Below are 54,502 nucleotides of genomic sequence, written 5' to 3' on the forward strand. Positions count from 1 at the left end.
ACGGATTTCCTCATCGTCGATCGGACGCCGACGCACCCCCAGGTCCTGAGCGACCTTGAACACCAAGGCATCCACTTCGGGGTCATGCACGGCTTCGCGGCTGCCGGGTGCGTAACGGTAATAGCCCTGGCCAACCTTCTGCCCGAAACGACCGAGTGCGCACAGGGCATTGTCGACCTGGACCAACGGGGCATCCATCCCCTGCCCGGCCAATTGACGTGCGCGCCACTCCAGGTCGATGCCTACCACGTCGTACATACGGAACGGCCCCATGGCAAAGCCGAACCCCTGCAGCGCCTCGTCCACCTGCCGCGGCGTGGCGCCCTCGAGCAGCAACTGCCGGGCCTCGGCGACATAGGTGCGCAACATGCGGTTGCCAATGAAACCGGGGCAGTTCCCAGCGACCACCACCTCCTTGCCGATGCGCTGGCCCAGCGCCACGGCCGCCTCCAGCACTGCGGGCGCGGTGCACTTCCCACGCACCACTTCCAGCAGCTTCATCACATGCGCCGGGCTGAAAAAGTGCAGCCCCAACACCTGTTCAGGCCGCCCGGTAACGGCGGCGATGGCATCGATGTCCAGCGCCGAGGTATTGCTGGCCAGGATCGCTTCAGGCTTGAGTGTGCTGTCCAGGGTGCGGAAGATCTCTTGCTTGAGCGCCAGGTTTTCGTACACCGCCTCGATCACCAGGTCGGCCTCGGCCAGCTCGGTGTAAGCCGTGACCTGCCGCACGCGAGCCAGGCAGGCATCGGCCTGGGCCTGGTCGATGCGGCCTTTGGCGACCTGCTGCGCCCACGTCTGCGCAAGCATGGCAAGGCCTGCCTCGGTGGCGCTGGGGTCGTTGTCCAGCCACAGCACAGGCAGCCCGGCACGGGCCAGGCTGATGACGATGCCGCGGCCCATGGTGCCGGCGCCGATCACTGCAGCCTGCTGAACGTTATAGGAAGTACTCACGGGTGACACTCCTGATTCGGTGTAAAGGCATTGCCCCCACCCTAGTCAGGCGCCTACTATTTTTGAAATTCTAATTTTCCATCCCATGTATTTTTCGCATGAATATAGCCAACTTTGATCTCAACTTGCTGCGTGTGCTGGACATGCTGCTGCGTGAACAGAACGTGTCACGTGCTGCCGAGCGCCTGGCGTTGACCCAGCCGACGGTGAGCAACGCCCTGGCGCGTCTACGGGACATTCTCGGTGACCCGCTGCTGGTGCGGGTCGGCCGACGCATGCGCCCAACCCCCCGCGCCCTGGCCCTGGAAGGGCCGATTCGCGCGGCCCTGCAGCAGATCGAGCAGACCCTCGGCGCTGGCGACAGCTTCGACCCAGGCCGCAGCCACCGGCAACTGCGCATCGCCCTGACCGACTTCGCCGAACAATTGTGCATGCCCAGGTTGCTTGCCACCTTGCAAACCCAGGCGCCGCATCTGCGTGTGGATGTGCTGCACCTGGCACCCAACCTGCCGGCCGAAGCCCTCGACCGTGGCGAACTCGACCTGGTGCTGGGGCGCTTCGACGATGTGCCGGCGCGCTACGAGCGCCGCCACTGGCGCAGCGAAACCCTGCACGTGGCGGTGCGCCAGGGGCATCCAGAGGTCGATGGCGCGCTCGACCTGCAAGCCTTCCTGGGCTTGCGTCACCTCTGGGTGCACGGCGGCCAGACCCGGGGCATGGTCGACCAGTGGCTGGCCGAACAGGGCCTTGCGCGGCGCATCGCCTATACCACGCCCAATTACCTGCAGGCCGCACACCTGGCCGCCAGCTCCGACCTGTGCGTGGTCTTGCCCACCGCACTGGCCCGCCATTTCGCCCAGCTACTGCCCTTGCAGGTCTTTGACCTGCCCTTCGCCCTGGAGCCCTTCGAGCTGGAACTGGTGTACCTTGCCCATCGTCAGCACGACCCGGCACTGGCCTGGCTGGTCGCGCGCATCATGGATATTCGCGCCGGCTGAGCCATCGCATTCAGGTATGGCCACCCATGCAAGAGTGGTATTGGTTCGCTGGCAATCGATGTCCTTAGAGTGGTGGCCCCCATAACAACAAGGACCACCCCTATGCGCCTACGCTACCTGCCCACCCTGCTGGCCCTCGCCCTGCCCTCTGCGGTGCTGGCCCAGGCACCGGCCAAGGACGCCACCGAGCTGACGCGCCAAAGCAACCAGCAGTGGCTGCAGCGCCTGCCCTTCGAGAACCGGGCAGACTTCGACAACGCCCGCCGCGGCCTGCTGGAAAGTGCCGACCAGGCGGTGCTCAATGCCGATGGCAAGACGGTCTGGGACCTGCAGCGCTACGCCTTCCTCAAGGGCGAGGCGCCGGCGACGGTCAACCCCAGCCTGTGGCGCATCGCCCAGCTCAATACCATCGCCGGCCTGTTCAAGGTTACCGACCGCATCTACCAGATACGCGGCATGGACCTGGCCAACATGACCTTGATCGAAGGCGAACACGGGCTGATCGTGATGGACCCGCTGCTGTCGGTGGAAACCGCCCGGGCCGGGCTGGCCATGTACTTCAGGCATCGCCCGCAGCGGCCGGTGGTGGCAGTGATCTACACCCACCCACACGTCGACCATTTTGGCGGCGCGCGCGGGGTGATCGATGAGGCCGACGTAAAGGCCGGCAAGGTTCAGGTCATCGCCCCTCAAGGTTTCTTGGAACATGCCATCAGCGAGAACGTACTGGCCGGGCCGGCGATGAAGCGCCGGGCGCAGTACATGTATGGTGCGCCTCTGCCACGCAGCGCCCGCGGGCAGGTTGACGCAGGCCTCGGCAAGGCCGTGCCGGCCAATGCCACAGTCAGCCTCATCGCCCCGACACGGCTGATCGAAAAACCGTTCGAGACCCTGCGCATCGACGGCGTGGATATCGAGTTCCAGCTGACGCCCGGCACCGAAGCACCGGCCGAGATGAACCTGTGGTTCCCGGCGTTCAAAGCCCTGTGCATGGCCGAAAACGCCTCCCATGTGCAGCACAACATCCTCACCCTGCGTGGCGCGCAGGTGCGCGATGCGAAGGTCTGGGCGCACTACCTGGACCAGTCGCTGCTGCGTTACGGCGACAAGGCCGAGGTGGTGTTCGCCCAGCACCATTGGCCGACCTGGGGCGGCGCGGCGATCCGTGAATACCTGGCCGATCAGCGCGACATGTACGCCTTCCTCGACAGCCAGACGCTGCGCCTGCTCAACCGCGGCCTCACCCCTACTGAGATCGCCGCCGAACTGACCTCGCTGCCCCCCCGCCTGGCCAACAAATGGTACAGCCGTGACTACTACGGCTCACTCAGCCACAACGTGCGGGCGGTGTACCAGCGCTACATGGGCTTCTACGACGGCAACCCGGCGACCCTCAACCCCTTGCCGCCGAGCGATGCGGGCCAGCGCTACGTGGCGGCGCTGGGCGGCAGCGAGCGGGTGCTGACGCTGGCGCGTGAGGCGTACGACAAGGGTGACTACCGCTGGGTGGCGGAGCTCACCCGGCACCTGGTGTTCGCCCAAGCCGACAACAGCGCTGCACGTAACCTGCAAGCCGATGCCCTGGAGCAACTGGGTTACCAGAGCGAGAACGCCACCTGGCGCAACGCCTACCTGACCGGTGCGCAGGAGCTGCGCAACGGCGTCGCGGCCGGTGCCAGCAAAGGCGGCAGCGCCGACGACCTGGTACGCGCACTGACCCCATCGCTGTTCTTCGACTACCTGGGTGTGCGCGTCGATGCCGCCAAGGCGGCTGAGCAGGACCTGACCATCAACTGGCGCTTCACCGACATCGATGAAGACTACGCCCTGACCCTGCGCAATGGCGTGCTGACCCACCGCGACCATGCACAGCACGCCCAAGCGGATGTGCAGATCAACATGAGCAAGGCCACCCTGGACCGCATTGCACTCAAGCAGACCGGTTTTCTCAAGGAAGCCAAGACGGGTGATATCGACATCAGCGGTGAGCGGGTGAAGTTCATGCAGTTCATGGCTGGGCTGGATGAGCCGGACGGGCGCTTCAATATCGTCACGCCCTGAGCCTGCAACGGCGCCGTGCTAAGCAGTGCGGCGCAACCACACGCCCAGCACCAACCCGGCCACCAATAACGCAGCCAGCGGTACGGTGCGCACTGCAGCCCACCCCCGCTCGCTGCGCAACATGGCCAGGCCCCGGCGGTAGATGGCGCGTTCGCGGACCCTGCCCAGTAGCGCCAACGACAGTGCCGCGCCGGCCACAGCCACCAGGCCGCCGCGCCAGGCCAGGCAAGCCAGTACCAGTAAAGCCAACTGGGTTCGCCGCCAGGCCAACACCGTACGCTCGGCCTGCAGCCCGGTATCGGCCGGGCCGTCAGCCATGCCAACGCCCCCATAACAGCGGTATCAGTGCCGCGCAGCCCAGCGCGCAGGCCACGCTCAACAGCGGTACCAAGCGTGGCAGCGGCAATGGCGCAGCGCGGCGCAGGGCGCGTTCCACCACCAGCCAGCGCCAACCAGCCCCCAGGCTTACCAGCAGGCTCGCCAGCAGCAACGCGAACTCCATCGCCAGGCGCCCGGATTGCGGCCAGGCATGCGCGGCAAAGGTTTCCAGGGCAATGGCACCGCCCAGCAATGCCAGGGCGGTGCGCAGCCAGGCCAGAAAGGTGCGTTCATTGGCCAGGGTGAAGCGCGGGTCAGGTGGCTTGCCAGGCCCCAGCAACCAGCGCTCCCAGGCGCTGTAATGGTGATCGGAACTCATCGGCTGTCCTGTGTGTGGCCCTGGGCGCTCAACGCAGCCCTTGGCTGCGCAATGCCCCGGGCGAGAAGTACGAAGCGCTGGTGCGCAGGTCGAAGGTGAAGGGTTTGGGTTGCTCGTTGGTCAGGCCCGACAGCTGGTAACGCCCATTGCGCAGGTCGTAGATCACCTCCATGGCGTTGACCAGTGCCTGCCCGGTGACGTGGTAGTAACTGTGCGCCTGGGCCGTGCGCCACAGCCGCCCCTGGTGGTCGAAGAAGTCGGCTTCGACGATGGCCCAGCTGTCCTCGTCCAGGTAATAGCGGCGGCTGGCATAGATATGCTCGGCCCCGGGCTTGAGGGTACCGACCAGCTCCCATACCCGGTGCAATTCGTAGCGGGTTGGCTGCGGGTTGACGTGGCCCGGGCCGACCAGCGCGGTGTAGCTCAGCTGTGGCGAAGCCAGCCGATAACTGTTGTAGGGTACGTGCAGGGTTTTCTTGCCGATCAGGGTCCAGTGGTAAAGGTCCGGGGCACCGTTGAACATGTCGCGGCTGTCGGCGGTGCGCAGCCCGGCCGTCCCTGGGGTGATGCTGTCGTAGGCCACGGCAGGCGCGCGCCGTACGCGTCGCTGGCTGCTGCTGTACAACCACGACAGGCGTGGCTGGGCGACCTGGTCGAGGGTTTCGTGCAGCACCAAGGCGTCACCTGCCAGGCGCGATGGCGCGGTCATGCGGTAGCTCAGGTAATACAGTACGTTGCTTGCCTGGCCGCCAGGCAGCACATCGGGCCTGGCGAAGGTTTGCTGCGCGCTGAACATGACAAAGCGACCATCACGACGCGGGGTGATGCTGTCCGACGCCAGGCTGTAACTGCCGTTGCGTGGCCGCGTCAGGTGGTTCCACAGTACCTGCAGGCCATTGCGTGGCAGCGGAAACGCCAGTACCCCGGCAAAACCCTGCACGCCATTGCCGTCATTGACCAGATGGGCGCTGGCGGCGTTGTGCCGGGCCCACTCGCTGACCCGAGCCGGCACCGCGACACTGCGGTGCGAGGGGTATACCGGCAGGCGAAAAGAGTCGGGAAAACGCTCGAGCAGCGCCACCTGGCCTGTCGTGAGCTGCTCGCGATAGCGCCGGTAGTTCTGCGCGGTGATGGTGTACAGCGGCTGCTCATCGGCGTAGGGGTCAAGCGGCGTGCCGTTGACCGCCAGTGAGACCTGCCCCGGTTGCAGCCCCCCGTTCCAGGCCGGTATGCGGCCATCACTGCTGGGCGCACGCTCGGCACCCACGGGTGTCAGTTGCGGGGGCAGTGGCGTAGCGCCAAGGTGAAGGGCCAGCAGGCTGGCATTGACGAGCAGGATACTTCGCAGCATGGCAGCAGGTTTCATGGGGTTGGCCTCTTGTTGTTGTTGGCTGACCTGGCCGGGCGGGCTTGCTTTGGCACGCCCCTTCCGGGTGATACTAGGAGCCACGCTTCGAACCCCACAAATAACGTGTTCGGATACGTGCCATATCAGTTCGGCATACCCTTGGAACCGCTGCGATGACCCTCAAACAGCTCCGCTACCTGATCGCAATCGTCGAAGCCGGCAGCTTTTCCTCGGCCGCGCGTCGTGCCTACATCGCCCAGCCGGCGCTGAGCAGGCAGATCGGCCTGCTGGAGAGTGAACTGGAAATGCAGCTGCTCGACCGCCAGCACGACGGCATCGTCCTGACCGACGCCGGTCGGCAGCTTTACGAGGTGGCCCGCCAGGTGGTGCAGAAGCTCGATTCGGTGAAGGACGAGCTCAAATCGAGCCGCGGTGACCCCAAGGGCCACGTCGCCATTTCCATTCCTGCCACCGCCGCAGACATGCTGCTGCCAGAAATCATCAAGCGTGACGAGCAGCGCTTTCCCGGCGTGACCCTGACCGTGTGGGACGGCCTGAGCCGCAACGGCGGCCAAGCCATCGAATTGGGCAAGGTCGACTTCGGCGTGGTGCCCAATGCCGAGGAGCTGGAGCATGTCGAGGCCGAGCCGATCTTCACCGAGGCGCTGTACTGGGTCGGCCCTTCAGCCGCTGGCGTCGCCGATACCATCACCCTGGCCGAAGCCGCCGCCACGCGGCTGGTGCTGCCACCAAGGGCACTGCACCTGCGCCGGCGCATCGAACAGGCGGCCATGGAAGCCGGCGTACCGTTGGCGGCCGCCTACGAGCAGCAGTCGGCCCCCGGCATCGCCAGCCTGGTCCGCGCAGGGCTGGCGGCGACCATCAGCAACTGGCCGCCGCTGTGCGAGCTGCTCGAACCGACCCAGGCGCGGCTCATCGTCGAGCCACGCATCAGCCGCACCATTGCCTTGGCGCACTCACGGCACAAGCCCCTGTCGTTTGCCGCCGGTTGCTTGCACGACCTGGTGCGCGGGCTGCTGATCGAGCTGGTACTCGGCGGCCGCTGGCGTGGTGAGCTGATCGGCGGCGATGACGCGCCGCTCGGGTCGGTGCCGGGGGTTCAGCTGGCTGTCTGAGAGCGCGCCGGCACCCCAGGCGCCACCGCACGCGGTTCAGCCAAGCGCTTCAGGGTGCGCTGCGGGTTCAGGCTCACCAGGCCCACCAGCCCCGCCACGACCAGTACTGCGCCACACACCAGAAAGCCCTGGGCATACCCGGTGGGATGCGCGGCACCTGCGCCCTGCACCAGCAACCCGGTTACCACCGGCGCAGCCAGCCCGGCCAGCGAAGCGATACCGTTACCGATGGCAAGCACCCCGCCGCGCTGGGCCGTCGGGGTGAACTCGGCGAGCATGGCCGGCCCTACGGAGTACATCACCAGCGCCAGGCCACCGCTGAAGGTCAGTGCGCCAACCCGCACGGCGGTGCTCAGGCCTGGCAGCATCAGCGACGCAGACAGCAGCCCGGAAAGCACCAGGCACAGCGAGACGAACACGCCGCGCGCCACGCGCGAAGATACGCCACGGCGCATCAGGCGTTGTGACAACCAGGCCATGAACAGGCTCAACGGCGTGGTCACCACCACGAACATCACAAAGATCCGCCCGGTCTGCAAGGGGTCTATGCCCAGGCCGACCTGCAGATAACTGGGCACCCAGGTCAGCGTCAGGGCCAGTGACCAGTTGGCGGCGAAGTGGCAAAGGTAGTTGCCCATCACGCTGGGGTCGCCCAGCAGCTTGCGGTACGGTATTGCCGGCTCATCGCTCTTGAGCTGGCTGGCACGCAGGCGCTCAAGGGTGCCCTCCTGCCCCAGCCGCCACCACAGCAGGCACCACACCACGCCGATCAATGAAAGGATGATGAAGTTGGTGCGCCAGCCATAGTGCAGGCTGACCCAGGGGATCATCGCGCCGGCCACCAGCAGCCCCATGGCGCTACCGGTGTGCAGCAACGCCACGGGCAGGTTGCGACGGTCATTGGGAAACCACTTGTACAGCGCATGGGTAGCGACCGGCGATGCCGGGCCCTCACCGATGCCCAGCAACACGCGGCAGGCAACGATGGCCCACAGTGAAGTGGCGAACAGCATCGGCAACTGGATCACCGCCCAGAACAGGCCCATGCCCAATAGCAGCGTGCGGGTGGGGCGCCGGTTGGCCATGAAGCCACCCACCACGGCGGACAAGGCGAAGAACCAATGCAAAGCGCCGCCAATCAGCCCGAACTCGGTCGCGGTCAGGCCCAGCTCGGCGCTCATCGGCACCGCAACCAGGCCAATCACCACCTTGTCGAGAAAATTGATCAGCATCAGCATGGCCAGCAGTACGGCCACCATCCAGGCGGTCCGTGGGTTGGGCAGGGAAGCATCCACAGTCATGGCGATTACTCTTGTTATTGTTGTGGAATGTGACAAAAGGCCGCCTTGGTGGCGGCCTGAGGGTCACGCGGGCATCAGCACGCTTTTGGCGATGGTGTTGCGCTGAATTTCACTGGTCCCGGTCAGGATGCGCATCATTCGGGTGGCACGGAAAATCCATTCCACCGGGTGGCCCTGCATCAACCCGGCACCGCCATGCACCTGCACGGCCTTGTCGGCAATGCGGAATGCAGCCTCCGAGACGAACAGCTTGCACATCGGCGCCTGGGTACGGATATCGCCGCCGGCATCGTTCACCTGCGCCGTGGCGTAGACCATGCTGCGTGCTGCATGCAGCTCGGTAGCCATATCGGCGATCATGTGGTTGACCGCCTGGAACATGGCGATCGGCTGGCCGAACTGCTTACGGCTACGGGCATGCTCGATCGACAGGTTCAGGGCCAGGCCGGCCATGCCCAGCAAGGTCGGGCAATGCAGCAGCCGGTTGAGGGTAATGCGCCCCATGGCCAGCTTGAAGCCCTGGCCCTGCTCGCCAATCAGGTTGGCCGCTGGCACGCGCACGTCATCCAGCACGATGTCGCCGTGGGCCCCGCCACCGGACATCACCGCATAGTCGCTTTCGACACGCACGCCCGGGGCCTTGAGGTCGACGAAGAACGCCGAAATACCCTGTGCGCCCTGCCCGGGGCCGGTCACGGCCAGCAACACCGCCAGGTCCGCGTACGTGGCACCAGAGATGTAGCGCTTGCTGCCGCTCAGCACGTAGTGATCACCATCGCGGCGCGCCTGGGTACGGATGGCAGTGGCGTCTGAACCCGCCTCGGCCTCGGTCAGGGCGAAGCACACGGCTTTCTCGGCACGGCACACTGGCTGCAGGAAATGCTCCACCTGATAGGGGCTGGCCACTTTGAGCAGGTGGCCCACCCGCGGCGGCCCGGACAGCTCGCCCAGTACGTGCGGGGCGAGCATCGAACCGGTCAGCACCGTGGCTTCTTTCACGGCGCACAGGTCAGCCACGCTCAAACCTGCACCGCCCATGGCTTCGGGCAGCATGAGGGTGTAAAGGCCCTGCTCGCTGGAGCGCTTCCAGACTTCCCGCAAGACCGCCTGAGGATGCGGGCGCGCCCAATTCAGCTGCATCTGCTGCTCCAGCGGGCGAACCTGGTCGCGGACGAACCCTTCGATGGCTTCAATGATCTGCGCAGCTTTTGCACTTGGTTGATACATGGTCATGCTCCCTGTCAGATACGACGATCGCTGTGTTGCCAGTAGGCTTCCCGGACCAGGCGGCGGACCACCTTGCCATTGGGGTTCTTCGGCAGTTCGGTGACGAAATCCACGCCTCGCGGCTTCTTGAAACCGGCCAGTGCACGGCCGCAGCGCTCGATGAGCTCGGCGGCGTCAAGCTGCGCGCCAGGCTTGAGCACCACCACAGCACGCACCGCTTCACCCCACTGCTCGTCCGGCACACCGACCACTGCCGCCTCGAACACTTCGGGAAAGCCGTAGATCACCTGCTCCACTTCGCTGGGGTACACGTTGAAGCCCCCGGAAATGATCATTTCCTTCTTGCGGTCGACGATGAACACGTAACCCTGCGCATCGACCGTGGCCAGGTCGCCGGTCAGGTAATAGCCGTCGCGCATGACTTCGGCGGTGAGCGCGGGCGCGCGCCAGTAGCCCTGCATGATGTCCGGGCCCTTGACCACGATTTCGCCGATCTCGCCCGGCACCACATCCTCGAATGCGTCGTTCACCACACGCAGGTCGGTCTCGAAATAGCAGCGCCCGCAAGAGGCCAGGCGTTGGTAGTTGCCGTCCTCGACCAGGTGGTCCTGCTCGGTCAGTACCGTGACCAGCGAGCAGGTTTCGCCGGCGCCATAACCTTGCACCAGAATCGGCCCGAACAGTTCGATGGCCTTCTTCACCAGGGCCGGCGCCATGGGCGCAGCGCCATACATGACCAGTCTGAGGCTGGACAGGTCGAAGCGCTCGACATCGGGGTAATTGACCAGGCGGTTGATCATGGCCGGCACCAGGAACAGCCGCGTCACCCGCTCACGTTCGATGGTCTCCAGCAACAGGCGATCGTCGTAGCGGTCGAGCAGCAGGTTGCAGGCGCCTACCGCCAGCAGCGGCATGATCTGCATGCCGCTGGCATGGGTGATCGGTCCCACATGGGCCATCACATCATCAGGGCCAGAGCGCCGCGTGGGGCTGGCGATGCTCTTGCGGACCAGCGCCTTGCGGTTGCCAAACGACAACATGGCCGCCTTGAGTACCCCGGAGCTACCGGAGGTGTAATGCAGCACCGCCAGGGCGTCGTCGGCAGGGTCAAGGCTGCACGGCGCCTCGCTGCCGCGCTCAAGCAGCGCGGCGTAACCCAGGTCACCGCCCTCGCCCTCCAGCGCGATCACCTGGCGCAACATCGGCAAAGCCTCGCGTCGTTCGGCCAGCGCCTGGGCGAAGGTGGCATCGGTGATCAGCGCAACGCTGCAGGAGTCTTCCAGTACCCGTACCACTTCATCCAGCGACAACCGCGCGTTGATCGGCACCTTGACCATCGCTGCCTTGTACAGCGCCACCTCTGCCTCTACCAGTTCCACGCGGTTGGCAGCGAGGATCGCCACATGTTCACCGCTGGCCACGCCCAGTGCGCCCAGCCCCGAGGCCAGGCGGTTGCTGCGCCGTTCCAGTTGGGCATAGGTCAGGCGCGTCTGGCTGTCCGCCACGGCAGTGTGGTCCGGCCAGTAGCGGGCACTGCGGGTAATGATCTTTCCAAGGTTCACGTTGTTGTTCTCGTCGACAGGAAGACATCGACGATGCTAAACACCCAGGCGTGGCCGGATGTAATACCAGTTTCCGATGCCGGCCATAACGAATTTGGCTGGCGCTATCATCAACGCCATTGGTTAAGGATGTTTAACCTGATTTCACCCATCCTGCGGAGCACGCGCCATTAACATGACGCGTCTTTGACCCAGGATTCTCAGCAATGCGAAATACGCTGTTACGCGCAACCTTGCTTCTTTCCGTAACTGCGGCATCGGCAGCAGTTGCCGCACCGACACCAACACTCACCGTACTCAGCTCGGGGGGCATCATGGGCGCCATCCGCGCGGCGCAACCTGCTTATGAAAAGGCCTACCACGTCAAGCTCGACATCCAGGCGGCGCCCTCGATGGGTGACACCCCACAGGCCGTACCTAACCGACTCGCCCGCGACGAACCTGCGGATGTCGTGCTTATGGTAGGTTCGGCGCTGGACGGCTTGCAGGCCAAAGGCCTGGTCGAGCCGACCAGCCGTGTCGATCTCGGCAAATCCTATATCGCCATGGCAGTACGCAAGGGTGAGCCCAAGCCAGACATAAGCAGTATGAAAAGCTTTCGCCAAACGCTGCTGGACAGCACATCGGTAGCCTATTCCGATAGCGCCAGCGGCGTTTACCTCTCCCGTTCATTGTTCCCCCGTATGGCGCTGGGCGAGAGCTTCAAGGCCAAAGCCCATATGATTCCCGCCGAGCCAGTGGGGGCAGTGGTAGCGCGCGGGCAGGCGCAGATCGGCTTCCAGCAATTGAGCGAGCTCAAACCCGTCCCAGGCATCGACATCGTTGGGCTGGTTCCATCGCAGGCCCAGAAGATGACGCTGTATGCCGGCGCTGTGGTCAGCAACAGCGTCCATCAGGCACAGGCACGACAACTGCTGGACTATCTTGCCTCGGCCCAGTCCGACGCAGCTATCCAGGCCAGCGGCCTGACACCGCTGCAGCATGCCGCCAGGCAATAGCGGTCGACGGGCCGGGCTCATGCCCGGCCGCTGGCTCACCAGATGGCGACGTCATAGGTCAGGTACAGGCGGTTGCTGTCCCGACCGCGGGAAAAGTCAGACCTGTAGACATAGTTGCGCAGCCGTATTCCAAGCCCTTTGAGGGCCCCGCCCTGCACCACATACGCAAGCTCGGCGTCACGCTCCCACTCACTCAAGCCCTGCGCTCCGGAGCGGCCGTTGTCCCCGCTCAGGTAGCGCGTCATGAAGGTCAGCCCGGGCACCCCTGCGGCGGCAAAGTTGTAGGCATAGCTTGCCATCCAGGTCTTTTCTTCTTCCTCGATGAACTTGCCGATGCCAACGTTGCTGAACGAATACACCGTTGCGCCACTGATGTACGGCAGCCCGGCTTCACCGTCGAGCACCTGGTACCCAGCGCCGAAGGTGTGCCCTGAATGGGCGTAGGACACTTGCGCACTGAACATGTCGTTGTCGATGCTGCCGCCGTATGCGGCGCCGCTGTCACGGCTGGCGAAATACCGCAGGTCGGTGGTCAGCACCCCGCCGGCCAGCGCAAGGTCATGCACCAGGCCGGCGAAGTCCTGGCGGTAGAAGTGTTCGAGCTGACCGTGGAAGTAGCTCAAGCGCACGTGCTTGCTGAGCGCGTAGTCGGCGCCGGCGAAGTTGAAATCGCCCGACTCGGCGCCGCCATAACCGTCCAGGTACAAGCCGGTACTGTCGGACGAGTCGCGTTGTTTGAATCGGTCGAGATGCCCGGCAGTGAGTGTCAGCCGCTCGATGTCGGTGCTGGTCAGCTGCGTGCCCTGGTAGGTCTGCGGCAGTAGTCGGGCATCGTTGTAGACCAATACCGGCGTCTTGGGCAGCAAGGTACCGTGCTTGACCACCGTACGGCCCAGGCGAGCCTTGGCCGTCACCCCGGCACTGGCGAATTCCTGGGCAGCGCGACCGTCGTCATGCACCGGCAACAGGCCCGTACCGCTGCGGCCACGGCCGGAGTCCAGCCTGACTCCCAACAGCCCCATGGCGTCGAGCCCCAGGCCCAGCGTGCCTTGGGTAAAGCCTGACTGATAGTCGAGCAGAAAACCCTGCGCCCACTCGGTTCGCTCGCTTTTGGCGGTGGCGGCGGCGCGGGCGCTCATGCCCTGCTCGTCGCGGAAATTTTCGTTGAAATAAACGTTGCGCAGTTGCAGTTTGAGCGTGCCGTCATCGACGAATCCAGCAGCGCCGGCAACAGGCAGGCAGCCGCAGAGCAGGCCACAGGCGGCCGCCGCACGCAGAGCAGTTGGGGACATGGTCGGTACTCTGTTGTTGTTTTTGAATGAGTTGAAAGCGGGCGCCCGGCGGCGCCCAGGGCGGTTCAGACGAAGAAGGACAAGGCCCCGGTGGCCAGGGCCAGGGCGGTGATCACCAGGGAGGTGAGCACCGCCCATTTGACGGTGGCCTTCTGGAAATCACCGATATCGCGGTCGACCATACCCACCAGCAGCAGGGTCGAGGCCACCAGCGGGCTCATCAGGTGCACAGGCTGGCCGAGCACCGAAGCGCGGGCGATCTCTACCGGGTCGATGCCGTAGGCAGCCGCCGCGTTGGCCAGGATCGGCACCACGCCAAAGTAATAGGCATCATTGGACAGCACGAACGTCAGCGGCATGCTGGTGATCGCCACCACCAGCGGGAACCAGTGGCCCCAGGACTGCGGAATCCAGTCCACCAGTGTCTGCGCCAGCGCATCGACCATTTTCGTGCCGGAGAAGATGCCGGCGAAAATCCCTGCGGCAAACACCAGCAGCACGACCGTCATGGCGTTGCCGGAGTGGGCCAGGATGCGCTCTTTCTGCACCTCCAGTTGCGGGTAGTTGATCATCAAGGCAGCAACGAAACCGATCATGAACAGAATCGCTGCGTGCATCACGCCCAGGACCAGCGCGACCATTACCGCTACCACCAGCAGCAGGTTCACGTAGGCAAGCCGCGGACGCTTGTGCGGCGTGTCCTCGAGAATCGCCTTGATGTAGCAATTGCCGCCACCAGACTCGAGCTTGATGTTGCCGATGCGTTTGCGTTCAGCACGGCCCAGCAGGAACGCGGTGAAGACCACCCAGGCAGCCCCACCGATCATGGTGGGCAACATCGGGATGAAGTACTCGGTCGCATCGAGCCCCAGCGCCGCGATCGCCCGCGTCGCCGGTCCGCCCCAAGGACTCAGGCCGCTCATGATGCTCAGTGAAAGCATCGCCACCGTTGCCAGGATCATTGGGTTCATGCCGATGCGCTTGTACAGCGGCAACATGGCCGCGCAGGTGATCATGTAGGTGGTGGTGCCATCACCATCGAGCGCCACCAGCAGCGAAAGCAGTGCAGTGCCGATGGCGATCTTGATCGGGTCGCCATTGACGCGTTTGAGAATCTTGCGGATCAGCGGGTCGAACAGCCCTGCGTCGATCATCAGGCCAAAGAACAGAATGGCGAACAGCAACAAGGCAGCCGACGGGGCAACCATCTTCAGGCCGTCGAGCATCATCTTGCCGGTGGTCGGCGCAAAACCGCCGATCACGGCGAAAACGATGGGGACTACGGTGAGCGCAACGATCGGCGACAGGCGTTTGCTCATGATGAGGTAGGTGAATGTCACCACCATGATCAAGCCAAGCAATGCAAGCATGATTGGGTTCTCTTGTTTTTATTCTAAGGCGTGGCCATCTGGCGCGCAGACGGCCCCCTGCCCCACTCGGCATCACAGTGATGCTGAGCGGGGGCCAAGTCAACGAAGGGGGTTAAGGGTGACGATCAGCCGTGACGACGGGGCTCTGCAGGCCAGCTGGACACCGTTGGCGTACCCTGCTCGGCGAGCGGCTCAGGCTCACCGTTCAGGGTGCGCATCAAGGTCTCCCGCTCACAGGCATTTTCCGACAGCGAAACCACCACGGTGGCAACGGCATTGCTGGCCAGGCTGGTCAGGGCGCGCGCCTCGGACATGAAACGATCGACGCCGATCAGCAACGCCAAGCCTGCCAAGGGGATGTCGTGGATGACGGTCAGGGTGGAGGCCAGGGCTACGAAGCCACTCCCGGTGACACCGGCAGCGCCCTTGGAAGACAGCAGCATGATGGCGAGCATGGTGATGGTCTGGCCCAAGGTCAGGTCGATGTTGCAGGCCTGGGCGATGAAGATGGCCGCCAGCGACAGGTAGATCGCCGTGCCGTCCAGGTTGAAGGAGTAACCGGTGGGCAGCACCAGCCCCACCACACCTTTTTTGCAGCCCAGTGCTTCCAGTTTCTCCAACATGCGCGGCAACACCGGCTCGGTGGAAGAAGTACCCAGCACCACCAGAAACTCCTCACGGAAATAACGCAGCAGTTTCCACAGGCTGAAACCGTGCGCGCGGCAGATGCCACCCAACACGACGATGACGAAGAAGGCACAGGCGATGTACAAGGTGCCGACCAGCTTCGCCAGGGCGCCAAGCGAGCTGATTCCGTACTGGCCTACGGTAAAGGCCAGTGCACCGAACGCACCGATCGGCGCGAAGCGCATCAGGTAGCCGAAAATGCGAAACACCATGGTCGAAGCGGATTCGAGCACATCCAGCACCGGCTTGCCCTTTTCACCCATCGACGACAGGGCAAAGCCGCTGAGTACCGCGATGAACAGCACTGGCAGCACTTCGCCTTTGTTGAATGCGCCGATGAAGGTATCGGGAATGATGTGCATGAAAAAGTCGACCACACTCAGTTTCGCCGCAGACGCAGCATACTGGCTCAGCCCTTCGGTGCTGAGGGTGGCGGGGTCGATGTTCATGCCCTCGCCAGGCCGAAAGAGGTAGACCGCTGCAAGGCCGATGATCAGGCTGACCACGGTCAGGCCCAGGAACAGCAGCAACGTCTTGCTCATCAAACGCCCCAGCGAACGCTTGTCGGTCATGCCGGCGATCCCGGTGACGATGGTGCAGAACACCACAGGCGCGATCATCATCTTGATCAGCTTGATGAAGGCATCGCCCAGCGGTTTGAGCGCAACCGCCTGTTGCGCCCAGAAATGCCCGACCACCACGCCCAGCAGGACGGCGCAGAGGATCTGGAAGTACAGTGATTTTGCGATCTTCATGAGGCATCACCCATTGTTGAAATTGTGCGGATGCGCTTGTGTTGCCTGGGTTACCACGGTTTGACGCCTGGCAGGTTTCAACCCGCCATGCGCTGAAAACCAGGGGCGTATACAAATCCGGAGAACAGCCGGCGGGCGGTTCGAACCACCGAGGCCTGAATGGTCTGGCCATCCGGGCCACCGCGCGAAAGCGCGACATCGATACCGCCGCTAGGATGTTCCAGGCGCACTTCGGTGAGTGCTTGGGCGGTATCACCGAGCATGTCCATCACGACGGTGCCTGGGCTGACGCAGGCAGTTGCCAGCCCGATGGATCCTGTGATGGCCAGCGCCCGGTGGCAGTTGTGCGGCATGAAATACCTTACCTGCAGCGTACCGTCATAGCGCGGCGCAGAGATCAGCACGGGCTTGGGGATCACCATGTTGCTGACGTCGCCCAGGCCCATGGCCTTGCCCGCTTTCAGGCGCAGGGCTTCCAGGCGCTGCAGCAGGTGCGTGTTCGCATCCAGTTGCGCGGGGGTTTCCGAACCTGTCACGCCCATTTGCGCGGCATCGACGATCATCATCGGCATGGCCATGTCGATGCAGGTGACAGGGATACCGTCGATCACATCCTTGGCCTGCCCGGTAGGGAACAGCTTGCCAGTTTTGCTACCCACGGCATCGAGGAATGTCAGGTGCACCGGGGCGGCAGTCCCCGGCACGCCGTCGATCGCCGTACGCCCTTCGTAGCGCACGATGCCGCCGGGGGTCTCCACCAGCGAATTGACGAACGTGTTGGTATTGAGGTTACGGATACGCACCAGGGTCTTGCCGTCATTGCCCTTGACCAGCCCTTGCTCGATGGCGAAAGGGCCCACGGCACACAGCATGTTGCCGCAGTTGGGGGCGGTATCGACGCGGCGCTGGGCAACCATCACTTGCACGAACAGGTAGTCGACGTCGGCGTCGGCATGCAGCGAAGGGCTGATGATGGCCACCTTGCTGGTCTGCGGGCTGCCACCGCCAATGCCGTCGATCTCCAGCTCGTGACCGGAGCCCATCAGGTTGATCAGCAGCTCGTCGCGCTCGACCACATTGGCTGGCAGATCCCACGCATGAAAGAACGGGCCTTTGGAGGTACCGCCGCGCATGAGCACACAAGGAATTCGTTGCATGACTACTGACTCTTGTTGATCAATTGGGGAAATTGATGTTCTGGACACAAGAGTGACAAAGTTTGATAAATCGATCCAATGCAAATATCGTAGCCATTGTTGCGTTTTACAAAACAATAAAGCGGTGAATTCCCTTAGGAAAACGTCATGGAATATGAGCTGCAAGACATCAGATCTTTCGTGAAAATCGCCGAACTTGGCAGCTTCCACGAGGCGGCGGAGGTGCTGCACCTGTCACAACCGGCGTTGAGCCGGCGGATAAAAAAGCTCGAAGAGGGCCTGGGAACGCCCTTGCTCGAACGGACCACCCGGCGCGTGAGCCTGACCACGGTCGGCCGCGACTTTCTGCCCAAGGCCAGGCGCCTGCTGGACGATTTCGAAGATTCGATCCTGAGCATTCGTGAACTTGCCGAGCGCCAGACCGGCCAAGTGACCCTGGCCTGCATCCCGACCGCTGCGTTTTACTTCCTGCCCTCGGTGATTCGGGACTACAACGAGCAGTACCCGAAAATCCGTATTCGGCTGCTGGACCTCAGTGCCAACGAGGGGCTGGAGGCGGTGCTGCGCGGTGAAGCCGATTTCGGTATCAACATGATGAGCGGCCAGCATCCGGATATCGAGTTCGTGTCGCTGGTGCAGGAGCGTTTCGTGCTGGCGTGCCGGCGCGATCACGAACTGGCCGATCGCGCATCGGTCACCTGGACAGAGCTTGCCGATTACAGGCTCATCGGCGTCGGGCGCCTGAGCGGCAATCGCATGTTGCTGGACCATGCGCTGTCCGGCCTCAGCTGGCGGCCGAAGTGGTTCTATGAGGTGCAGCACCTTTCCACCTCGTTGGGCATGGTCGAAGCGGGGCTGGGGGTGTCGGCCATGCCAAGCCTGGCCATGCCGGCTGCCGACCATCCGACGTTGGTGAGCGTTCCGCTGATGGAGCCCGAGGTGACGCGTACGCTCGGGCTGGTGTATCGGCGTGGGGCCTCGCTTTCACCTGCGGCAGAAAAGTTCGTTTCCATTCTGCTGGAGAAATGGCCGAATCGTTGATCGGTCGTGGCCAGCCACGCATCAGGTTGAGCGTTGTCCTTGGAATCGTTGCAGGGTGAATGATGAAAGATCGAGGTCGGTCCAGCCCCGGATGCACCACTGTGCGAATGCCTCGCCCAAGGCGGCGGAGTGCTTGAAACCATGGCCAGAGCACGCTGACGCCACCAGGGTGTGCTTCAGCGCAGGGTGTTCATCGATGATGAAGTGGCGATCGGCAGTGACGGTGTAGGCGCAAACAGCCGACTTGACGACCCTGTCGGTCACCCCGGCGATACGGCCTTGTACTTGCGACTCATACATCTGCCGCTGTTCTTCTGCGTTCACGGTCCGGTCCAGCAGGTCGGGCAGCGATGCCGTGTGGTATTGGGCCGTGGCGATTTTCATGCTGCCCTCCCCGGGCAGCGCTGGGAAACCATAGTTGATTTTGTCGTCCCCGCGCCCATGGGTGAGGATGAATGTTGGCGATGCACCCTCAAGGCCCGCCTCGGCTTCGAGCTCGAACCAGAACAGCTTCTGCCGGTAGACCCCCAGCAAACGGTCGAACGGCTCGCCCAACAAACCGCCCGCCCAGTTGCCGGCGCTGAACACCAGCTTGCGCGCCTTTAATGTGCGCAGGTTGGTGCAGACCGTGACACCGCAGTCATCCGAGCTGATCTGAGTGACCGTTTCTGCTGTGTGCAGCGTCGCCCCGTGTTGCATTGCCAGGCGCAGCTGCACGTCGATGCACCGCTCGGGGCGCACGAAGCCGCCACCGGGCTCGAAGTAGCCGATCGCATCGTCGCGCACATTGGCAAATTGCGGGAAGCGTTGACGGATCTGTGCGGCGCCAAGCACTTCGTGCTCGATTCCATAGGCCTGGGCCAGGCCTATGGTGCGCAAGGTGAAATCGCTTTTATCGTGCGGATCGAAGTCGGGACTGGAGGTCAGTGCAAGCAGACCGGACTGTTCGAACAACGATTCGCCAGACAGCGCCTCAAGTTCACGCCAGATCTGCTGAGCCCTCTTCACGATCGGCACGTACTGGGCACCCTCGCCGACGGAAAGACGCGTAATGCGCGTATCACCGTGGCTCGAGCCGAGGGTATGCGGTGGGTGGTAGCGATCGACCCCCACCACATCGACGCCCGCCTTGGCCAGTTGATAAGCGGTGGCGGCCCCCATTGCACCAAGCCCGATGACGACTACTTCGCAATGCTCCACTGACTATCGCTCGCTCAAAAAAGGCGGTAGTTGAAAGCAGGCGGGCCCAGGAAACAAAGAATTAAAGGGTATATCGATATGCCCTTGCGCAGGCCGTGTTCACCATCAGCCTTGCTTCACTGGCGCGGATGCCGCTGGGCGGGCGCGGTGAGCAGCCTTGCCGGCCCGATCGCTTGCCACCCACAGCAGCAGTGAGAAGCCCACCGCCAGCACTGCAATCAGCGCGCCCACCCAGCCCAGCGCAGCCAGCCCCAGTTGCTCGATGGTGAAGCCGCCAATCACAGCGCCCAACCCGATGCCCGCGTTCGCCGCCGAGACATTCAATGTGCCGGCCAGGGCCTGCGCTTTGGCACCTGCGATCATCACGCGTACCTGGCAAACAGGGAACAACGCGGTATACGCAATACCCCACGCGGCCAAGGCCACCACCAGTAACCACCGCGTATCGACCGCAGGCGGCGCGCCTGCCATGCCGGCGCCCAGCACCGTCAGCAGCACGATGGTCGCGCCAAGCGGGCTGCGGTCGACCAGCCGCCCGCCGATGGCGTTGCCGATCATGCCCACCGCACCGAAGCCCATCAGCCACCAGCCGACCTGCGCGCTGGGCACGTGGGCAAGGCGCTCGAGGATGTCGGCCAGGTAGGTGTAGGCGCTGAACATCGCAGTGAACACCACCACAGAGAGCGCGACATGGAAGATGAATTTCGGGTCCCGCAGGATAATCGTCTGGCGTTCGCCGCCCGCCCTTTTGGGCGCCTCCGGCAGCTGTGGCAGGCACACCCACATCAGCAGCGCGATGACCAGGCAAAGGCCCGAGATCAGCCAGAAGGTGCCCCGCCAGCCGAGGGCATCGGCTGCCAGTGTGCCCAGCGGAATGCCGAACACGAACGCCGCCGTGATGCCCAGATAGACCCGGGCGACGGCCTTGCCTTCATTGCCTTTACCCGCCAGCTGGCCTGCCGATTCACTGGCGGTGCCCCAGAACACCGGAAGCGTGGCAGCAGCCAGGATGCGCGACAAGGCCATGGTCCAGAAATCCGTAGCGACCGCCGACAGCGCATTGGATGCGGCGAAGATGATCAGCACCCCGAGAAACACCTTTTTGCGGTCCCAGTGGGATATGGCAGCGGTGAGAAACGGCCCGACGAGCATCACGGTAAAGGCGAAAACGGTGACCAACTGGCCCGCTTTCGGCACAGAAATACCCAGATCACGGGCGAGCCCGGGCAAGATGCCGAGGATGATGAATTCGGTGGTCAGCACAGCGAACGCCGCCATCGTAAGGATCAGAATGCTGGTGCCTGCACGGGCATCTGCTGCCCCCGACAGGGACGCAGGGTTGGCATGCATGAGCGACTACTCCAGAACAGGGAATTGGAGCAGGAGGGTATCCTGGAATAAAATTATCGTCTTTGGTATTTAAGAAAGGCCATTTGAGAAATTCATTCAACAATTGGAGGCGTCTTTGCTCAATGAACAACGCTTGAAGGGCATTGCGGTCTTCATTTGCGTGGCAGAGGCCGGAAGCTTCACTGCTGCGGCCGAACGCATGAGCCTGACCACCTCCGCCGTCAGTAAAAGCGTGACCCGGCTGGAGCAACGCCTGAACATGAAGCTCTTCGCACGCACCACACGGCGCTTGGCGCTGACCGATGCGGGAGCCGATTACTACCAGACCTGCAAGCAGATCCTGGCCAGCCTTGAAGAGGCCGAAATGCAGATGCACAGTGCCCAGGTCGAGCCCTGTGGCCGGGTGCGCATCGACTTGCCTGCTTCTTACGGCAAACTGCGGGTACTGCCCTTGCTCATCGAGCTGATTGCCGAGCATGAGCTGCTGATGCCACATATCACGCTCACGGACCGCTTCCTCGACCCCATCGAGCATGACATCGACATCCTGGTGCGCATTGGCGGGCCGCACATCTGGCCCCAAGGTGTAGAGCGGCGGCTGATTGGCGTGCAGCAGCACATCTTTTGCGCCGCACCGGGTTATCTGCAACGCCGGGGCGTGCCTGAAACGGAACGGGACCTCCATGAGCACGGCTGCGTGCTTTATGGCAGGACCGACGGCGGTGTATATCCGCTGCACTTCCCAGGTGCCCATGCCAGTGACAGCGAGCAGCGCGTGGTCTCGGGCCGTATTGCCATCGGCAACGCAGAAGGCCAGCTTGCCATGGTGCTGGCCGGGCTGGGAGTGGGCCAGTTGCCCTCCTGGCTGGTGCAGGAGCATCTTGATGCGGGCTCGCTGGTCCAGATCCTGCCGCAGCTGAGCACCACCGGCCTGCCTATCAACGTCGCATGGCTGAAAAGCCGGCAGTCGCTTCCCAAAGTAGCCGCATTGGTCGATGCCATCTGCACCAGGCTGAGCGAGCAAGCAACAGCCAACGCCGGCTAGCGGGATTGCTCAGCGCTTTGCTTTCCTGGTGCAGGCTGGGTGGTCGAGAGCTCCAACGCCCCCCTGAGCAAGGCATTGAGCATCGCGCCGGCATCACCACCCTGCCCCTCCAGCAGGCGCAGTGGAATACCCTTGAGCGCAGTCGCCGATTCGGCCAGGCCATCACCGAGCAGCGCCAATGGGCAGGCAATATCCATCTGCAAGGCGCGCAGACGATCTGCCAGGCCACGGCTCACAGGGGGCTGCACCAGCAGCACCAGCGCGGCAGGCGCAATGGCTGCACACAACAGGGGCAACTCCTCCAGCGGTTGTTCGCTGCTGAGCACCTCAATCCGCTGCTGCTCGCCGCTCATCAGCAAGCCGTGGCACAGCAGTTCAAACTCAGCGCTGCCACCGGTGCCGGCCAACAGCACGCGAGGGGCGGCGGCCTGGTTCAACTGCAGGCGTAGCAGCAAACGGGCGCGCAGAAAGGCATCGAGAAACAGCCACTGGCTCCGCTGGCCGTATGAGCTGCCTGACTGTAATGTGCGCCACACAGGCATCAGTATGTCGAGCAGCACCGTGGATTTGGGCAACAGTGTGAACAGCTGGCCATGAATGGCTTCTAGCGCCTGGCCATCGAACGCCAGGGTTGCGCGGAGCACGGCAGCGCGCCACGTGGCATAGCCATCGGCAGCCGGTTCAACCGTTTGCTCATAGGCGTCTCGCCGCCTGGCCAGCATTTCGCTGACTTTGCTGATCGGCAGCCCGCTGGCGGTCCAGCGCAGTATGTCGCGGATGTGCTGCACATCCTGTGCGGTGTACAGCCGGTGACCACCCTCGGTACGCTGCGGCTGGATCAGGCCATGACGGCGCTCCCAGGCACGCAAGGTCACCGGGTTGACCCCGGTCAGGCTGACAACGTCACGCATTGGCAACAGGTCGGTGAAGGTCGCTTCGTTCATTGCGGCGGATCATCAGGGCGGTTACACATACTAAACCTATAGCTGCATGCAGGCTAAGCTGCGCATAAGCATACGCAACCACTTCAAGGAGGCCCCATGATCGACGCAAAACTCCTGCAATTGATGGTCGAGGCGTCCAACGACGGCATCGTCATTGCCGAGCAGGAAGGAAACGACAGCATCCTCATCTACGTCAACCCCGCCTTCGAGCGCCTGACCGGCTACGCTGCCGATGACATTCTCTACCAGGATTGCCGCTTCCTGCAGGGGCAGGACCATGATCAGGAGGCGCTGGACGCCATTCGCCAGGCCATCCGGGACGGGCGCCCGTGCTGCCAGGTGCTGCGCAATTACCGCAAGGATGGCAGCCTGTTCTGGAATGAACTGTCGATTTCGCCAATACGCAACGAGGCCGATCAATTGACGTATTACATTGGCATACAGCGTGATGTCACGGCCCAGGTGTTTGCCGAGGAAAGGGTACGAGAGCTGGAAGCAGAGGTGGCCCAATTGCGCCGGCAACTGGATGAAAGGGACAGCTGACACGCCCATGCAAAACTGTACAAAAATATGACCCTGTATAGCTTTATGCGGCGGGATCGACTATACCTGTACAAGAAACCATTTTTGTACAGGGCCGCGCATGTCAAGCTACCTGCAAACCTTCGCCGAACGCTTTGCCAGCCTCGATGCGAACAACCTCGACCGCTTGGGTGACTTGTACAGCGAAGATGTCACCTTCCGCGACCCCTTGCACAAGATCGACGGGCTGAGCGACCTGCGCGCGTACTTTGCAGAGCTCTACGCCAATACCCAGGAGGTGCACTACACCTTCGAGGGTACCGACGAAGTCCAACCCGGCCACGGCTACATTCGCTGGACGCTGAACTTCCGCCACCCACGCCTGGCCAACGGGCGCCTGATCAGTTTGCAGGGTTGCAGCCACCTGCGCTGGCATGAACGCGTGCACTTCCATCAAGACTACTTCGACGCCGGCGCACTGCTTTATGAGCATGTACCGGTGATGGGCAGCGCTGTGCGTTGGCTCAAGGGGCGGCTGGCATGAGCCGCTGTTGGCTGACGGGCGCCAGCAGCGGCATCGGCGCTGCGCTGGCGCAACAGCTGCTTGAGCAGGGGCATCAGGTGGCGCTGGGTGGCCGGCAAGCGGAAAAACTGGCGCCGCTGGCCGCCCAGTACCCCCAACAGACGCTGCAGGCCATCGGCGATATCAGTGACCCTCGACAGGTCGCTGATGTTGCCGCGCACATCGAGCGCAACTGGGGCGCGCTCGACCTGGTAATCCTCAATGCAGGCACCTGTGAATACCTGGAGCCAGGCCATTTCGACCCAGAGCTGGTCGAGCGCGTGGTGCGCACCAACCTGCTCGGCGTCAGTCACTGCCTGCAGGCTGCCCTGCCCTTGCTGCGCCGCGGTCGACGCCCGCACCTGGTGGTGATCGGCAGCTCGGTATCCTGGCTGGCGCTGCCCCGTGCCGGGGCCTATGGCGCCTCCAAAGCGGCCGTGCGCTACCTGATCGAGTCCCTGCGCATCGATCTGGTCAACGAGGGCATCGATGTCACGCTGGTCAGCCCTGGCTTTGTCGATACGCCATTGACCCGCCGCAATGACTTCCCCATGCCCCAGATCTGGAGTGCAGAGCGCGCCGCCAGGCACATTGCCGAGCGCATACCCAAGCGCCCGCTGGAAATCAACTTCCCCGGTGTCTTCACTGTGGTACTGCGCCTGCTGGGCGCAATGCCGGTGCGCTGGCGACTGAAGCTAGGCCAGCGCCTGGCACGTAAGCAACAGGACTGAAATAAACATGCGCATCGCAATCATCGGCAGCGGCATTGCCGGCCTCACCTGTGCCTATCTGCTGTCTCGGCGGCATGAAGTCACCGTATTCGAGGCCGCCGACTGGATCGGTGGCCACACCCATACCGTCGATGTCCAATGGGGTGGCCGGCAATACGCTGTGGACACCGGTTTTATCGTGTTCAACGACTGGACCTACCCGCACTTCATCCGCCTGCTCGACCAGCTCAAGGTTGCCTCCCGGCCCACTGAAATGAGCTTTTCGGTGCATGACCCGCGCAGCGGCTTCGAATACAACGGCCATGACCTGAACACGCTGTTCGCCCAGCGCAGCAACCTGCTATCGCCAGGCTTCTGGGGCATGCTGCGCGATATCCTGCGCTTCAACCGCAAGGCCATTGCCGACCTGGACAGCCAACGTATCGACGAGGCCACCACCCTGGGCGGCTACCTGCAGACGCAAGGCTATGGCCAGCGTTTTATCGACCACTACATCGTGCCAATGGGCTCGGCGATCTGGTCGATGTCACGCGCTGACATGCTCAGTTTTCCGCTGCAGTTCTTCGTGCGTTTTTGCCGTAACCACGGCCTTCTCTCGGTGAGCAACCGCCCGCAGTGGCGGGTGATCGAAGGCGGCTCGCGCAGCTACCTGGCGCCGTTGTGCAAACCCTTTGCCGAGCGCATCCGCCTCAACTGCCCTGTTGACCGGGTCAGCCGTGACGCAGGTGGCGTGACCGTGTTCAGCGCGGCCGGTAGCGAACGTTTCGACAGCGTGGTGTTCGCCTGCCACAGCGATCAGGCGTTGGCCTTGCTGGAGGCGCCGAGTGCCGATGAGCGTGCAGTGCTCGGCGCCATCACCTATGCCAGCAACGATGTGGTGCTGCATACCGACACCCGGCTGCTGCCCACCCGACGCAAAGCCTGGGCCAGCTGGAACTACCGCCTTGGCGGGCCGCAACAGGCACCGGCTGCGCTGACCTACGCGATGAACATCCTGCAAGGTATCGAAGCGCCGGTGACCTTCTGCGTGAGCCTGAACCAGACCGCGCTGGTGGACCCGACGCAGATCCTCGCTCGCTTCAACTACGCGCATCCGCAGTACAGCCTTGTCGCCCTCGCCGCCCAGGCCCGGCAGGCTGAACTGCAGGGCCGCCAGCACAGCTACTTCTGCGGCGCCTACTGGGCCAACGGCTTCCACGAGGACGGTGTGGTCAGCGCCTTGAAAGTGGCCGAGTGTTTTGGGGAAGCGTTGTGATCAGCAGCCTGTGCCACGGTTGGGTCAGCCATCGGCGCCTGACCCCGCGCCAGCATGCCTTTCGCTATCGTATCGGCATGCTCTACCTGAACCTGGATGAGCAAACCCACCTGCTCAGCCTCAGCCGCTGGCTGGGGCGGTCGCGACTGGCGCCGCTGAGCTGGCGCGAAAGCGATTACCTGCCAGCGCTGACCGGCAATGGCACGCCACTGGCCCAGGCCGCTCGGCAATTGGTTGGCCAGGCGACCGGGCAAACGCCGGAAGGCGCCGTACACCTGTTGACCCAGCCGCGCTGCTGGGGCCTTTCGTTCAACCCGGTGAGTGTCTACTTCTGCCACGACCAGGCGGGCCAGTTGCAAGCCATCCTGCTGGAGGTGCGCAACACGCCATGGCGCGAGCGCTTTCACTACGTATTGCCGGTGCAGGACGGCCTGTCTACCGGGTTTTCCGTGGCCAAGGCGTTTCATGTGTCGCCGTTCATGCCCCTGGACATGGAGTACCGCCTGCGTTTCTTGCTCGATGCGCGGCGCGTGCACGTGCACATGGAGAACTGGCGCGAAGGGCAAAAGGTGTTCGATGCCGACCTGGCGCTGCAGCGCGGGCCGCTGGATCGCACTGCCCTGCACCGCCACATCCTGAGTTTCCCCTGGATGAGCCTGCGCACCGTAGCGGCCATCTATTGGCAGGCCTTGCAGCTACTGCTCAAGCGCACGCCCGTCCACGACCATAGCGCCAGCCTGGGCAACCTGAGCCTGGGCCAAGCCGCCTCCAAGGAGTTAGATGATGACCGAGCCCACCCTGAGCGTTAGCAAGTCCACCGGCCTGACACCGCTGCTTGGCAACCTGGCCAGGACCGCCGTACTGGCCCAGTTGCGCGGCTTGGCCCACGGCAGTTTGCGGGTCATCTGCAATGATCGTCAGTGGACCTTCGGTGAAGCCGGCAGCGCCCTGCAAGCCGAGGTCGAGATCGTTGACGAGGCCGCCTGGAGCCTGGTCGCCAGTAACGGCTCGATCGGCGCTGGGGAAGGCTATATCCATGGCTACTGGCGCACCCCTGACCTGGCCGCGGTCACCCGTTTGTTCGTCGCCAACCTTGAGGTGCTCGATGCCATGGAGGGCGGGCTGGCACGCCTGGCACGCCCGGCCCTGCACCTGCTGCACCGGCTCAACCGCAACAGCCGACGCGGTGCGCGGCGCAACATCCTGGCCCATTACGACCTGGGCAACGCCTTGTTCGAACGCCTGCTCGACCCAACCATGATGTACTCGGCGGCGCAGTTCGAGAGCGCCGAGCAAACCCTGGAGCAGGCGCAACTGAACAAGCTTGAACGCATCTGCCAGAAGCTCGAACTCAAACCCCACGAACACCTGCTGGAAATCGGTACCGGCTGGGGCAGCCTGGCCATCCATGCTGCCACCCGGTATGGCTGCCGCGTCACCACCACGACGCTGTCCGAGGCGCAGTACGCCCACACCCAACAGCGGGTGCAAGCGCTGGGCCTCACGCAACAGATCACGGTACTGCGCGAGGACTACCGCGACCTGAGCGGGCGCTTCGACAAGCTGGTTTCGATCGAGATGATTGAAGCCGTCGGCCACCGGTACCTGCCCACCTACTTCCGCCAGTGTGCCGCCCTGCTCAAAGAGGATGGCCTGATGCTGCTGCAGGCCATCACCATTCGCGACCAACGATATGCCCAGGCGCGGCGCTCGGTGGACTTCATTCAGCGCTACATATTCCCGGGCGGTGCGCTGCCATCCTTGACCGTGCTGCTGGACACCGCCAGCCGCAAGACCGGGTTGAATCTGGTGCATATGGAGGACTTTGGCCAGGACTATGCCCGCACCTTGCGCCACTGGCGCGATAACCTGCGCCAGGCGCGCACGGCACTCAAGGAACTGGGTTACGACGAAACCTTCCAGCGCCTGTGGGAGTTCTACCTGTGTTACTGCCAGGGCGGTTTCGAGGAGCGTGCCATCGGCGTGGCGCAATTGTTGTGGGCCGCGCCGAAGGCCCGTCGGGCGCCTTTGTCAGGTGCCTGAACATGTCCCGTACCTGGCTTGTCGCCAACGCCGTAGGGTTGCAGGCTGGCTGGTGGGTGTGTGTACTCGGCGCCCACACGCCCTGGTTGCTTGCGCTGGTACCGTTGGGCCTGGCGCTGCACTTGGGTTATTGCCATGAGCGCCGGGCAGAAGCGCGTGCGCTGCTGGCGGTAGGGTTTGCAGGTTGCCTGCTGGACAGCATCTTGGGGGCGCTGGGGGTATTCGCGTTTGCCCAGTGGCCCCTGCCCGGCTGGCTGGCCCTGATGTGGCTGGTATTGGCCAGCGGTTTACGCCACAGCCTGGCTTGGGCTACCCACCCACTATGGCTCGGGGCGCTGCTGGGACTGTTCGGTGGGCCGTTGGCCTACCTGGCCGGGGCGCGGCTGGCCGGTGTGGAACTGCCGATGGGGCCCATGCCTACCGCCCTGCTGCTGGCAGCGGTCTGGGCGGTGGCATTTCCGTTGATGCTACGCCTGGCAAGAGCAACCTGAGTCACGGCACAGCCGTTGGCAGGCGGCGGAAGAACAAGGTGATCTGCCCAACCTCCACACCCAGCTTGCGCATGCTCGAGCGGTTGATCAGGGTGTCCTCATCCATCAGGTACATCCAGTCATCGATGTCCATTTCCCAATGCCGGCCGTCGACCGGCAGGTCCAGGCGGTAGCGCCAGTGCAAAGCATTGCCCGCAACCTCGCCGCGGGCTTCGCCGATCACATCGCCCGCACGCCCGCGCCAGCGCCCGGGGCCGTCCGGGGTCAGGGTCCAGGTGCGTTGCTGACGCGTACCGTCGCTGTACACGAAGTGCTCGTCAAGAATCAGCCGGTCCCCTTCGCGGCGGCTGTCGATGCGCACATCGAAGCGTTTGACCACCTCCCCCGAGCGATTCTGGAAAATGCCCCAAGCCTGCACCGGCACGGAAAAGAATGTGACCAGGTCCAGCGCGGGTTTTTCACGGGCGTAATGGTCGACTTCGACATTGCCGCAGCTGGCCAGCAGCAGGCAGCCGACCAGTAGCAAGATTCTTCGCATGTTCAATCTCCTGGTTCATTACCGGCCAGGCCGAGCAGGCGCTGGCGCAGTTGGGGGTCACGGGCACGCGGGTCCAGCCAGATACCAAAAAATGCCCGGGCGAATGCCGGGTCGGCGATTTCGCGACGCAGTTGGCCATCGACATAGAACCGACTGCCCTGCCCCGGCAGGTACACCCCGGTGATGCGCGTGCCTGGGCGCACATCGACGAACGCCCCGTTCATCGCCTGTGCCCAACGCTCAAGCGTGGCCTCGGCCAGAGGACGGTCGCTGAGGCGACGCATTTCATCGAGGCTGGCCTGCACCAGCGTGTCGCGTGACAGCTCCCGGTGGTAGCGAAGCTCCAGGGCAAACGGCTCATTCCAACCCTGCGGTGAGCCGGCGCTCCACAAACGGGCGGTATAGACACGCAGGCCGAACCAGGTGAACTCACCGCTGCCCACGGTGCGTGCGTCCGGCACCGCTGGCCGCCAGTCCGCCACGGCGGGTGGCAAGGCGGTAAGCGCCACGGTAAGCACGAACAGATTCAGGGCTGAGATAGAGCTGCGCATGGCCATACGTTGAAGACCGTGATACCTAAATATTGTACAAGTATATTTTCATGTACAACTTTATGTAGAGATATCGGTTGTTTCACGCAAAATAATGACGGACGGCGACTGTTCGGTTATCGAACGCTAGAGCATTCTCTGGCATTGACGGCCCTTGTTTCACTGCTCACCATGCCCGGCCTTGCGAGTGCTCCCTGCCTTGAGCCAAACCCGCGGGCTAGAAGCATCCAGCAACTCATTACAATTTCAAGAAACAGGTACATCGGCCATGCCTCCTATTCCCCCTGCTTCCATGGGCAGCAAGATTCGCGACGCCTTCGCTGTCGGCAAGACGCGCTGGGGCATGCTTGCCCTGGTGTTCTTCGCCACCACACTCAATTACATCGACCGCGCCGCCCTCGGCATCATGCAGCCCATGCTGGCCAAGGACATGAGCTGGACGGCGATGGACTACGCCAACATCAACTTCTGGTTCCAGGTGGGTTACGCCATCGGCTTCCTGCTGCAGGGCCGGTTGATCGACAACATCGGCGTAAAACGCGCATTCTTCATGGCGGTACTGCTCTGGAGCCTGGCCACCGGGGCCCACGGCTTGGCCACATCGGCCGCAGGCTTCATGGTCTGCCGCTTCATCCTCGGCCTGACCGAGGCCGCCAACTACCCAGCCTGTGTGAAGACCACCCGGCTGTGGTTCCCCGCAGGTGAAAGAGCCATCGCCACCGGGCTGTTCAACGCCGGTACCAACGTTGGCGCGATGGTCACCCCGGCGCTGCTGCCAGTGATCCTGGCTGCCTGGGGCTGGCAGGCGGCCTTTATCGCCATGGGCTGCCTGGGGCTGGTCTGGGTGGTGTTCTGGGGCTTGAAATACTTCAACCCCGAAGAGCACCCCACCGTGCGCCAGAGCGAGCTGGAGTACATTCAGCGCGAGGCCGAGCCTGAGGCGGTACGTGTGCCCTTCAGCCTTATCATGCGCATGCGCGGTACCTGGGCCTTCGCCGTGGCGTTCGCGATCACCGCACCGGTGTTCTGGTTCTACCTGTACTGGCTGCCACCTTTTCTCAACCAGCAGTACAACCTGGGCATCAGCGTGACCCAGATGGGCATCCCGCTGATCCTGATCTGGCTAACGGCCGACTTCGGCAGCATTGGCGGCGGCATCCTTTCGTCCTGGCTCATAGGCCGTGGCGTACGCGCCATACGGGCCCGCCTGATATCGATGCTGATCTTCGCCTGCACCATGATCAGCGTGACCTTCGCCGCCAACGCCAGTGGCCTGTGGGTAGCGGTGCTCGCCATTGCCGTGGCGGTCGGCGCGCACCAGGCCTGGACGGCGAACATATGGAGCCTGCTGATGGATTACACGCCCAAGCACCTGATAAGCACGGTGTTCGGCTTTGGCAGCATGTGTGCGGCCATCGGCGGCATGTTCATGACGCAGATCGTCGGCACGGTGCTGACGGTTACCAATAACAACTACGCCGTGCTGTTCACCATGATCCCGGCGATGTACTTCATTGCACTGGTGTGGTTGTACTTCATGGCACCGCGCAAGGTGGAAGCGGCGTAAGGGGCAGTTGCGTTCTTCCGGCAGGGCCTGCCGGCAGAGACCGTCAGTCAGGCGACTGGGGGCCGGGCTGCCGGCGAATGGGGCGCCTCGCGCCCCCGCCTTGAATCAGCCTTCGGTCGCTTCACGCTTCATGCGTGCGCGGCGGGCCAGGATGTTGAGCACTTCGATCGCCGTCGAGAAGGCCATTGCCGCATACACATACCCTTTGGGCACATGGGCACCGAAACCTTCAGCGATCAAGGTCATGCCGATCATGATCAGGAAGCCCAAGGCCAGCATGACTACGGTCGGGTTGTCGTTGATGAAGTTCGCCAACGGGTCAGCGGCCACCATCATCACGATCACGGCAGTGACCACGGCAATGATCATGATCGGCAGGTGCTCGGTCATGCCCACAGCGGTGATGATGCTGTCAACCGAGAACACGATGTCCAGCAACAGGATCTGGAAGATCGCGGCAGCGAAGCCCAGGGTGACTGTGGAGGACACCTTGGCTTCTTCCTTGGCGCCGTGCGGGTCGACGTTCTCATGGATTTCCTTGGTCGCTTTCCACAGCAGGAACAGGCCACCGGCAATCAGGATCACGTCCTTCCAGGAGAAGGCATTACCGAACACTTCGAACACCGGGTCGGTCAACTGAACGATCCACGCCACCGTGCTGAGCAGCGCCAAGCGCATGATCAAGGCCATGCTGATACCGATCCGGCGTGCCTTGGAGCGGTATTCGACCGGCAACTTGTTGGTCAGGATCGAGATGAAGATCAGGTTATCGATGCCCAGTACCACTTCCATGGCCACCAGCGTGGCAAGTGCTATCCAGGCGGTGGGGCTTGCGGCGAGTTCCAGCAAATATTCCATTTTTCAGTCCTGCAACGTTTCTGGGTCAGATGTCCTGGGTTTTGTCTTGCTGGTCAGCGTCCTTGGGCTTCTGCCCTTCGGTGCCGATAGCGTCGCTCAGCGCCTGCTGCGCCGCTTCGTTGGTGTCATCGATGGCCTGCTTGGCCGACTTGGCGGCCTGGTCGAGCATCTGCTGGGCAGATTTCTCGGCCTGATCGCAGCCTGCCAGGCTCATCAGTGCCAAGGCTAGCACCAAGGGTGTGCCAATGGATTTGAATTGCAGCATGGGGTCCTCGCTTGTCGATATACCGGCGGCGCGCAATACGCCTGATGGCGTCGAATTCTAAAGATGACGATACATCAGGAAAATTCGTATTTTCACCGGGTATACTTCGGTTTTAACGAATCGGGAATCCAGTGATGCTCAACTATCGACAGCTTCACTATTTCTGGGCCGTGGCCAAGACCGGCAGCATCGCCCGCGCCAGTGAGCAACTGAACCTGACCCCGCAGACCATCAGCGGTCAGATCAGCCTGTTCGAGCAAACCTACGGCCTTGAACTGTTCCAGCGGGTTGGGCGGCAGCTGGAACTGACCGAAACCGGTCGCCAGACCTTGGTCTACGCCGAACAGATGTTCCAGATCGGCAGTGAGCTGGAGGCCATGTTGCGAGCGGGCCCGCAGGAGCAGATCCTGTTCCGCGTGGGGGTGGCGGACGTGGTACCCAAGTCCATCGTCTATCGCCTGCTCGCGCCCACCATGGAGCTGGACGACGTGCTGCGCATCAACTGCCGTGAGGACAAACTCGAACGTTTGCTGGCCGACCTGGCGATCCAGCGCCTGGACCTGGTGATCTCTGACAGCCCGATGCCCAGCCACCTGGATATCAAGGGTTACAGCCAGAAGCTCGGGGAGTGCGGCTTGAGCTTCTTCGCTACCAAAGCGTTGGCCCAACGCCACGCTGGGGTCTTTCCTGGCTGCCTGCACGATGCACCCTTGCTGATCCCGGGCCAGGAGACGGTGGTGCGCAGCCGGCTGCTGCGCTGGCTTGGCGAGCAGCAGGTGCAGCCGCGGATAATCGGCGAATTCGACGACAGCGCCTTGATGCAGGCATTCGGCCAGTCCGGCAGCGGTATCTTCGTGGCGCCCAGTGTGATTGCCGAGGAAGTGTGCCGCCAATACGGGGTGGAACTGATCGGGCAGACCGAGGCGGTGCACGAGTCGTTCTACGCTATTTCAGTCGAGCGCAAGGTCAAGCACCCAGGGATCGTGGCCATCACCGAGGGGGCGCGCCGGGAGTTGTTCAATTGGTGAGCGCGAAGAGGCCGGGACGCCCCCTGCCAAGGTCTATGGTAAAGTCACGCCCTTTCAAAATACCGAGATAGCGCAGCACATGTCCCCCTTCCTCCGCGTCCTGAACCGCACCAGCCTGGTGACCCAGATCGTCATCGGCCTGATTGCCGGTATTGTCCTGGCCTTGCTTGCGCCAGCCATCGCCCTCGACCTGGGCTTTCTCGGCAAGGTGTTCGTCAGCGCCCTGAAAGCAGTCGCACCGGTGCTGGTGTTCATTCTGGTGATGGCCTCGATCGCCAACCATCGCCACGGCCAGGAAACCCACATCCGCCCGATTCTCTGGCTGTACCTGCTGGGCACCTTCTCCGCTGCCGTGGTGGCCGTTGTCGCCAGCATGCTGTTCCCTTCGCAGCTTGCCCTGAGTGCCGGCGATGTCACCCTGAGCGCGCCTGGCGGCATTGGTGAAGTGCTGCAAAACCTGGTACTGAGCGCCGTCGACAACCCGATCAACGCCCTGCTCAACGCCAATTTCATTGGTGTGCTGACCTGGGCCATTGGTTTGGGCGTGGCCTTGCGTCATGCCGGCGAAACCACCCGGACAGTGGTCGAGGACCTGTCCAACGGCGTAACCCTGATCGTGCGTGTGGTCATCCGCTTCGCCCCGCTGGGTATCTTCGGCCTGGTCAGCTCGACACTCGCCCAGTCTGGCCTGGATGCCCTGCTTGGCTACCTGCACCTCCTGGCGGTGCTGATTGGCTGCATGCTGTTCGTGGCACTGGTGATGAACCCGCTGATCGTGTTCTGGAAGATCCGCCGCAACCCTTACCCATTGACGCTGCTGTGCCTGCGCGAGAGCGGTATCACGGCGTTCTTCACCCGCAGCTCAGCGGCGAACATTCCGGTCAACCTGGCACTGTCCGAGCGCTTGGGGCTGCATGAAGACACCTATTCGGTATCGATCCCGCTGGGTGCGACCATCAACATGGCGGGCGCGGCCATCACGATCACCGTGCTGACCCTGGCAGCGGTGCACACGCTGGGCATCCCGGTCGACCTGCCTACCGCCGTGCTGCTGAGCATGGTGGCGGCGGTGTGCGCCTGTGGTGCGTCTGGCGTGGCTGGCGGTTCGTTGCTGCTGATCCCGCTGGCATGCAGCCTGTTCGGCATTCCCAGCGAGATTGCCATGCAGGTGGTGGCTGTGGGCTTCATCATTGGCGTGCTGCAGGACTCGGCCGAGACTGCACTGAATTCTTCGACCGATGTGCTGTTCACTGCGGCGGCCTGCCAGGCGCAAGAGCGCCGCAGCGCCTGAGACACGTGGGGCCGCATGGCGGCCCTTTCGCTGCAAAGCAGGCTCCCATAGCAGCCCCCAAGTGATTGCTTAAGCCAGGCGCTTTACCTACGCTAGTGGCCTTTTCCTCGCAATGAGAGTTGGCCATGTCAGAACATCAAACCGCAGACGAAGGCCGCTTCAGCAGTATCGAGATCCGCATTCTCGGCGCGCTGATCGAAAAACAGGCCACCAGCCCTGAAAGTTACCCATTGACCCTCAATGCCCTGGTGCTGGCCTGCAACCAGAAGACCAGCCGTGAGCCGGTGATGAACCTGACCCAGGGCCAGGTCGGCTTGGCGCTGCGTGCCCTGGAAGGCCAAGGCATGACCCGGCTGCAGATGGGTAGCCGCGCAGACCGTTGGGAGCAGCGGGTGGACAAGGCACTGGAGCTGGTACCGGCCCAGTTGATACTGATGGGCCTGATGTTTCTGCGTGGGCCGCAAACGCTCAACGAACTGCTGACGCGCAGCAACCGCCTGCACGACTTCGACGACACCGAGCAGATCCAGCACCAGCTCGAGCGCCTGATCTCGCGTGGTTTGGCGCTGCACCTGCCACGCCATGCCGGGCAGCGCGAAGACCGCTATACCCATGCGCTGGGGAATCCGGCAGAAATCGAGGCGATTCTTGCGGCTCGCCAGCAGGAAGGCGGGGCGCGCAACAGTGGCGGCAATGTGTCGGAAGAAAGGATCGAAGCGCTGGAGGCACGAATTGCCGCGCTGGAGGCGCGCCTGGCCGAGCTTGAAGGCTAAGCCACTCAGTGTTCCGGTTCGGGGAAGTTGCGGCAGCTTTTGCGCTCGGCCATTTCCCGGTCACTGGGGCGCTGGTTGACGAACACGGTACGGCCGTCTGCGTAGATCTCCAGGTAACCCCAGTGCAGGTCCTGCTCCTGCTGCCCGGGCTGGGGTGGCACTAGCCACCAGGGTTCACGGCTGATCAGGGTCATGGCTAACAATTCCGGAGGGTGTCGGCACTAAGCATAGACACCCCCCGGTTGTCAGCGTTACGCCGGCGCCGAGGTGCGGATCAGGTGATCGAAGGCCGCCAACGATGCCTTGGCACCCTCGCCCACTGCAATGACGATCTGCTTGTACGGCACGGTGGTCACGTCCCCGGCAGCGAAGACACCCGGGATGCTGGTAGCACCTTTGGCATCGACAATGATCTCGCCACGCGGCGACAGCTCGACCGTTCCCTTGAGCCAGTCGGTGTTGGGCAACAGGCCGATCTGCACGAAGATACCTTCCAGCGCCAGGTCATGCAGCTCATCGCTGGTGCGGTCCTTGTAGCGCAGGCCGGTCACCTTCTCGCCATTGCCCAGCACTTCGGTGGTCAACGCGCTGGTGATCACCTTGACGTTCGGCAGGCTATGCAGCTTACGCTGCAGCACGGCGTCGGCACGCAGCTGGCTGTCGAACTCGATCAACGTCACCTGGGCGACGATACCTGCCAGGTCGATCGCTGCTTCCACGCCGGAGTTGCCGCCGCCGATCACCGCCACACGCTTGCCCTTGAACAACGGGCCGTCGCAGTGCGGACAGTAAGCCACGCCACGGGCGCGGTATTGCTGCTCACCCGGCACGTTCATTTCGCGCCAGCGGGCGCCCGTGGCAAGGATCACGGTCTTGGCTTTGAGCGAGGCGCCGCCGGCAAGGCGCACTTCGTGCAGGCCACCGTCGGTGGCAGGAATGAGCGCTTCACCGCGCTGCAGGTTCATGATGTCGACATCGTACTGCTTGACGTGCTCTTCCAGTGCAGTCGCCAGTTTCGGCCCCTCGGTTTCCTGCACGGAAATGAAGTTCTCGATGGCCATGGTATCGAGCACCTGGCCGCCGAAACGCTCGGCAGCGACACCGGTACGGATACCCTTGCGTGCTGCGTAGATGGCGGCGGCAGCGCCGGCGGGGCCACCACCGACCACCAGCACGTCAAAAGCGTCCTTGGCGTTGATCTTCTCGGCCTGGCGGGCGCCGGAGCTGGTGTCGATCTTGCCGAGGATCTCTTCCAGGCCCATGCGGCCCTGGCCGAACACTTCACCGTTCAGGTAGATGCTGGGCACGGCCATGATCTTGCGTGACTCGACTTCGTCCTGGAACAGCGCGCCGTCAATGGCCACGTGGCGTACGTTGGGGTTGAGCACCGCCATCAGGTTCAGCGCCTGGACCACGTCGGGGCAGTTCTGGCACGACAGCGAGAAGTAGGTCTCGAAGGTGAACTCGCCTTCCAGGGCCTGGATCTGCTCGATCACTTCGGCACTGGCCTTGGAGGGGTGGCCGCCGACTTGCAGCAGCGCCAGCACCAGGGAGGTGAATTCGTGGCCCATGGGGATGCCGGCAAAACGCAGGCTGATGTCGGCACCCGGGCGGTTGAGCGAGAACGACGGGCGACGGGCATCGGTACCGTCCGCGCTCAAGGTAATGAGGTTCGACAGACTGGCAATTTCCACCAGCAGGTCGTGCAGTTCGCGGGACTTCGCGCCGTCGTCGAGGGATGCAACGATCTCGATCGGCTGGGTGACCCGCTCCAGGTAGGTTTTCAGTTGCGATTTAAGCGTGGCGTCCAACATACGGGCGATTCCTTTTTCAATCTTCGGATACAAAAACGCCCAGGCAATAGCGCCCGGGCGTTTGGCGGGGCAGTGAGTACTTCAGCTTTGGCGGCTGCTCACCGCCCACGACTGGCGCACGGTCTTAGATCTTGCCGACCAGGTCCAGGGATGGCGCGAGGGTAGCTTCGCCTTCTTTCCACTTGGCTGGGCAGACTTCGCCTGGGTGAGCGGCGATGTACTGGGCAGCCTTGACCTTGCGCAGCAGCTCGCTGGCGTCGCGGCCTACGCCACCGTCGTTGATTTCGACGATCTTGATCTGGCCTTCCGGGTTGATCACGAAGGTACCGCGATCGGCCATGCCGGCTTCTTCGATCAGCACGTCGAAGTTGCGCGAAATGACGTGGGTCGGGTCACCGATCAGCGGGTACTTGATCTTGCTGATGGTGTCGGACGTGTCGTGCCAGGCTTTGTGGGTGAAGTGGGTGTCGGTGGACACGCCGTAGATTTCCACGCCCAGCTTCTGGAACTCGGCGTAGTTGTCAGCAAGGTCACCCAGCTCGGTCGGGCAGACGAAGGTGAAATCGGCCGGGTAGAAGAACACGACAGACCACTTGCCCTTCAGGTCGGCTTCGCTTACCTGAACGAATTCGCCGTTGTGGAAGGCGGTGGCGTTGAACGGTTTGACCTGGCTGTTGATGATTGGCATGAGAGATGCTCCTTCATGGGGTTGGAATCAGTTGATGGAGAGAATCCTAACCGCTGGTCGCCATGAAGGCTCATTGGCAAACCTCATGCTTGCGATTGGTTTTGGCTATAAGCGAGGTTTATTAATAGAAGGGATTGGGCTGAGCAAAGGATTGCGCCCGCTTGTGCGGCCCTCGCCGGCAAGCAGGCTGCCATGGGTAGGCGCCGGCTTCAGGGCTGGGCATACCCGGGAAGCCGGCTTGCGGGTTTCAGGGGGAATGAGGTTCAGCGCGTAACGGTGCGCATGGTGACGAACTCTTCCGCCGCCGTCGGGTGCACGCCAATGGTCTCGTCGAACTGCTGCTTGGTAGCGCCAGCCTTCAGGGCAATACCCAAGCCCTGGATGATCTCGCCAGCCTCAGGGCCGACCATGTGGCAGCCCAGCACCTTGTCGGTTTCGGCGTCCACCACCAGTTTCATCAAGGTCTTTTCCTGGATGTCGGTGAGGGTCAGTTTCATGGCGCGGAAGCGGCTCTCGAAGACCTGCACCTTGTGCCCGGCTTCCAGTGCCTGCTCTTCAGTCAGGCCCACGGTACCGATCGGCGGCTGGCTGAACACTGCGGTGGGGATGTTCTGGTAATCCACCGCGCGGTACTGCTCGGGTTTGAACAGGCGCCGTGCCACGGCCATGCCTTCGGCCAGGGCGACCGGGGTGAGTTGCACGCGGCCAATCACATCGCCAATGGCCAGGATCGTCGGAGCGGTGGTCTGGTACTGCTCGTCCACACGGATGTAACCGCGGCCGTCCAGCTCCACACCGGTGTTTTCCAGGCCCAGATTGTCGAGCATCGGGCGTCGGCCGGTGGCGTAGAACACGCAATCGGTGACCAGTTCACGGCCATCCTTGAGGGTGGCCTTGAGGCTGCCGTCTTCAAGCTGCTCGATGCGCTGGATATCGGCATTGAACTGCAAGTCCATGCCGCGTTTTTCCAGCTCTTCCTTCAAATGGGTACGCACCGAACCGTCGAAACCGCGCAGGAACATGTCGCCGCGATAGAGCAACGTGGTGGCAGCGCCCAGCCCTTGGAAAATGCCGGCGAACTCGACCGCAATGTAGCCGCCGCCCACCACCAGCACCCGGCGTGGCAGCGCTTTGAGGTAGAACGCCTCGTTGGAGGTGATGGCCAGCTCCTTGCCCGGAATGTCCGGCACCTGTGGCCAGCCACCCGTCGCGATAAGGATGTGCCCGGCGCTGTAGCGCTGGCCTTGCACTTCCACTTCGTTGGCGCCGGTGATGCGCGCATGGCCTTGCAGCAGCGTCACGCCGCTGTTGACCAGCAGGTTGCGATAGATGCCGTTGAGGCGTTCGATTTCGCGGTTTTTGTTGGCGATGAGGGTACCCCAGTCGAAGTGGCCCTCCTCCAAGGTCCAGCCGTAGCCGGCAGCCTGCTCCAGTTCATCCGCGACGTGGGCGCCATACACCAGCAGCTTCTTGGGCACACAACCAACGTTGACGCAGGTGCCACCCAGGTAGCGGCTCTCGGCTACCGCCACTTTTGCGCCAAAGCCCGCTGCGAAGCGCGCCGCGCGCACACCACCGGACCCGGCACCAATCACGAACAGATCAAAATCGTAGGCCATGTATTCAGTCTCCTTGGCTGGCGCTCAGCATACCGCCGTTGGCCGCCACAAACAAAAAAGCCACCCAGCCGGGTAATGCACGGCAGTCAGCATTTTCAGGGCCGCTGTGCGGCTCCAAATCGCTTGACTGTAGTGCATTACCCAGAAGGGTGGCTCGTAGACCTGCAGTGGCTTATCAGTAAGCCTTGCCGGTCTTGTAGTAGTTCTCGAAGCAGAAGTTGGTCGCGTCGATGTAACCTTCGGCGCCGCCGCAGTCGAAACGCTGGCCCTTGAACTTGTAGGCGATCACGCAGCCGTTCTGCGCCTGCTGCATCAGTGCGTCAGTGATCTGGATCTCGCCGCCTTTGCCCGGTGGGGTGTTACGGATGATATCGAAGATATCCGGGGTCAGGATGTAGCGGCCGATGATCGCCAGGTTCGACGGAGCGTCTTCCGGGGCAGGCTTCTCGACCATGTTGGTCACACGGAAGATGTCGTCGCGGATCATGTCGCCGGCAATCACGCCGTACTTGTTGGTTTCCTGCGGATCGACTTCCTGGATGGCGATGATCGAGCAGCGGAACTGGTTGTACAGCTTCACCATCTGGGTCAGTACGCCGTCACCTTCCGGGTTGACGCACAGGTCATCGGCCAGCACCACAGCAAACGGTTCGTCACCGATCAGCGGCTGGCCGGTCAGGATGGCATGGCCCAGGCCTTTCATTTCGGTCTGGCGGGTGTAGGAGAACGAGCACTCGTTGAGCAGGCGACGGATGCCGACCAGGTATTTTTCCTTGTCGGTGCCCTTGATCTGGTTTTCCAGCTCGTAGCTGATGTCGAAGTGGTCTTCCAGGGCGCGCTTACCGCGGCCTGTGACAATGGAAATCTCGTTCAGGCCAGCGTCCAGGGCCTCTTCAACGCCATACTGGATCAGTGGCTTGTTGACCACTGGCAGCATTTCCTTGGGCATGGCTTTGGTAGCAGGCAGGAAGCGAGTGCCGTAACCGGCTGCCGGGAACAAGCATTTCTTGATCATAAACGTCCTTAAACAAAGGCGGAGCCTGTGGAATTCGGCGCAGTCTAATCAGGCGGCAGTCACCTTACAATGCCCCGCCTGCGGCCGACCGATGCCATGATAGAGATAACCCAGTGTAGATAGTTCCAGGGGATCGTAAATATTACGGCCATCAAATATCACTGGCATGCGCATCAGCCCACGCACACGGCTGAAATCCGGTTGGCGGAACTGCTTCCATTCAGTCACCAGGGCCAGTGCATCGGCACCTTCCACGCAGGCGTAAGGGTCCTCGGTCAGCTTCAGTTGACCACTGGCCAGCGCCTGCGCATAGCGCTCGGTAACCCCGGCCAGCGCCACCGGATCGCAGGCCTGCACACGTGTGCCTGCGGCCAGCAACGCATCGAGCAGCACCAGGCTGGGCGCCTCGCGCAGGTCATCGGTGCCCGGTTTGAAGGCCAGCCCCCATACCGCCACGGTACGGCCGCGCAGCACACCACCGAAATGCTGCTGCAGGGCGGTGAACAACAGGGTTTTTTGCTGATCGTTGCGGGCCTGTACTGCCCGCAGGATGACAGGCTGATAACCTTGCTGCTCGGCTGTGCGCAGCAACGCACGGATGTCCTTCGGGAAGCACGATCCCCCATAGCCACAGCCGGCGTAGATGAAATGGCTGCCGATGCGCCGGTCGCTGCCAATGCCGTGGCGCACCTGCTCGATGTCCACGCCCAGGTGGGCGCACAGCCCGGCCAGTTCGTTGATGAACGATATCTTGGTGGCCAGGAAGGCGTTGGCGGCGTACTTGCTGAACTCGGCCGCACGCGGAGACATCACCAGGATACGTTCGCGATTGCGCACAAAGGGCGCGTAGAGGCGTTGCAAGCACTGCCGTGCGGCCTCGTTGTCCGTACCTATGATGATGCGGTCCGGGCGCATGAAATAGTCGATGGCGCTGCCTTCCTTGAGAAACTCCGGGTTGCTCGCCACCTCGACGGTAAAGCCTGCGCTGCGCTCGCGCAGGCCCTGCATCACCTGCCGGGCCACGCGCTCTGCGGTGCCGACCGGCACGGTCGACTTGTTGACCACCAGGCAACTGCGCGGCAAATGGCGGCCAAGGCTGTCGGCCACGGCCAGGACGTGCTGCAGGTCGGCCGAGCCGTCTTCCAGGCTGGGCGTGCCCACGGCGATGAACACCACCTGCGCCGTGGCCAGCGACGGCTGCCACTGGTCGCTGAAGCTCAGCAGCCCTTGCTCCACGCCTGCTTGCAGCAGTGCCTGCAACCCCGGTTCATGGATCGGACACTGGCCCTTCCGCAGCTGTGCCAGGCGGTGCGGGTCGCGCTCCAGGCACACCACCCGGTTGCCCATCCCGGCGAAACAGGCTGCCGTCACCAACCCTACATACCCTGCCCCGATCACACAGAGGTCCATGGCCGCGCTCCTTGAGTGAGATAGCGGACATTGCTACCGCCCGGGGGTTGCAAAGCGGTGACGGCGCGATGACAGAACAGTGCGCCAACGGTGAGCGCGTCAGCTACCGGTGCCCTGCCCGATCAGCACCCCGTCGACCTTCTGCCCATACAGGTTGACGCCGTCGTTGGCATGAAACTTCAGCCGGGTCTTCTCGACAGAGCCCTCCACCAGCCGAGGGTCCTGCGGCCGCTCGTGGCGGTTGACCCAGGCTGCCACATCCCACGCCTGCTGATCACTCAGGCTGCCTGGCCGGCCCAGCGGCATGTTGTGCTTGATGAAGGAAGCGGCCGTATTGATCCGGTGCATGCCGGCGCCCCAGTTGTAGGAATCCTTGCCCCACAACGGCGGCATCACGTATTCGTCGGCCACCTTCTGCCCTTCGCCGTCGTCCCCGTGGCAGATGGCGCACTGCTCGCGGTAGACCTGCTGACCGCGCTTGAAGTCATAGCCACCCTTGGGTTGCGGTACTTCAGGGTACCCGCGCCCGGCGATCTCCACCCCTGTAGGGGCTTTGGTAGCCAACCAGTAGGCATAGACCGACAGCGCGGTCATCTGCGGGCTGTCTGCGGCCGGTGGCTTGCCGTTCATGCTGAACTGGAAGCAGCCCTGGATACGCTCGGCGAAGGTGTTGACCTTGTCATTTTTCTTGCGATATGCCGGATACATAGGGTACGCACCCCACATCGGCGCGGAGTGCGGCAAGCGGCCTTGGTCCAGGTGGCAGTTGCTGCAGTTCATGCCGTTACCCACCGCCTCAGGCATCAGTCGGCGGGTGTCGACGAACAGCGCATGGCCCTCGCGCACCATGTTGCCGAAAGCGTTGTCGGGCAGTTCACGCTCAGCGGGAGGCGCAAACTGCGCTGAGCCCTTGGCAGCAGTAACGTTCAACTGCGACTGGTCTTCCATGGCGATGGGCGCCGCAACCGCATGCCCCATGGCCGACAGCAGCAACGCTGGCATCAGTGCTTTCTTGGCTTTCACGGCTTTCATGGCTTGACCTCCTGGCTGGCAGGGTTGGCAAAGAATGCTGCGATTGCCTGGACCTCTTGGTCGGTCAGGGCCTTGGCCACGCCGACCATCAGCTGATTGGGGTCGTTGCTGCGGCTGCCATCGCGCCAGCCGTTGAGTTGCGCCGCCAGGTAGCTGGCAGGCTGACCTGCCAGGGGCGGAAAGTGCTCGCCCACACCACTGCCACCAGGACCATGGCATTGCACGCAACCGGGAATGTTACGGCTCCAGTCACCGTAAAGCGCCAGGCGGGTGGTGGGATCGTTAGCGATCTGCTGACGGCGCACGCCTGGGGCCTGCTCGCCTGGCAGGGCGGCCAGGTAGCTGCTGACGGCCGTGATCTCATCCTCGGTCAAGGCCTTGGCCAGCGGTTCCATCACCGCTTGTTTGCGGCTGCCGGCACGCCAGTCATGCAACTGTTTGCTCAGGTAACCTGCCGGCAGGCCGGCCAGGCGTGGGAAGCCAGCGGCGACTATGCCCTTGCCGTCAGGGCCATGGCAGCCCAGGCAAGCCATGGCGGCGGGGTTGGCGCCACCCTGGGTGAAGATCTTCTGGCCATCGGCGGCATGCGCCATGGGCCAGGCCACGATCAGCAGGCTGCCGATCAGGACTCGACTCAACGGGGTCATCACGAATCTCCATTTCTTTTGTTATAAGCTTAGGCTTAAAACACATAAGCAAATGGATACTAGCCCCGCCTGGGAACTGCCAACAACGGCAACACGACCAGCACATGGCAATTGGCCTTGTTAACCGCGTTTTACTTGAGCCAGATCAACCGCCAGAGATGCACTTGGTCGCCGCAGTGCGCACATCGCCCAAACGCAGTGGGAAGTTGTTCAAGCGTTCATGCAGCTTGATGCTGCTGCCGCTGCCACGTTCATCGATATCCACCAGTGCCGCTGGCCCGGCGCCGGCCGTCAGCTTTTGCGGCACGATCAAGCGCAGGCCATCGCCGCGCTGCTCTTCGACCAACGGATCACGGGTGTTCGCCAGCTCCTTCTTGACACAGTCGGCATACTCGCGGGGCGTCTTGCCAGAGATCACATCCATCGTTTCGTGCGACTGCTCCAGCTCGGAAACGCTGACACAACCACCCAGCGTCAGGGACAACGCCGCCACCATCCACTTCATTTGGCATACCTCAGCTATCAGGAATGCATCAGACCACGGCCAGGCACTTTTGCTCCGTGCTTTGGCAGATTTATCTAGCCCCACGCCATCCGGCGCGCCAGCCAATCCCGACATCGTGGTATCGTTCGCGTTTGCTGAACCCGACTTTGCGGAGCACCCCATGAAATTCGTACACCAGCGCGAGCATCTCAACGAGGACGACATCGTCGTCATCGAGTGCTCTCAACGCTGCAACATCCGCCTGATGAACGACGCCAACTTCCGCAGCTTCAAAAACGGCGGCCGACACACCTACCACGGCGGCCACTTCGAGCGGTTCCCGGCCAAGATCACGGTACCTAGCACCGGTTTCTGGAACATCACCATCGACACCGTGACCACGCGCCCGATCTCGGTAACGCGCAAGCCAACCTTGTCCCACAAGATCAAGATCATCCGTCGTTCGTCGTCCAAACTCAGATAAGACCGCCATGAACCAGAACATCAAGTACGTCATCAAATACAAGCTCGACGGCGAACGCCGCTGGGACTTCGCCGTCATGTCCGATGCCTCGCACGAGCAGGCACTGGAAGCCCTGCGCAAGATCCACGGCGACGACGCCGACAAGATCAGCGAGATCCACGTCAGCAAGGCCCTGTAAAACCGCTGGGAGAACTGCATGAGCAACTGGCCAGACCGTCGTATTCTCGATCTGCTGGGCATCGAGTTGCCCATTCTCCAGGCGCCCATGGCCGGCGCCAGCGGCTCGGCCCTGGCCATCGCCGTGGCCAACGCCGGGGGCCTGGGCGCCCTGCCCTGCGCCATGCTCACCGGCGAGCAGGTGCGCGACGAGATCGCAGCCTTTCGCAGCGCTTGCCCGAGCGCCCCGCTGAACCTGAATTTCTTCTGCCACCAGCCGCCAGCCCCTGACGTCGACCGCGACAAGCGCTGGAAGCTGGCACTCAAGCCGTACTACACCGAAGTGGGCGCCGACTTCGAGGCTCCCACCCCGGTGTCCAATCGCGCCCCCTTTGACGAGCACAGCTGCCAGTGGGTCGAACAACTGCGCCCGGAGGTGGTGAGCTTCCACTTCGGCCTGCCCGACGCTGCGCTGCTGCAGCGTGTGAAAGCAACCGGAGCCAAGGTGCTGTCCAGCGCCACTACGGTGGAAGAAGCACTGTGGTTGGAGGCCAAGGGTTGCGATGCGATCATTGCCATGGGCAGTGAAGCCGGTGGCCATCGCGGCATGTTCCTCAGTGAAGACATCAACAGCCAGATCGGCACCTTCGCCCTGGTGCCGCAGGTTGCCGATGCAGTCGGGGTGCCGGTGATCGCCGCTGGCGGCATCGCTGACCCTCGTGGCCTGGTTGCCGCGCTGGCCCTGGGGGCCAGCGCCGTGCAAATCGGCACGGCCTACCTGTTCTGCCCGCAGGCCAAGGTGTCTACGGCCCACCGGCGCGCGCTGGACAGTGCTTCGGCCAGCGACACGGCCCTGACCAACCTGTTCACCGGGCGCCCGGCACGCGGCATCAATAACCGCGTCATGCGCGAACTGGGGCCGATAAGTGAACTGGCGCCACGCTTCCCCCTGGCTGGCGGCGCGCTGATGCCGTTGCGGGCAATCACCGATCCACAAGGCAACAGCGACTTCAGCAACTTGTGGGCAGGGCAAGCGTTGCGGCTGGGCAAGGCGATGCCGGCTGAACAGCTGACCCGGGAAATTGCAGAGAGGGCGTTGACACTGGTTGGGCGCTAGCGACTGGCGTGGGGTGCCTGCCCCTGAAGGGAGTGCGCCAATTTCAGCTATCAAACCAGGCAGCACCTTCCGGCTTCAGAGCTATCGCTATATAGTTACCGCTATAACGATAACCTGAACTCCCAAGGAGCTGTTTTCATGCGTACACGCTTGCCCCTCCTGGCCGCCACTGCCCTCGCCTGCATCCTATCCGTCAACAGCGCCTGGGCCGACGAGGTGCAGGTTGCGGTCGCCGCAAACTTCACCGCGCCGATCCAGGCCATCGCCAAGGACTTCGAGAAAGACACCGGCCATAAGCTGATCGCTGCCTACGGCGCCACCGGGCAGTTCTACGCACAGATCAAGAACGGCGCGCCGTTCGAGGTGTTCCTCGCCGCCGATGACAGCACCCCGGCCAAGCTGGAGCAGGAAAAGGACATCGTCCCCGGCTCGCGCTTCACCTACGCCATTGGTACGTTGGCCCTGTGGTCGGCCAAGGACGGCTACGTTGACGCCCAAGGTGAGGTATTGAAGAAAAACCAGTACAAGCACCTGTCCATCGCCAACCCGAAAACGGCGCCCTACGGCCTGGCCGCCACACAAGTACTGGCCAAGCTTGGCTTGGCTCAAGCCACCCAGGGCAAGATCGTCGAAGGCCAGAACATCACCCAGGCCTTCCAGTTCGTCTCCACCGGCAATGCCGAGCTGGGTTTCGTCGCCCTGTCGCAGATCTACAAGGACGGCAAAGTCACCCGTGGTTCGGCCTGGGTCGTACCGTCCGAACTGCACGACCCTATCCGCCAGGACGCCGTCATTCTCAACAAGGGCAAAGATAACCCGGCGGCCAAGGCACTGGTTGAATACCTCAAAGGCCCCAAAGCCACTGCGATCATCAAGTCTTATGGTTATGAACGCTGATGCCACTGGACGCCAGTGACCTGGGGGCCATCTGGCTGACCGTCAAGCTGGCCAGCCTGACCACCCTGATCTTGCTGCTCATCGGCACGCCCATCGCCTGGTGGCTGGCGCGTACGCGCTCTTGGCTGCGCGGGCCGGTGGGCGCGGTGGTTGCGCTGCCGCTGGTGCTGCCGCCGACGGTGATCGGGTTTTACCTGCTGATCGCCCTCGGCCCGCATGGCTGGATAGGCCAGGCCACCGCGGCCCTGGGCCTGGGCAGCGTGGTGTTCAGTTTCACTGGCCTGGTGATCGGCTCGACGGTGTACTCCCTGCCGTTCGTGGTGCAACCGCTGCAGAACGCCTTCGCTGCCATCGGCCAGCGCCCGCTGGAAGTCGCCGCGACCTTGCGCGCCAGCCCGTGGGACACCTTCGTACATGTGGTGCTGCCGCTGGCACGGCCTGGTTTCATCACCGCCAGCATCCTTGGTTTTGCCCACACCGTAGGCGAGTTTGGTGTGGTACTGATGATTGGCGGCAACATCCCTGACAAGACCCGCGTGGTCTCGGTGCAGATCTTCGATCACGTCGAGGCCATGGAATATACGCAAGCCCACTGGCTGGCCGGTGCCATGCTGGTGTTCTCGTTCCTGGTGCTGCTCCTGCTGTACGCAGGGCGCCGAGGCAAGCCTGGCTGGAGCTGAAATGAGCGGATCGATTGTGGCGCGCATCAAGCTTGCGCGTGACGACTTCACCTTGGATGTCGACCTGCAACTGCCAGGGCGCGGCATCAGCGCCCTGTTCGGCCATTCCGGCTCGGGCAAAACCTCGTGCCTGCGCTGCCTGGCCGGCCTGGAAAGGGCCGCGAGCGCTTATATCGAGGTCAACGGTGAAGTCTGGGAAGACAGTGCGCGCAACTACTTCCAGGCGCCCCACCTGCGGCCGGTCGGCTACGTGTTTCAGGAGGCCAGCCTGTTCCCGCATTTGTCGGTGCGCGGCAACCTGGCGTTCGGCTGGCGGCGAATTGCACCAGACGAGCGCAAGGTCAACCTCGACCAAGCCTGCCAACTGCTGGGCATCGGCCACCTGCTCGAACGCAGACCGGCAACCCTGTCGGGCGGCGAGGCTCAGCGTGTGGGTATCGCCCGGGCGCTGCTCAGCAGCCCGCGCCTGTTATTGATGGATGAGCCCCTGGCCGCACTGGACGGGCCGCGCAAGCGCGAGATCCTGCCCTACCTGGAGCGCCTGCACGATGAACTGGACGTTCCTGTGATCTACGTCAGCCATGCCCAGGACGAAGTGGCGCGGCTGGCCGACCACCTGGTGCTGCTGGAGCAAGGCAGGGCAACGGCCAGCGGCCCGATTGGGCAAACCCTCGCGCGCCTGGACCTGTCGCTGGCCCAGGGCGACGATGCCGGCGCGGTATTAGAGGGCGTGGTGGTTGACCACGACGCCCATTACGGCTTGCTCGACCTGCGCCTGCCTGGCAGTCAAGCGCCGGTGCTACGCATTGCCCACCCGGCGCACGAAACGGGCAGCACCTTGCGGGTCAAGATTCAGGCCCGCGACGTCAGCCTGACGCTATCGCCAGATGGCGCCTCCAGCATCCTTAACCGGCTGGCCGTGCGGGTGCGTGACGTGCACCCGGCAGACAACCCGGCGCATGTGCTGGTCAGCCTGGATGCCGGCGGCAATGCCCTGCTGGCGCGCATCACCCGCTTCTCGGCGGACCAGCTCGGCCTGCATCCGGGGCAGGCGTTGATCGCGCAGATAAAGTCGGTAGCGCTATTGGGCTGAGCATCACTCGCGCGGCCGCTGTCCATTGATCAGTGACCTGATCGAGGCCTGCCGCCCATGCTTGACTGCACCCTACCCGCCAGCCTGCATTACGTTGACGATAGCCAGCCCGGCCTGAGCCGGCGCCGCTGGCGCGACCGTTTCATCTACCTCGATGCCCAAGGCCAGCGGGTGCGCGACAGCGAAACCCTGGCACGCATCGCCGCCCTGGTGATCCCGCCAGCCTACACCGACGTGTGGATTTGCGCCGACCCGCAAGGCCACCTGCAAGCCACAGGGCGCGATGCGCGTGGCCGCAAGCAATACCGCTACCACGCCCAGTGGCGCGAGCTGCGCGATCAACACAAATATGGACGCATGCTGGCCTTCGCCCAGGCATTGCCCAAGCTTCGGGCACAGCTGGAGACCCACCTGGCGCGCCCGGGGCTGGACCGGGAGAAGGTAATGGCACTGGTGGTCAGCCTGCTGGACCACACACTGATCCGCATCGGCAACCAGCGCTATTTGCGCGACAACAAATCCTACGGCCTGACCACGCTGCGCAACCGCCATGTGAAGGTCGAGGGCAGCACCATCCGCTTCCAGTTCCGCGGCAAGCGCGGCGTGGAACACAATGTCACCCTGCGCGACCGACGCCTGGCCAACCTGCTCAAACGTTGCATGGAGCTGCCGGGCCAAGCGCTGTTCCAGTACCTGGACGAAGAAGGCCAGCGGCACAGCATTGGGTCCAGTGAGATCAACCAATTCCTGCAGCAACTGACCGGTGCCGATTTCACTGCCAAGGATTACCGCACCTGGGCAGGTAGCAGCCTGGCGCTGAGCCTGCTCAGGCCGCTGGCCTGGGAGCCGGAGAGCGAGGCCAAGCGCCAGGTTGCGAGTATCGTCAAGCAGGTGGCCGCGCGCCTGGGTAACACCCCGGCCGTATGCAGGCGCTGCTATATCCACCCTGCCGTGCTGGAGCATTACGCCTTGGGACGCCTGGCAGAGCTTCCTGGCCGCCGCGTGCGCAAGGGCCTTGATCCCGAAGAAGTGGCATTGCTGTTGTTTCTGCAGGCACTGGAGCAAGCACAAGCCAATTGAACGAGCCTATACCTGTAATCATGCAGAGAAATTTCACATTAAGGTCGAAGCGCCCTATCCTTGCCACCGAGCACCTTCGCCGGACGCTTACCCGCGTTTCACCACGGCACCTGCAACTAAAGACACACAACAGAATTTGCTTTACGGGGAATTAATATCCGCCGAAAGCGTCTTTAATGAGAAGGAAGAGGGACAGGCTCCCACCACTGCGGCACTTGCCGGGTGGATTTCGATACCACCAAGGAGAACTACATGCTGATACTCACCCGTAAGGTTGGCGAAAGCATCGTCATCAACGATGACATCAAAGTCACCATTCTGGGCGTCAAGGGGATGCAGGTGAGGATTGGCATTGATGCACCAAAGGATGTCCAGGTGCACCGTGAAGAAATCTTCAAGCGTATCCAGGCCGGTAGCCCAGCCCCGGAAAAGCACGACGATCAACACTGATTGCGACACTTCAAGCCGCACGGACGCGCTTGATCGATTGCGTACCTACCGCAGCCCGAGCCTCAGGCGCCAAGCAGCTCGCGCACTTTGGCGATCAACTTGTCCACGTCGAACGGTTTGTCGAACGCCGCAGCGAACAGCTCCGGGCGTCCTTGGCTGGCCTGCGCGCCACTCATCAGGATCACAGGGAGGTCGGGCAACTGCAGCTCTTTGCGGATGGCCAGTACCAACTCTTCGCCGTTGAGCACCGGCATCATGTAGTCGGTGATCACCAGATCCACGCGTTTTTCCTGTAACGCTTCCAGGGCCTTGCGCCCATTGCTCGCCTTTTCTACCAGAAAGCCTTCGTCCTCCAGGGCAAAGCCCAGGATATCGGCGATCAGGTATTCGTCATCGACGATCAGAATAGTGTTCATCCGCCGCCCTTCACCCGCTGCCTTGGGGCACGGGCGTACCCGAGAGCACACCGGATGCGCCCTCGAAAGCCTTGTGCAGGTGAATGCCCTGTGGGCCGATATGCAACTCATGCAGCGCAGGGTCATGATGGCTGTCACGCACCTTGAGCACTGACAACATGCGCCGCAGTTGCGAATCCAGTTCGACAAAACGCATCAATAACAGGTTATCGACGATGCTCGACAGGTCGGGGGCCGGGGCGGTGATTTCCGAGCCGAACAGGTCGCGCATCTCCCAGGTGAGCATGACGCTGACATCGCGTGCGCGCAGCTCGCCAGTCAGGGCGCGGAAAAACGCATTGAGCCGTGCCGGATCAGTCGCCAGGCGGCTGAATGCGCCCAGGCTGTCGATCAGCACACGCTTGCTACCCTGCTGCTGGACTTGTTCCAACAGGCGGGCACCGACCTGGTCGAGCAAGCCCTCGGTCGTCGGCTGCCAGCTCAGTTGCAAAGCACCTTGCCGCTCCAGCGCGTCGAAGTCGTAACCCAAGGAAGCGGCCTTCAGGCGTACCCTGGCAGGTGTTTCATAGAAGCCGAAATGCAGCGCAGGGCTTTCGGCGGTTGCTGCGCCAAGAAAGGCCAGGCCCAGCGACGTCTTGCCTGCACCGGAGGGGCCCATCAACAAACTCACCGAACCACTGGCCAGCCCGCCGCCCAACATTTCGTCCAGCGCGGTTACGCCCGAGGTCACCTGGCTCAGCGTGGCCGAACCCAACTGGCTGGGGTGGCTGTACAGCGCTTCCAGGCGCGGGTAAACATGGATCCCGTCCTCGTCGATCAGGCATTCATGGCGCCCGGACAGTGCCCCGCTACCCCGCGTCTTGCGCAGTTGCACATGGCGCACGGCGCGGCTACCCAGCAACTGTTCCCCCAGTTCGATCACGCCATCGACCATGGTGTGCTCGGGGCTGCCTTCATCGAGCCGGGCACTGGTCAGCAGCAGCACGGTACAGCCGGCAAAAGCGGCATGCCCCTGCAGTTCAGAAACGAACTTCTTGGTATCCAGTGTGGTTTCCGCGCGGACCCTGGCATTGAGCAGGCCGTCGACGATCAGCAGGCTGGCTTGCTGCCGGGCAATTTCCTGGCGGAGCAATTTGACCACCGCATCGAGCCCCTCCTTTTCGAGGGTATCGAAGGCACTGACGAACTGGATCTGGTCACCGATCAGCGCCGAGTCGAAGAACCCCATGGTCGCCAGATACTGAAAAAGCCGTTCATGGGACTCGCTGAGCAGGGTGGCAACCAACACTCGTCCACCCGTACGTACATGACCACATGCCAACTGGTTGGCGAGGATGGTCTTGCCCGCGCCAGGTGGGCCCTGAACGATGTAGGAGCCGCCTGTGACCAGGCCGCCCTTGAGCAAGGCATCGAGCCCTTCGATCCCCGTCAACAGCCGCTTGAGTGCCTGAACCATGGGAGTTACCTGTGGGGTTGAGGAGCCGCAGCGTGCTCCGACGCCGGCAGGTAAAGGCGCATGCAGGTGCCCTTGCCGACCGTACTTTGCACCGTGATTGCGCCGTTGCTTTGCTTGGCAAAGCCGTAGGCCTGACTGAGCCCGAGACCTGTACCCTTGCCAAAAGGCTTGGTGGTGAAAAATGGCTCGAAGATGCGTGGCAGCACTTGGGAGTCGATGCCAGCGCCGGAGTCGCGCACTTCAAAGCACACGAACGTGCCGTGCAGCCCGTCTACTTCGCCCGTGAGCTCGACCGCATCAAGCGCAATACAGATTGTACCGCGCTCACTGACGGCATCGCGGGCATTGAACAGCAAATTGAGCAGTACCATCTGCAACTGCCCGGCATCCACCTCGATCACGGGCAAGTCAGGTTGCAGGTGCTCTTGCAGTTCGATATCGCTCGGCAAGGCGTGCTCCAGCAAACTGCGCGTGGAAGCCAGTACCGTAGCGGGCGCCACCACCGTGACATCCATCTGCCGATGCCTGGCGAACGTCAGCAGTTGCTGCGTCAGCTCGGTACCACGCTGGCCTGCATCCAGAATGTGCTCCAGCATACGCTGCACGCGCACGGGGTCCGGGCTGTTCAGTGCCAGCTTGGCCGAACTCATGATGATGGTGAGCAGGTTGTTGAAGTCGTGCGCCAATCCGCCGGTCAATTGGCCCAGCGCCTCGAGCTTTTGCGCCTGGAACAGCTGGGCACGCATGGCGTCCAGCTGCAAGGCCGATTCGCGTCGGTCGGTAATATCGCGCGTGACCTTGGCCAGGCCAATGATGTGTCCCAGATCATCGCGGATCACATCGAGGGCGGCCAACGCCCAGAATTGCGTACCGTCCTTGCGTACCCGCCAACCCTCATCTTGCGCCACGCCCAGCTCGAGGGCTTGCTTGAGCAGATAGTCAGGGCGCCCTTCAGCGCGGTCTTGGGGCGTGAAGAACAGCGAGAAATGCCGGCCTACCACCTCGTCGGCACGGTAGCCCTTGATCCGTTCGGCGCCGGCATTCCACGACACCACGTGACCAGAAGGGTCGAGCATGTAAATGGCATAGTCCACCACAGCCTGCACCAGCTGCTCGTAGCGGTTGGCGGTCATTGCAGGCGGGGCGATGCAGTCGGCTGAAACCATGCAAACTCCACAGGCACAGCGGTTGGGCGGTAATGAGTGCGGCCAGCGTAGCCCCGGGCATGGGCGAACGATGCACCCGTTAGCACGATGATGGCTGGCGAGGTACGCAGACGCTGCACTTATTGGATCCAGTAAGGAACGGCACAGTGGCCTAATGACAGCGAGGTGTCAATCGCCTGTGCAAATGCCACCCACTTCTTAGATCATAGGCGCTATGGTTGACTCAACTATAACAATGGGTTATATGGCGCGCCTGATTAGCAGCGCCTTCTGCTCAGAGGCGTGCCGGGTTCAAGCGTGCGAGTGCGGTGGAGTTGGTATATACAGCAGACTTAAATCTGCTTTTTGACACGATCGTGTCCCGGGAAGTGGTGCAACTGAACCAGCCGAAGGCGCCCTGCGGGCGAAAGAGGATGGTCATCGTGGTTCTTGGCTAACGTTTAGTTTGCGAAGAAACACTCACCAGAGAAACCACGATGACCAAGCCCACTATCGCACTGACCGAGTTGGTTGATAAAGGGACAGACGCTGATCTGCTCAAGCAAATGATCCAGTTTGTTGCCCAGCGCATGATGGAGTTCGACGTCGAGGGCCTGTGCGGCGCGGGCTTCGATGTCAAAAGCCCAGACCGGACAAATAGCGGTAATGGCTACCGCGATCGTCTTTGGGAGACCCGCGCAGGCGACGTCGACCTTAAGATTCTCAAGCTGCGCCAGGGCAGCTATTTCTCTGGTTTCCTTGAACCTCGACGCACCGCTGAGAAAGCCATGGCGGCGGTCATCCAGGAGGCCTACATCCAAGGCGTTTCAACGCGTTCGGTGGACGAGCTAGTCAAGGCCATGGGCATGACCGGTATCATACAAAACCAAATATAACTTTAAGGACTACTCAGGGACTTTACTCACTCGCACTATCAATCCCGTAATCCAGGCATTGAATGCCGGTGTCCAAGATGTCGTGCAAAATCGCGACGGTCTCTAATCCGAGTTTGTCATTGAGGGCATCTTGAGCTTGCTTCCAAGCCCTCTGGCCCTCGGCCTGCTTAGCTCGGCCTGCCTCAGTGGCTACCACAACGCGACTCCGGGCGTCCTTTCCCGGCTGAATTTCAATCCACCCATGTGCCACTAATGGCTGAGTGTTGCGGGTCAGCGTCGACGCATCCATTTGCATGCTTCTAGCGAGATCACCTGGACGGATTGG

56 protein-coding genes and 1 pseudogene (2 of these 57 cut by a window edge) are annotated in these 54,502 nt (G+C 62.8%); 26 read left to right on the forward strand and 31 right to left on the reverse strand.

Annotated features, from left to right (window positions below; all coding sequences use genetic code 11):
- Positions 1-903 carry the 5' portion of a 3-hydroxyacyl-CoA dehydrogenase NAD-binding domain-containing protein gene (locus OSW16_RS16455; RefSeq protein ID WP_418942194.1) on the reverse strand. The gene continues 285 nt to the left of window position 1, outside the view, so the window shows 903 of its 1,188 coding nt (coding positions 1-903); the start codon lies at positions 901-903; its stop codon lies beyond the left edge, outside the window.
- A gap of 149 nt (positions 904-1,052) precedes the next feature.
- Here OSW16_RS16455 and OSW16_RS16460 point away from each other — a divergent pair, with 149 nt between their 5' ends.
- Positions 1,053-1,952, forward strand: a complete 900-nt coding sequence (locus OSW16_RS16460; protein ID WP_241805296.1) for a LysR family transcriptional regulator — start codon at positions 1,053-1,055, stop codon at positions 1,950-1,952.
- 102 nt (positions 1,953-2,054) lie between these two features.
- Positions 2,055-4,013: an alkyl/aryl-sulfatase gene (locus OSW16_RS16465; RefSeq protein WP_267816867.1), complete on the forward strand. Its 1,959-nt coding sequence runs from the start codon at positions 2,055-2,057 to the stop codon at positions 4,011-4,013.
- 18 nt (positions 4,014-4,031) lie between these two features.
- On the opposite strand, the gene OSW16_RS16470 is transcribed toward OSW16_RS16465, so the two are convergent.
- Genes OSW16_RS16470 through OSW16_RS16480 form a run of 3 tightly spaced genes read right to left on the reverse strand, consistent with a single transcriptional unit; the run spans position 4,032 to position 6,061 of the window.
- Positions 4,032-4,331 (reverse strand): DUF202 domain-containing protein, encoded by a 300-nt coding sequence (locus tag OSW16_RS16470; protein ID WP_267816869.1) that lies wholly within the window; start codon positions 4,329-4,331, stop codon positions 4,032-4,034.
- Positions 4,324-4,710, reverse strand: a complete 387-nt coding sequence (locus tag OSW16_RS16475; RefSeq protein ID WP_267816871.1) for a YidH family protein — start codon at positions 4,708-4,710, stop codon at positions 4,324-4,326. Before OSW16_RS16475 ends, OSW16_RS16470 begins: the two co-directional genes overlap by 8 nt.
- Before the next feature lie 28 nt (positions 4,711-4,738).
- Positions 4,739-6,061: a DUF1329 domain-containing protein gene (locus OSW16_RS16480; protein ID WP_372490325.1), complete on the reverse strand. Its 1,323-nt coding sequence runs from the start codon at positions 6,059-6,061 to the stop codon at positions 4,739-4,741.
- A gap of 170 nt (positions 6,062-6,231) precedes the next feature.
- Here OSW16_RS16480 and OSW16_RS16485 point away from each other — a divergent pair, with 170 nt between their 5' ends.
- Complete coding sequence (locus tag OSW16_RS16485; protein ID WP_267816875.1) at positions 6,232-7,194, forward strand: LysR family transcriptional regulator; 963 nt, start codon at positions 6,232-6,234, stop codon at positions 7,192-7,194.
- Here OSW16_RS16485 and OSW16_RS16490 read toward each other — a convergent pair.
- The 3 genes from OSW16_RS16490 to OSW16_RS16500 form a co-directional block, all read right to left on the reverse strand.
- Positions 7,179-8,453 (reverse strand): MFS transporter, encoded by a 1,275-nt coding sequence (locus OSW16_RS16490; RefSeq protein WP_267824008.1) that lies wholly within the window; start codon positions 8,451-8,453, stop codon positions 7,179-7,181. The genes OSW16_RS16485 and OSW16_RS16490 overlap by 16 nt on opposite strands.
- A gap of 105 nt (positions 8,454-8,558) precedes the next feature.
- Positions 8,559-9,722: an acyl-CoA dehydrogenase family protein gene (locus OSW16_RS16495; protein WP_267816877.1), complete on the reverse strand. Its 1,164-nt coding sequence runs from the start codon at positions 9,720-9,722 to the stop codon at positions 8,559-8,561.
- A 14-nt stretch (positions 9,723-9,736) separates the two neighbouring features.
- Positions 9,737-11,284, reverse strand: a complete 1,548-nt coding sequence (locus tag OSW16_RS16500; RefSeq protein WP_267816880.1) for an AMP-binding protein — start codon at positions 11,282-11,284, stop codon at positions 9,737-9,739.
- A 206-nt stretch (positions 11,285-11,490) separates the two neighbouring features.
- On the opposite strand from OSW16_RS16500, the gene OSW16_RS16505 reads away from it, so the two are divergent.
- A complete protein-coding gene (locus OSW16_RS16505) occupies positions 11,491-12,282 on the forward strand; it encodes a substrate-binding domain-containing protein (RefSeq protein WP_267816882.1) in 792 nt (263 codons plus the stop codon).
- 35 nt (positions 12,283-12,317) lie between these two features.
- Here OSW16_RS16505 and OSW16_RS16510 read toward each other — a convergent pair whose 3' ends face one another.
- The 4 genes from OSW16_RS16510 to OSW16_RS16525 all read right to left on the reverse strand — a co-directional run bounded on the left by OSW16_RS16510 (position 12,318) and on the right by OSW16_RS16525 (position 17,543).
- Positions 12,318-13,574, reverse strand: a complete 1,257-nt coding sequence (locus OSW16_RS16510; protein ID WP_267816884.1) for an OprD family porin — start codon at positions 13,572-13,574, stop codon at positions 12,318-12,320.
- Between the two features lie 65 nt (positions 13,575-13,639).
- On the reverse strand, positions 13,640-14,944 hold the full coding sequence (locus tag OSW16_RS16515; protein ID WP_241805305.1) for a CitMHS family transporter: 1,305 nt from the start codon (positions 14,942-14,944) through the stop codon (positions 13,640-13,642).
- Between the two features lie 125 nt (positions 14,945-15,069).
- On the reverse strand, positions 15,070-16,386 hold the full coding sequence (locus OSW16_RS16520; RefSeq protein ID WP_267816887.1) for a dicarboxylate/amino acid:cation symporter: 1,317 nt from the start codon (positions 16,384-16,386) through the stop codon (positions 15,070-15,072).
- Between the two features lie 77 nt (positions 16,387-16,463).
- Complete coding sequence (locus OSW16_RS16525; protein WP_267816889.1) at positions 16,464-17,543, reverse strand: 4-oxalomesaconate tautomerase; 1,080 nt, start codon at positions 17,541-17,543, stop codon at positions 16,464-16,466.
- Positions 17,544-17,690: 147 nt separating this feature from the next.
- Between OSW16_RS16525 and OSW16_RS16530 the strand changes: the two genes are divergently transcribed.
- A complete protein-coding gene (locus OSW16_RS16530) occupies positions 17,691-18,584 on the forward strand; it encodes a LysR family transcriptional regulator (protein WP_241805308.1) in 894 nt (297 codons plus the stop codon).
- A 21-nt stretch (positions 18,585-18,605) separates the two neighbouring features.
- Here OSW16_RS16530 and solA read toward each other — a convergent pair whose 3' ends face one another.
- Positions 18,606-19,745: an N-methyl-L-tryptophan oxidase gene (gene solA / locus OSW16_RS16535; RefSeq protein WP_418942014.1), complete on the reverse strand. Its 1,140-nt coding sequence runs from the start codon at positions 19,743-19,745 to the stop codon at positions 18,606-18,608.
- 144 nt (positions 19,746-19,889) lie between these two features.
- Complete coding sequence (locus OSW16_RS16540) at positions 19,890-21,134, reverse strand: MFS transporter (protein ID WP_267816893.1); 1,245 nt, start codon at positions 21,132-21,134, stop codon at positions 19,890-19,892.
- Positions 21,135-21,249: 115 nt separating this feature from the next.
- Between OSW16_RS16540 and OSW16_RS16545 the strand changes: the two genes are divergently transcribed.
- The gene (locus OSW16_RS16545) at positions 21,250-22,179 is read left to right on the forward strand and encodes a LysR family transcriptional regulator (RefSeq protein ID WP_267816895.1); all 930 of its coding nucleotides are present in this window, start codon (positions 21,250-21,252) and stop codon (positions 22,177-22,179) included.
- Here the strand turns inward: OSW16_RS16545 and OSW16_RS16550 are convergent.
- Positions 22,176-23,123: a MerR family transcriptional regulator gene (locus tag OSW16_RS16550; RefSeq protein WP_267816897.1), complete on the reverse strand. Its 948-nt coding sequence runs from the start codon at positions 23,121-23,123 to the stop codon at positions 22,176-22,178. The genes OSW16_RS16545 and OSW16_RS16550 overlap by 4 nt on opposite strands.
- 96 nt (positions 23,124-23,219) lie before the next feature.
- On the opposite strand from OSW16_RS16550, the gene OSW16_RS16555 reads away from it, so the two are divergent.
- The 7 genes from OSW16_RS16555 (at position 23,220) to OSW16_RS16585 (ending at position 28,727) form a co-directional block, all read left to right on the forward strand.
- Positions 23,220-23,666 (forward strand): PAS domain S-box protein, encoded by a 447-nt coding sequence (locus tag OSW16_RS16555; RefSeq protein ID WP_267816899.1) that lies wholly within the window; start codon positions 23,220-23,222, stop codon positions 23,664-23,666.
- A 100-nt stretch (positions 23,667-23,766) separates the two neighbouring features.
- Complete coding sequence (locus OSW16_RS16560) at positions 23,767-24,189, forward strand: nuclear transport factor 2 family protein (RefSeq protein WP_241805316.1); 423 nt, start codon at positions 23,767-23,769, stop codon at positions 24,187-24,189.
- On the forward strand, positions 24,186-24,938 hold the full coding sequence (locus OSW16_RS16565; protein ID WP_241805317.1) for an SDR family NAD(P)-dependent oxidoreductase: 753 nt from the start codon (positions 24,186-24,188) through the stop codon (positions 24,936-24,938). The genes OSW16_RS16560 and OSW16_RS16565 overlap by 4 nt, the downstream gene beginning before the upstream one ends.
- A 7-nt stretch (positions 24,939-24,945) precedes the next feature.
- The gene (locus tag OSW16_RS16570) at positions 24,946-26,193 is read left to right on the forward strand and encodes an NAD(P)/FAD-dependent oxidoreductase (RefSeq protein WP_267816902.1); all 1,248 of its coding nucleotides are present in this window, start codon (positions 24,946-24,948) and stop codon (positions 26,191-26,193) included.
- On the forward strand, positions 26,190-27,002 hold the full coding sequence (locus OSW16_RS16575) for a DUF1365 domain-containing protein (protein WP_267816904.1): 813 nt from the start codon (positions 26,190-26,192) through the stop codon (positions 27,000-27,002). Before OSW16_RS16570 ends, OSW16_RS16575 begins: the two co-directional genes overlap by 4 nt.
- On the forward strand, positions 26,977-28,236 hold the full coding sequence (locus tag OSW16_RS16580) for an SAM-dependent methyltransferase (protein WP_267816906.1): 1,260 nt from the start codon (positions 26,977-26,979) through the stop codon (positions 28,234-28,236). Before OSW16_RS16575 ends, OSW16_RS16580 begins: the two co-directional genes overlap by 26 nt.
- A gap of 2 nt (positions 28,237-28,238) precedes the next feature.
- Entirely contained in the window at positions 28,239-28,727 is a 489-nt protein-coding gene (locus OSW16_RS16585) for a DUF2878 domain-containing protein (protein ID WP_267816908.1), read from the forward strand.
- 1 nt (position 28,728) lies between these two features.
- Here the strand turns inward: OSW16_RS16585 and OSW16_RS16590 are convergent, their stop codons facing one another.
- Both OSW16_RS16590 and OSW16_RS16595 read right to left on the reverse strand, forming a co-directional pair.
- Positions 28,729-29,265 carry a DUF3833 domain-containing protein gene (locus OSW16_RS16590; protein ID WP_267816910.1) on the reverse strand — a complete coding sequence of 179 codons (537 nt, stop codon included), beginning with the start codon at positions 29,263-29,265 and terminating at the stop codon, positions 28,729-28,731.
- A gap of 2 nt (positions 29,266-29,267) precedes the next feature.
- Positions 29,268-29,822 (reverse strand): chalcone isomerase family protein, encoded by a 555-nt coding sequence (locus OSW16_RS16595; protein ID WP_267816912.1) that lies wholly within the window; start codon positions 29,820-29,822, stop codon positions 29,268-29,270.
- 262 nt (positions 29,823-30,084) lie between these two features.
- On the opposite strand from OSW16_RS16595, the gene OSW16_RS16600 reads away from it, so the two are divergent.
- Entirely contained in the window at positions 30,085-31,383 is a 1,299-nt protein-coding gene (locus tag OSW16_RS16600) for an MFS transporter (RefSeq protein ID WP_267816914.1), read from the forward strand.
- Between the two features lie 105 nt (positions 31,384-31,488).
- Here OSW16_RS16600 and OSW16_RS16605 read toward each other — a convergent pair whose 3' ends face one another.
- Together OSW16_RS16605 and OSW16_RS16610 are read right to left on the reverse strand one after the other, a co-directional pair.
- On the reverse strand, positions 31,489-32,241 hold the full coding sequence (locus tag OSW16_RS16605) for a TerC family protein (protein WP_267816916.1): 753 nt from the start codon (positions 32,239-32,241) through the stop codon (positions 31,489-31,491).
- Positions 32,242-32,266: 25 nt separating this feature from the next.
- Positions 32,267-32,506 carry a hypothetical protein gene (locus tag OSW16_RS16610; protein WP_012315027.1) on the reverse strand — a complete coding sequence of 80 codons (240 nt, stop codon included), beginning with the start codon at positions 32,504-32,506 and terminating at the stop codon, positions 32,267-32,269.
- 134 nt (positions 32,507-32,640) lie between these two features.
- Between OSW16_RS16610 and nhaR the strand changes: the two genes are divergently transcribed.
- The 3 genes from nhaR to OSW16_RS16625 all read left to right on the forward strand — a co-directional run bounded on the left by nhaR (position 32,641) and on the right by OSW16_RS16625 (position 35,598).
- Entirely contained in the window at positions 32,641-33,534 is an 894-nt protein-coding gene (gene nhaR, locus OSW16_RS16615; protein ID WP_267816921.1) for a transcriptional activator NhaR, read from the forward strand.
- 79 nt (positions 33,535-33,613) lie between these two features.
- Positions 33,614-34,825 (forward strand): serine/threonine transporter SstT, encoded by a 1,212-nt coding sequence (gene sstT / locus OSW16_RS16620; protein WP_267816923.1) that lies wholly within the window; start codon positions 33,614-33,616, stop codon positions 34,823-34,825.
- A gap of 125 nt (positions 34,826-34,950) precedes the next feature.
- Positions 34,951-35,598: a YceH family protein gene (locus OSW16_RS16625; protein WP_267816925.1), complete on the forward strand. Its 648-nt coding sequence runs from the start codon at positions 34,951-34,953 to the stop codon at positions 35,596-35,598.
- Between the two features lie 5 nt (positions 35,599-35,603).
- Here OSW16_RS16625 and OSW16_RS16630 read toward each other — a convergent pair whose 3' ends face one another.
- The 9 genes from OSW16_RS16630 to OSW16_RS16670 all read right to left on the reverse strand — a co-directional run bounded on the left by OSW16_RS16630 (position 35,604) and on the right by OSW16_RS16670 (position 44,328).
- The gene (locus tag OSW16_RS16630) at positions 35,604-35,792 is read right to left on the reverse strand and encodes a hypothetical protein (RefSeq protein WP_267816927.1); all 189 of its coding nucleotides are present in this window, start codon (positions 35,790-35,792) and stop codon (positions 35,604-35,606) included.
- 57 nt (positions 35,793-35,849) lie between these two features.
- A complete protein-coding gene (gene ahpF, locus OSW16_RS16635; RefSeq protein ID WP_267816930.1) occupies positions 35,850-37,412 on the reverse strand; it encodes an alkyl hydroperoxide reductase subunit F in 1,563 nt (520 codons plus the stop codon).
- Between the two features lie 124 nt (positions 37,413-37,536).
- Positions 37,537-38,100 (reverse strand): alkyl hydroperoxide reductase subunit C, encoded by a 564-nt coding sequence (ahpC, locus tag OSW16_RS16640; protein WP_012315033.1) that lies wholly within the window; start codon positions 38,098-38,100, stop codon positions 37,537-37,539.
- Positions 38,101-38,363: 263 nt separating this feature from the next.
- Positions 38,364-39,719 carry a glutathione-disulfide reductase gene (gene gorA, locus OSW16_RS16645; protein WP_267816933.1) on the reverse strand — a complete coding sequence of 452 codons (1,356 nt, stop codon included), beginning with the start codon at positions 39,717-39,719 and terminating at the stop codon, positions 38,364-38,366.
- Between the two features lie 175 nt (positions 39,720-39,894).
- Entirely contained in the window at positions 39,895-40,734 is an 840-nt protein-coding gene (galU, locus tag OSW16_RS16650) for a UTP--glucose-1-phosphate uridylyltransferase GalU (protein ID WP_012315035.1), read from the reverse strand.
- A 48-nt stretch (positions 40,735-40,782) separates the two neighbouring features.
- Positions 40,783-42,144, reverse strand: a complete 1,362-nt coding sequence (locus tag OSW16_RS16655; RefSeq protein WP_267816935.1) for a UDP-glucose dehydrogenase family protein — start codon at positions 42,142-42,144, stop codon at positions 40,783-40,785.
- Between the two features lie 99 nt (positions 42,145-42,243).
- Positions 42,244-43,176, reverse strand: coding sequence for a c-type cytochrome (locus OSW16_RS16660; protein WP_267816937.1), 933 nt, complete (start codon positions 43,174-43,176; stop codon positions 42,244-42,246).
- Positions 43,173-43,823 (reverse strand): c-type cytochrome, encoded by a 651-nt coding sequence (locus tag OSW16_RS16665; protein WP_267816939.1) that lies wholly within the window; start codon positions 43,821-43,823, stop codon positions 43,173-43,175. The genes OSW16_RS16660 and OSW16_RS16665 overlap by 4 nt, the downstream gene beginning before the upstream one ends.
- A gap of 145 nt (positions 43,824-43,968) precedes the next feature.
- On the reverse strand, positions 43,969-44,328 hold the full coding sequence (locus OSW16_RS16670) for a hypothetical protein (protein ID WP_267816941.1): 360 nt from the start codon (positions 44,326-44,328) through the stop codon (positions 43,969-43,971).
- 160 nt (positions 44,329-44,488) lie between these two features.
- Between OSW16_RS16670 and OSW16_RS16675 the strand changes: the two genes are divergently transcribed.
- The 8 genes from OSW16_RS16675 (at position 44,489) to csrA (ending at position 50,264) form a co-directional block, all read left to right on the forward strand.
- Positions 44,489-44,791 carry a DUF1883 domain-containing protein gene (locus OSW16_RS16675; protein ID WP_241805335.1) on the forward strand — a complete coding sequence of 101 codons (303 nt, stop codon included), beginning with the start codon at positions 44,489-44,491 and terminating at the stop codon, positions 44,789-44,791.
- Positions 44,792-44,798: 7 nt separating this feature from the next.
- On the forward strand, positions 44,799-44,969 hold the full coding sequence (locus tag OSW16_RS16680) for a hypothetical protein (RefSeq protein WP_241805336.1): 171 nt from the start codon (positions 44,799-44,801) through the stop codon (positions 44,967-44,969).
- Positions 44,970-44,987: 18 nt separating this feature from the next.
- A complete protein-coding gene (locus OSW16_RS16685) occupies positions 44,988-46,064 on the forward strand; it encodes an NAD(P)H-dependent flavin oxidoreductase (RefSeq protein WP_267816943.1) in 1,077 nt (358 codons plus the stop codon).
- Between the two features lie 138 nt (positions 46,065-46,202).
- Positions 46,203-46,961 (forward strand): molybdate ABC transporter substrate-binding protein, encoded by a 759-nt coding sequence (gene modA, locus OSW16_RS16690; RefSeq protein WP_267816945.1) that lies wholly within the window; start codon positions 46,203-46,205, stop codon positions 46,959-46,961.
- Positions 46,961-47,641: a molybdate ABC transporter permease subunit gene (gene modB, locus OSW16_RS16695; RefSeq protein ID WP_267816947.1), complete on the forward strand. Its 681-nt coding sequence runs from the start codon at positions 46,961-46,963 to the stop codon at positions 47,639-47,641. The genes modA and modB overlap by 1 nt, the downstream gene beginning before the upstream one ends.
- A gap of 1 nt (position 47,642) precedes the next feature.
- The gene (modC, locus tag OSW16_RS16700) at positions 47,643-48,734 is read left to right on the forward strand and encodes a molybdenum ABC transporter ATP-binding protein (RefSeq protein ID WP_267816949.1); all 1,092 of its coding nucleotides are present in this window, start codon (positions 47,643-47,645) and stop codon (positions 48,732-48,734) included.
- A 57-nt stretch (positions 48,735-48,791) separates the two neighbouring features.
- Positions 48,792-49,814 carry a DNA topoisomerase IB gene (locus OSW16_RS16705; protein WP_241805341.1) on the forward strand — a complete coding sequence of 341 codons (1,023 nt, stop codon included), beginning with the start codon at positions 48,792-48,794 and terminating at the stop codon, positions 49,812-49,814.
- Between the two features lie 252 nt (positions 49,815-50,066).
- Positions 50,067-50,264: a carbon storage regulator CsrA gene (csrA, locus tag OSW16_RS16710; RefSeq protein ID WP_012315047.1), complete on the forward strand. Its 198-nt coding sequence runs from the start codon at positions 50,067-50,069 to the stop codon at positions 50,262-50,264.
- 62 nt (positions 50,265-50,326) lie between these two features.
- Here csrA and OSW16_RS16715 read toward each other — a convergent pair whose 3' ends face one another.
- From OSW16_RS16715 to OSW16_RS16725, 3 genes are read right to left on the reverse strand one after another with little or no spacing between them, the layout of a single operon-like run.
- On the reverse strand, positions 50,327-50,680 hold the full coding sequence (locus OSW16_RS16715; RefSeq protein ID WP_012315048.1) for a response regulator: 354 nt from the start codon (positions 50,678-50,680) through the stop codon (positions 50,327-50,329).
- A 10-nt stretch (positions 50,681-50,690) separates the two neighbouring features.
- Complete coding sequence (locus OSW16_RS16720) at positions 50,691-52,136, reverse strand: ATPase domain-containing protein (RefSeq protein ID WP_267816953.1); 1,446 nt, start codon at positions 52,134-52,136, stop codon at positions 50,691-50,693.
- 5 nt (positions 52,137-52,141) lie between these two features.
- Positions 52,142-53,302 (reverse strand): two-component system sensor histidine kinase NtrB, encoded by a 1,161-nt coding sequence (locus OSW16_RS16725; RefSeq protein WP_267816955.1) that lies wholly within the window; start codon positions 53,300-53,302, stop codon positions 52,142-52,144.
- A gap of 476 nt (positions 53,303-53,778) precedes the next feature.
- On the opposite strand from OSW16_RS16725, the pseudogene OSW16_RS16730 reads away from it, so the two are divergent.
- Positions 53,779-54,174 (forward strand): annotated as a pseudogene (locus OSW16_RS16730) (transposase); the annotation flags it as partial.
- 25 nt (positions 54,175-54,199) lie between these two features.
- On the opposite strand, the gene OSW16_RS16735 reads toward OSW16_RS16730, so the two are convergent.
- Positions 54,200-54,502, reverse strand: partial view of a MarR family winged helix-turn-helix transcriptional regulator gene (locus OSW16_RS16735; protein ID WP_267816957.1) — the 3' portion only. Its footprint extends 150 nt past the window's final position; only the last 303 of its 453 coding nucleotides appear in the window; the start codon falls outside the window, past its right edge — the gene reads right to left on this strand; the stop codon is at positions 54,200-54,202.

The organism is Pseudomonas putida (genome assembly GCF_026625125.1).
GTDB classification, from domain to species: Bacteria; Pseudomonadota; Gammaproteobacteria; order Pseudomonadales; family Pseudomonadaceae; genus Aquipseudomonas; species Aquipseudomonas putida_X.

Excerpts from the sequence above, each read along its gene's own strand:
- nhaR (WP_267816921.1), top strand. The coding sequence starts at position 32,641 with ATGCTCAACTATCGACAGCTTCACTATTTCTGGGCCGTGGCCAAGACC.
- OSW16_RS16610 (WP_012315027.1), bottom strand. The coding sequence starts at position 32,506 with ATGCTGCAATTCAAATCCATTGGCACACCCTTGGTGCTAGCCTTGGCA.
- gorA (WP_267816933.1), bottom strand. The coding sequence starts at position 39,719 with ATGGCCTACGATTTTGATCTGTTCGTGATTGGTGCCGGGTCCGGTGGT.
- modA (WP_267816945.1), top strand. The coding sequence starts at position 46,203 with ATGCGTACACGCTTGCCCCTCCTGGCCGCCACTGCCCTCGCCTGCATC.
- OSW16_RS16600 (WP_267816914.1), top strand. The coding sequence starts at position 30,085 with ATGCCTCCTATTCCCCCTGCTTCCATGGGCAGCAAGATTCGCGACGCC.
- OSW16_RS16480 (WP_372490325.1), bottom strand. The coding sequence starts at position 6,061 with ATGCTGCGAAGTATCCTGCTCGTCAATGCCAGCCTGCTGGCCCTTCAC.
- OSW16_RS16505 (WP_267816882.1), top strand. The coding sequence starts at position 11,491 with ATGCGAAATACGCTGTTACGCGCAACCTTGCTTCTTTCCGTAACTGCG.
- csrA (WP_012315047.1), top strand. The coding sequence starts at position 50,067 with ATGCTGATACTCACCCGTAAGGTTGGCGAAAGCATCGTCATCAACGAT.
- OSW16_RS16560 (WP_241805316.1), top strand. The coding sequence starts at position 23,767 with ATGTCAAGCTACCTGCAAACCTTCGCCGAACGCTTTGCCAGCCTCGAT.
- ahpC (WP_012315033.1), bottom strand. The coding sequence starts at position 38,100 with ATGCCAATCATCAACAGCCAGGTCAAACCGTTCAACGCCACCGCCTTC.
- OSW16_RS16625 (WP_267816925.1), top strand. The coding sequence starts at position 34,951 with ATGTCAGAACATCAAACCGCAGACGAAGGCCGCTTCAGCAGTATCGAG.
- galU (WP_012315035.1), bottom strand. The coding sequence starts at position 40,734 with ATGATCAAGAAATGCTTGTTCCCGGCAGCCGGTTACGGCACTCGCTTC.
- OSW16_RS16725 (WP_267816955.1), bottom strand. The coding sequence starts at position 53,302 with ATGGTTTCAGCCGACTGCATCGCCCCGCCTGCAATGACCGCCAACCGC.
- OSW16_RS16720 (WP_267816953.1), bottom strand. The coding sequence starts at position 52,136 with ATGGTTCAGGCACTCAAGCGGCTGTTGACGGGGATCGAAGGGCTCGAT.
- OSW16_RS16465 (WP_267816867.1), top strand. The coding sequence starts at position 2,055 with ATGCGCCTACGCTACCTGCCCACCCTGCTGGCCCTCGCCCTGCCCTCT.
- OSW16_RS16665 (WP_267816939.1), bottom strand. The coding sequence starts at position 43,823 with ATGACCCCGTTGAGTCGAGTCCTGATCGGCAGCCTGCTGATCGTGGCC.
- modC (WP_267816949.1), top strand. The coding sequence starts at position 47,643 with ATGAGCGGATCGATTGTGGCGCGCATCAAGCTTGCGCGTGACGACTTC.
- OSW16_RS16670 (WP_267816941.1), bottom strand. The coding sequence starts at position 44,328 with ATGAAGTGGATGGTGGCGGCGTTGTCCCTGACGCTGGGTGGTTGTGTC.
- OSW16_RS16680 (WP_241805336.1), top strand. The coding sequence starts at position 44,799 with ATGAACCAGAACATCAAGTACGTCATCAAATACAAGCTCGACGGCGAA.
- OSW16_RS16565 (WP_241805317.1), top strand. The coding sequence starts at position 24,186 with ATGAGCCGCTGTTGGCTGACGGGCGCCAGCAGCGGCATCGGCGCTGCG.
- OSW16_RS16685 (WP_267816943.1), top strand. The coding sequence starts at position 44,988 with ATGAGCAACTGGCCAGACCGTCGTATTCTCGATCTGCTGGGCATCGAG.
- OSW16_RS16520 (WP_267816887.1), bottom strand. The coding sequence starts at position 16,386 with ATGAAGATCGCAAAATCACTGTACTTCCAGATCCTCTGCGCCGTCCTG.
- OSW16_RS16675 (WP_241805335.1), top strand. The coding sequence starts at position 44,489 with ATGAAATTCGTACACCAGCGCGAGCATCTCAACGAGGACGACATCGTC.
- OSW16_RS16485 (WP_267816875.1), top strand. The coding sequence starts at position 6,232 with ATGACCCTCAAACAGCTCCGCTACCTGATCGCAATCGTCGAAGCCGGC.
- ahpF (WP_267816930.1), bottom strand. The coding sequence starts at position 37,412 with ATGTTGGACGCCACGCTTAAATCGCAACTGAAAACCTACCTGGAGCGG.
- OSW16_RS16470 (WP_267816869.1), bottom strand. The coding sequence starts at position 4,331 with ATGGCTGACGGCCCGGCCGATACCGGGCTGCAGGCCGAGCGTACGGTG.
- OSW16_RS16525 (WP_267816889.1), bottom strand. The coding sequence starts at position 17,543 with ATGCAACGAATTCCTTGTGTGCTCATGCGCGGCGGTACCTCCAAAGGC.
- OSW16_RS16540 (WP_267816893.1), bottom strand. The coding sequence starts at position 21,134 with ATGCATGCCAACCCTGCGTCCCTGTCGGGGGCAGCAGATGCCCGTGCA.
- OSW16_RS16630 (WP_267816927.1), bottom strand. The coding sequence starts at position 35,792 with ATGACCCTGATCAGCCGTGAACCCTGGTGGCTAGTGCCACCCCAGCCC.
- OSW16_RS16550 (WP_267816897.1), bottom strand. The coding sequence starts at position 23,123 with ATGAACGAAGCGACCTTCACCGACCTGTTGCCAATGCGTGACGTTGTC.
- OSW16_RS16460 (WP_241805296.1), top strand. The coding sequence starts at position 1,053 with ATGAATATAGCCAACTTTGATCTCAACTTGCTGCGTGTGCTGGACATG.
- OSW16_RS16715 (WP_012315048.1), bottom strand. The coding sequence starts at position 50,680 with ATGAACACTATTCTGATCGTCGATGACGAATACCTGATCGCCGATATC.
- OSW16_RS16580 (WP_267816906.1), top strand. The coding sequence starts at position 26,977 with ATGACCGAGCCCACCCTGAGCGTTAGCAAGTCCACCGGCCTGACACCG.
- OSW16_RS16570 (WP_267816902.1), top strand. The coding sequence starts at position 24,946 with ATGCGCATCGCAATCATCGGCAGCGGCATTGCCGGCCTCACCTGTGCC.
- OSW16_RS16515 (WP_241805305.1), bottom strand. The coding sequence starts at position 14,944 with ATGCTTGCATTGCTTGGCTTGATCATGGTGGTGACATTCACCTACCTC.
- OSW16_RS16495 (WP_267816877.1), bottom strand. The coding sequence starts at position 9,722 with ATGTATCAACCAAGTGCAAAAGCTGCGCAGATCATTGAAGCCATCGAA.
- OSW16_RS16655 (WP_267816935.1), bottom strand. The coding sequence starts at position 42,144 with ATGGACCTCTGTGTGATCGGGGCAGGGTATGTAGGGTTGGTGACGGCA.
- OSW16_RS16475 (WP_267816871.1), bottom strand. The coding sequence starts at position 4,710 with ATGAGTTCCGATCACCATTACAGCGCCTGGGAGCGCTGGTTGCTGGGG.
- OSW16_RS16555 (WP_267816899.1), top strand. The coding sequence starts at position 23,220 with ATGATCGACGCAAAACTCCTGCAATTGATGGTCGAGGCGTCCAACGAC.
- OSW16_RS16590 (WP_267816910.1), bottom strand. The coding sequence starts at position 29,265 with ATGCGAAGAATCTTGCTACTGGTCGGCTGCCTGCTGCTGGCCAGCTGC.
- OSW16_RS16595 (WP_267816912.1), bottom strand. The coding sequence starts at position 29,822 with ATGGCCATGCGCAGCTCTATCTCAGCCCTGAATCTGTTCGTGCTTACC.
- OSW16_RS16490 (WP_267824008.1), bottom strand. The coding sequence starts at position 8,453 with ATGGTGGCCGTACTGCTGGCCATGCTGATGCTGATCAATTTTCTCGAC.
- OSW16_RS16605 (WP_267816916.1), bottom strand. The coding sequence starts at position 32,241 with ATGGAATATTTGCTGGAACTCGCCGCAAGCCCCACCGCCTGGATAGCA.
- OSW16_RS16660 (WP_267816937.1), bottom strand. The coding sequence starts at position 43,176 with ATGAAAGCCGTGAAAGCCAAGAAAGCACTGATGCCAGCGTTGCTGCTG.
- solA (WP_418942014.1), bottom strand. The coding sequence starts at position 19,745 with ATGGGGGCCGCCACCGCTTATCAACTGGCCAAGGCGGGCGTCGATGTG.
- OSW16_RS16530 (WP_241805308.1), top strand. The coding sequence starts at position 17,691 with ATGGAATATGAGCTGCAAGACATCAGATCTTTCGTGAAAATCGCCGAA.
- modB (WP_267816947.1), top strand. The coding sequence starts at position 46,961 with ATGCCACTGGACGCCAGTGACCTGGGGGCCATCTGGCTGACCGTCAAG.
- OSW16_RS16705 (WP_241805341.1), top strand. The coding sequence starts at position 48,792 with ATGCTTGACTGCACCCTACCCGCCAGCCTGCATTACGTTGACGATAGC.
- OSW16_RS16585 (WP_267816908.1), top strand. The coding sequence starts at position 28,239 with ATGTCCCGTACCTGGCTTGTCGCCAACGCCGTAGGGTTGCAGGCTGGC.
- OSW16_RS16510 (WP_267816884.1), bottom strand. The coding sequence starts at position 13,574 with ATGTCCCCAACTGCTCTGCGTGCGGCGGCCGCCTGTGGCCTGCTCTGC.
- sstT (WP_267816923.1), top strand. The coding sequence starts at position 33,614 with ATGTCCCCCTTCCTCCGCGTCCTGAACCGCACCAGCCTGGTGACCCAG.